At 63.2% G+C, this 57,671-nt stretch carries 17 protein-coding genes and 1 pseudogene (1 of these 18 running past the window's edge); 12 read left to right on the plus strand and 6 right to left on the minus strand.

Going from position 1 to position 57,671, the window contains the following annotated elements; genetic code table 11:
* On the minus strand, positions 1–2,912 hold a 2,912-nt coding region (locus ACP16H_RS16860; protein ID WP_425073418.1), incomplete at its 3' end, for a filamentous hemagglutinin N-terminal domain-containing protein.
* A 414-nt stretch (positions 2,913–3,326) separates the two neighbouring features.
* Here ACP16H_RS16860 and uvrB point away from each other — a divergent pair.
* From uvrB to ACP16H_RS16875, 3 genes are all read left to right on the plus strand, one after another.
* A complete protein-coding gene (gene uvrB, locus ACP16H_RS16865; RefSeq protein WP_425073419.1) occupies positions 3,327–5,519 on the plus strand; it encodes an excinuclease ABC subunit UvrB in 2,193 nt (730 codons plus the stop codon).
* A gap of 3 nt (positions 5,520–5,522) precedes the next feature.
* Complete coding sequence (locus ACP16H_RS16870; protein ID WP_425073420.1) at positions 5,523–6,431, plus strand: abortive infection family protein; 909 nt, start codon at positions 5,523–5,525, stop codon at positions 6,429–6,431.
* Positions 6,432–7,127: 696 nt separating this feature from the next.
* The gene (locus tag ACP16H_RS16875) at positions 7,128–8,045 is read left to right on the plus strand and encodes an MYG1 family protein (protein ID WP_425073421.1); all 918 of its coding nucleotides are present in this window, start codon (positions 7,128–7,130) and stop codon (positions 8,043–8,045) included.
* A 68-nt stretch (positions 8,046–8,113) separates the two neighbouring features.
* Here the strand turns inward: ACP16H_RS16875 and ACP16H_RS16880 are convergent, their stop codons facing one another.
* Positions 8,114–41,764, minus strand: a complete 33,651-nt coding sequence (locus tag ACP16H_RS16880) for a tandem-95 repeat protein (RefSeq protein WP_425073422.1) — start codon at positions 41,762–41,764, stop codon at positions 8,114–8,116.
* Between the two features lie 766 nt (positions 41,765–42,530).
* Between ACP16H_RS16880 and rarD the strand changes: the two genes are divergently transcribed.
* From rarD to ACP16H_RS16910, 6 genes are all read left to right on the plus strand, one after another.
* The gene (gene rarD, locus ACP16H_RS16885; RefSeq protein WP_425073423.1) at positions 42,531–43,451 is read left to right on the plus strand and encodes an EamA family transporter RarD; all 921 of its coding nucleotides are present in this window, start codon (positions 42,531–42,533) and stop codon (positions 43,449–43,451) included.
* Positions 43,452–43,644: 193 nt separating this feature from the next.
* Positions 43,645–44,679 carry an ABC transporter substrate-binding protein gene (locus ACP16H_RS16890; protein ID WP_425073424.1) on the plus strand — a complete coding sequence of 345 codons (1,035 nt, stop codon included), beginning with the start codon at positions 43,645–43,647 and terminating at the stop codon, positions 44,677–44,679.
* Positions 44,680–44,752: 73 nt separating this feature from the next.
* The gene (locus tag ACP16H_RS16895) at positions 44,753–45,547 is read left to right on the plus strand and encodes an ABC transporter ATP-binding protein (RefSeq protein ID WP_425073425.1); all 795 of its coding nucleotides are present in this window, start codon (positions 44,753–44,755) and stop codon (positions 45,545–45,547) included.
* On the plus strand, positions 45,544–46,563 hold the full coding sequence (locus ACP16H_RS16900; protein ID WP_425073426.1) for an ABC transporter permease: 1,020 nt from the start codon (positions 45,544–45,546) through the stop codon (positions 46,561–46,563). The genes ACP16H_RS16895 and ACP16H_RS16900 overlap by 4 nt, the downstream gene beginning before the upstream one ends.
* Positions 46,551–47,522 carry a LysR family transcriptional regulator gene (locus ACP16H_RS16905; protein WP_425073427.1) on the plus strand — a complete coding sequence of 324 codons (972 nt, stop codon included), beginning with the start codon at positions 46,551–46,553 and terminating at the stop codon, positions 47,520–47,522. Before ACP16H_RS16900 ends, ACP16H_RS16905 begins: the two co-directional genes overlap by 13 nt.
* Positions 47,515–48,762, plus strand: a complete 1,248-nt coding sequence (locus ACP16H_RS16910) for an FAD-dependent oxidoreductase (RefSeq protein ID WP_425073428.1) — start codon at positions 47,515–47,517, stop codon at positions 48,760–48,762. The genes ACP16H_RS16905 and ACP16H_RS16910 overlap by 8 nt, the downstream gene beginning before the upstream one ends.
* Positions 48,763–48,801: 39 nt before the next feature.
* On the opposite strand, the gene ACP16H_RS16915 is transcribed toward ACP16H_RS16910, so the two are convergent.
* The 4 genes from ACP16H_RS16915 to ACP16H_RS16930 form a co-directional block, all read right to left on the minus strand.
* Positions 48,802–49,452: a hypothetical protein gene (locus tag ACP16H_RS16915; protein ID WP_425073429.1), complete on the minus strand. Its 651-nt coding sequence runs from the start codon at positions 49,450–49,452 to the stop codon at positions 48,802–48,804.
* 2 nt (positions 49,453–49,454) lie between these two features.
* The gene (locus ACP16H_RS16920) at positions 49,455–50,855 is read right to left on the minus strand and encodes a selenium-binding protein SBP56-related protein (protein WP_425073430.1); all 1,401 of its coding nucleotides are present in this window, start codon (positions 50,853–50,855) and stop codon (positions 49,455–49,457) included.
* 327 nt (positions 50,856–51,182) lie between these two features.
* On the minus strand, positions 51,183–52,331 hold the full coding sequence (locus tag ACP16H_RS16925) for an L-rhamnose isomerase (protein WP_425073431.1): 1,149 nt from the start codon (positions 52,329–52,331) through the stop codon (positions 51,183–51,185).
* Between the two features lie 111 nt (positions 52,332–52,442).
* Positions 52,443–54,473 (minus strand): bifunctional rhamnulose-1-phosphate aldolase/short-chain dehydrogenase, encoded by a 2,031-nt coding sequence (locus tag ACP16H_RS16930; protein WP_425073432.1) that lies wholly within the window; start codon positions 54,471–54,473, stop codon positions 52,443–52,445.
* A gap of 88 nt (positions 54,474–54,561) precedes the next feature.
* On the opposite strand from ACP16H_RS16930, the gene ACP16H_RS16935 reads away from it, so the two are divergent.
* The 3 genes and pseudogenes from ACP16H_RS16935 to ACP16H_RS16945 all read left to right on the plus strand — a co-directional run.
* Positions 54,562–55,362 carry a DeoR/GlpR family DNA-binding transcription regulator gene (locus tag ACP16H_RS16935; RefSeq protein ID WP_425073433.1) on the plus strand — a complete coding sequence of 267 codons (801 nt, stop codon included), beginning with the start codon at positions 54,562–54,564 and terminating at the stop codon, positions 55,360–55,362.
* A 39-nt stretch (positions 55,363–55,401) separates the two neighbouring features.
* Positions 55,402–56,384 (plus strand): annotated as a pseudogene (gene rhaS, locus ACP16H_RS16940) (rhamnose ABC transporter substrate-binding protein).
* 187 nt (positions 56,385–56,571) lie between these two features.
* On the plus strand, positions 56,572–57,671 hold the 5' portion of the coding sequence (locus tag ACP16H_RS16945) for a sugar ABC transporter ATP-binding protein (protein WP_425073434.1). It continues 385 nt past the right edge of the window; only the first 1,100 of its 1,485 coding nucleotides appear in the window; it begins with the start codon at positions 56,572–56,574; the stop codon falls past the right edge of the window.

A 57,671-nucleotide genomic window follows, 5' to 3' on the forward strand; every position in this document is an offset into this window, starting at 1 on the left:
ACCCGGTCCAGCCCGGAGTTGATCGAGACATCTCCGCCCGCCACGATGTCGGAGGTCCGGTTGTACACATCCCCCACCGCCGAGGCGATGGTGATCGTGCCCCCGGCGCTCAGCAGCGCCCGGTTCGCGCCGACGTTGTAGTTCTCCAGCCGGTTGCCCAGGGTCAGAACGATGTTGCGGCCCGCCGTCACCGACTGGCCGTGGTTGTACATCGCGTTGCCCGTCACCTTGATGTCGCGCACCGCCTCGATATTGGCGCCGGTCCGGTTGTACAGGTTCTTCCCGCCCAGAACGATCACGTCGTTCAGGTTCGCCTTGATGATCGAATCCGTCTCGTTGACCGTGTAGGTGTTCCGCGCCGTCAGACTGACCGTGTTGCCTTCGACATGGCTGCGCTGAACCCAGATCGCGTCCCGCGCGTCCAGCGTCACGTTCCCCGAGGCAATCGCCGCGTTGTTCGTCAGCCGGATGGTGCCGCGGTCGGTGTCCAGCCGCAGGTTCTTCGTCGTGCCATAGGTGCGGATGTAGCCCGCGCCGCGCGCTGCCGTCCCGTGCGAAGATATGATGTCGCCGCCGTACTTGCGCCCGGCCAGCAGGTCGATGGCGCCATGCGACCAGATGCGGCCGCCCTCGTTGGTGATCGACGCCCCGGCAAGGACATTGATGCCACCGGACCCGGCGTACATCGTCGAGGTGCCGTTGATGAGCGAATATTCCGCGTCAATATCCAGCGCCACGCCGCGCGCATTGCCCTGGATGTAGATATTCCCCCCCGTCGATTGCAGCACCAAGGTGTTGCCCGAGGACTCGGCGTTCTTCACCCGCATGTTGCCCGCCGAGACGAACTTCGTCTGGCCGGTCGACCGGGTGGTGCCGTACTGGTTCACTTCGCCGGTGGTCGACTGCAACGTGATGGACGAGGCCGTGATCGCGTTGTTGCCGGTATAGGTCCCGCGCGACGCCAGGTTCACCCAGCCCGCCGTGTTGATGGTGAACGGGTTGTTCAGCGCGTCGCCCATCTCGCGGACATAAAGGTTCAGGTAGCTCGCCGTGTCGATCGACGCCTGATCGTAGTTGAACCCGCCCTGCGCCTGGATCTTCAGCGTGCCGCTGTTTGCCTGGAAATGGGCCTGCGTCAGGTTGATGTTGCGCTGCGCGATGACCTCGGTGTTTCCACCGTAAGAGAAGTTGTGCGACCAGCGCCCGTGGGCGCGCAGGTTGACGTCATACAGATTGGCTTGCAGACGCAGCGTGCCGCTCGACTTGTATTCGCCGCCAAGGTTCTGCACCGAATGTCCGCCGGTGACGGTCAGCGACCCGATGCCATGCGCCTTGGTGCCGTAGTAAACCCGGTCGCCCACGATCAGCGGATCGCGCACGCCGTTGTAGATGTCGCGCACGGAACCACCCGCCAGCGCGGCGATCCTTCCAGCGACCGTCGACGACTTTGCCTTGGTCAGGTCGGTCTTCAGATAGGCGCCGGAATTGGCCGTGCGGTAGACCGCCTTCAGCGACTGCTGCGTGACGTTGCGCGTCGCGCTCATCACCAGCGCCTGCGCCGCGACCAGCACGCCCGAGTTGTTGAGGTCGGTCTTGTTCGCGGTCAGCGTCAGGTTCTGCGCCGCCATCACGCCGCCATGACCGATCATGTAGGCCCGATCCGCCCAGGACGCGGCATTCGCCACCACCAGCGAGCCCTGCCCCACGCCGCCCTGCGCAAACTGCAGGTCGATATTGCGGTCGGACCGCATGTTCCAGATTTCGCCCGCGACGACGGTCACTGCGCCGCTGGCGACGATCTCGCCCACGTTCACCAGCTTGTTCACCGCGTCATAGGTGGCAGAGGCCGAGGCCACCTCGCCCGCGATCAGGATGACATTGCCCGCGTCGATCTTGACGTTGGCCGCGGCCTCCATGCTGGCAGAGGCCGCCTGCGCATAGGTCGAGGCGACGATGTCCACGTTGCGCCCTGCCGTGACAGCCCCGCGATCCTGCTGCACTGCGCCGCTGCCGCCGCGCACGACGAAATCGCGGTTCGCCTGCACCGCCGAGTGGTTGATATTGCCCTTGGAGTGCAGCGAAACGTCGGTCGAGGTCGCGGTCAGCTTGCCGTCGGTGCGCACGCCCAGCCCGTTTTCGTTGCCGATGATGCGGATCTGCCCCGCCGTCATCGCGCCAAAGGCCGTCGCGTCCACCGCATAGGCGCTGCCCGCCGCGCCGTCGGGCGTGCCCGCGCCCACCGACCGGTTCCGTGCGTTGTAGGTCGAGGCACCGCCGATGGCGTCCACCACCGTCGCCTTGACCGGACCGTCCACCGTCACCGTGCGGCCGACCAGCGCCAGCGTGCCATCGGCGGTCACACCGCTGCGGCCCACGTGGACGTTGCCCTTGCGGGTATCCAGCACCACGTCGCCATTGGCATTCACGCTGGCCGCGCCTGTGGCCAGCGTCGTCCGCGACGCGTTGATGAAGTTACAACCGTTACAGGTGATCCCGTTCTGGTTGGTAATCATCAGGTCCGCCTTGGGACCAAAGACTTCGAAGGTGCCGCCAAGGTTCGACCGCTGCGTGCCGCGCACGTCGTTCAGGATGACCTTGGCCTCTGCGCCGGCGCTCAGACGGGTGTTGGCGCCCACGGAACCGCCGGACCGGGACGTGCCCGCGGTTGCCGAGTTGTTGAAGATTGCGCCGGAACTTGTTGAAAAGTTTGAATATCTGTTGACCGAGACGCCATTGCTGGGCGGCGCAATGTTGATCTGGGGCTTGCCGCCCCCGGAATTGGTGATGACCGGGCGCTGCCCGGCGACGGCTGTCCCGTCTATTGTGATGCTCTGCGCCGCGGCGATGGCTGGAAAGAACACCAGCGCGTACATGCAGAAAAGGTTGACCACGAAGCGGAAGGCAAGACGCATCGCATCACTCACATTAAAGTTGTCCCCGAAGGCCTGTTAACCAAGAAGTGAACGTTGGCTCAACCCTTGAGAAAGTCGCCGCAACATTTTGTTCGCCAACGGCGTATCGGAGGCGGACCCGGTTTCTCCCTTGTTTCTTGGGCGCAACCTGTGATGGCCCACCCGAGGTGTGCTTAACCTGCCACATCAGCCGATCCGCCCATGGTCCTGATTCTACGCGCCGTTTTCCGCCGCGCTCCTACGGAGACGAATCACCTCCCCACCCTGATTCGCGACGCCGATCCGCCCCATCCCGGACCCCGCCAGCGCCCTCATCATCAGGCCCGTTCCGGGGAGCCTGCTGCCGCCTCCTGTCAGCACCTCCCCTTGCATCCCCGGCCCCGCGTGCCACATTTGCCTCCGAAGGAGTCGCCCATGCACAACAACTCGCCCCAGCAGATGCCGATCCTGCATTCGCCCGCGCCCGACGTGCGCACGCGCGAAAAGCTGGAGGGCGGCAAGGCCTTCCGCATGCAGACGGCCTTCTCCCCGGCAGGCGACCAGCCCACCGCCATCGCGGAACTCTCCGGCGGGATCAACGACGGCGAACGCGATCAGGTGCTGCTGGGCGCAACCGGCACGGGCAAGACCTTCACCATGGCTAAGGTCATCGAGGAAACCCAGAGACCGGCGATCATCCTCGCCCCGAACAAGACCCTCGCCGCCCAATTGTACGGCGAATTCAAGGGCTTCTTCCCCGACAACGCGGTGGAATACTTCGTCTCCTACTACGACTACTACCAGCCCGAAGCCTACGTCGCCCGCTCCGACACCTACATCGAGAAAGAATCACAGATCAACGAACAGATCGACCGGATGCGCCACTCGGCCACCCGCGCCCTTCTGGAACGCGACGACGTCATCATCGTCGCCTCGGTGTCCTGCATCTACGGCATCGGCTCGGTGGAAACCTACGGGGCGATGACGCAGGACCTGTTCGTCGGCAAGGAATACGACCAGCGGCAGATCATGGCGGACCTCATCGCCCAGCAATACCGCCGCAACGATCAGGCCTTCCAGCGCGGCTCCTTCCGCGTCCGTGGCGATGTGCTCGAAGTCTGGCCCGCCCACCTCGACGACCGGGCGTGGCGGCTGTCCTTCTTCGGCGAGGAACTGGAATCCCTCACCGAATTCGACCCCCTGACCGGCACGAAAACCGACAGCTTCGAACGCATCCGCATCTACGCCAACTCGCACTACGTCACACCGCGCCCGACGATGCAGCAGGCCATCATCGGCATCAAGAAAGAGCTCCGCCAACGGCTCGACCAGCTGGTGAACGAAGGCAAGCTGCTGGAGGCACAGCGCCTCGAACAGCGCACCAACTTCGACATCGAGATGCTCGAGGCCACCGGCGTCTGCAACGGGATCGAGAACTACTCGCGCTACCTCACCGGCCGCGCGCCGGGCGAACCGCCCCCCACACTCTTCGAATTCATCCCCGACAACGCCATCGTATTTGCAGACGAATCCCACGTCTCCGTGCCGCAGATCGGCGGCATGTACCGGGGCGACTACCGGCGGAAATTCACGCTGGCGGAACATGGGTTTAGACTACCTTCCTGCATGGACAACCGCCCCCTCAAGTTCGAGGAATGGGACGCCATGCGCCCGCAATCCATCTTCGTCTCCGCCACCCCGGCAGCATGGGAGCTGGAACAATCCGGCGGCGTGTTCAGCGAACAGGTGATCCGCCCCACCGGCCTTCTGGACCCGCAGGTGGAAATCCGCCCCGTCGATATGCAGGTCGACGACCTCCTCGATGAAATCCGTAAGGTCGCCAAGCAGGACATGCGCACCCTCGCCACCGTGCTGACCAAACGCATGGCCGAGGACCTGACCGAATACCTGCATGAACAGGGCATCCGCGTGCGCTACATGCACTCCGACATCGACACCATCGAACGCATCGAGATCCTGCGCGATCTCCGCCTCGGCGCCTTCGACGTGCTGGTCGGCATCAACCTCCTGCGCGAGGGCCTCGACATCCCCGAATGCGGTCTCGTCGCCATCCTTGACGCGGACAAGGAGGGCTTCCTGCGCTCTGAAACCTCCCTGATCCAGACCATCGGCCGCGCCGCGCGGAATGCCGAAGGCCGCGTCATCATGTACGCCGACCGCGTCACCGGCTCGATGGAGCGCGCCATCGGCGAAACCAACCGCCGCCGCGAAAAGCAGATGGCCTATAACGAGGAACACGGCATCACGCCCGAGACGGTCAAGAAGAACGTCGACGACATCCTCGCCGGTCTCTACCAGGGCGACACGGACCAAAGCCGCGTCACCGCCAAGATCGACCCCAAGCGCCAGGGCAGCAACATCGCCGCCGTCATGGAGGGCCTGCGCACCGACATGCGCAAGGCCGCCGAGAACCTGGAATTCGAAGAAGCGGCCCGCCTGCGCGACGAGATAAAGCGGTTGGAGGCAGTGGAACTCGCCGTCGCCGACGACCCGCTCGCCCGCCAGCAGGCGGTCGAGAAGGCGTCAGAGGAGGCGGTCAAGTCGCGCGGGCGGTCTACGGCCGGGAAGCCGGGGCAAAGGGGTGGGGTGAAGAGGAGGGGGAGATAGGCAGTGGCGCGACTGAAACACTATCAACGAGATTTGATCCAGGGCTTCTTCTCGCCCCAGCCCGGTTACGTCCTTGATTTCACCAACAAAACTTTCTCTGAATTTTTCGAAGATCACTTTGAAACGAGAATTTACGCTGACGCCTTCAGTGAAAAGGGAACGTCAAAGTTCAACCGCCTATTGTCGTTCATTGAGCTTTCACCGCCCCACGTGGTAGTCGAATTACTTAGACTATTGTGGAAACGGAAGCACGCGGATCGAGATGCAAGCATTGAAGAAGCTGCGATGCAATCGAGCCGAAACGAATGGGCGGTCGATCCAGAGTACGTTAGTATCTTAATGGACAGCGCCGCTATCGAGGATGCGCCACTTTACAAACTCATAGATGAAATTGCAGCCCTGCCTTCACATACTGTGCTACCCCATTTGAAGCGCGTCAGCGCCGAATGGACCTTGGATACATTAGAACGCGAATTTCAGCGGGCATTTGAGGGAGTAGACAATGACCCGGAGGCCGCAATAACCGCCGCATGTTCTATGCTCGAGGGAATATGCAAATCGAGTATTGATGCCCGCGGCCTGGATCGGCCGAAAACACAGGATATCAAGACATTATACAAGTGCGTCCGCGAACCACTCGGTTTAGCAGCGGAAAAGGAAATGCCGTCCGGCGAAATCGAAGCTGACGTGCGCACGGTGCTTAGCGCATTAGCGAACGTTGTTCAGGGAATTGGCGCACTACGAACCCACGCAGGCAGTGCTCACGGTAGAGAACGCGGCTTTCGGCGGCTCGATCCAAGGATAGCAAGGCTTTCGGTATCATCGGCGTCATCAATCGCGCTATTCCTTCTCGAAACTTGGGAGAAGCGGTTCCCCGAAGACAAGCTTGTGAAGATTGCAAGCAAGCCGTAGGTTGCGTGCTTGCACGCACAAATTCCCGTGTGTCCGCGCGACGCTTGCTCGCCCACTGAAAACGTATACCCCATGATGCGCTCCGACGCCGGCCCGATCTTTGCAGATCGGGCGTTCGTTGCTTTGATCGCTCCACTGGAGCGATCAAGTTGGCCGGCGGCCAAACCGCGCCTCACTGTCGCGGAAAACGCGGGCCAACTCGTGATCTTCTGCAACCGCGCCCCGGTCCGCTGGCTGACCCCGCCACCGGACACCGCGCCCCGTTCCAATCTTCCACACCCCATCCACCAGCGCTCGCCGCTTTCTTGAAAAGAAAGCGCCCCGAAGTCTTTTCAAGACTTCGTCCCCCCCTCAAAACCACTCAAACCGACAAATCCTTAACAACCGGCCGGTTTACCCCGTCAAACCGGCCGGGACTCACCTTTCCAAATGTTTAAAGACCCAAGGTAACACACCGTGCGGCCGGTTAACCGCCCCCGGATCACCCCGCGCGCCTTGTCAAAACCCGACAGGATCACCGCTTTTTCCCGGCCTTTCATCTCCTGTTCACCATTCTGAACCATCGCCCCAAAGCCCTCACCCGGGGCCCCAACCGCTTCAATGCCCGTCGTTTCGCGCTGGACAGATCAGATTGGCTCTGGAAAAACGCCGTCTGACACTCACCTGACGCCATTCCGGCCCGCCAGAGGACACCCGATGACCGTTGACACTCTCGTCACCCACTCCGGCGGCTTCCACGCAGACGAACTGCTCTCCTCCGTCATTCTCACCCGCCTTTTTCCCGCTGCGAAACTGGTGCGCTCCCGCGATCCAAAGTGGATCACGCCGGGCGAAGGCAAGATCATTTACGACGTCGGACGTCTATATGATGTGGATCAGAACATCTTTGACCACCACCAGAGGCCCAATCCGCTGCGGCCTGACGATCAGCCCTACAGCTCCTTCGGTCTGATCTGGCACCATTTCGGGCGCGACTACCTGCGCGCCCACACCGTGCCGGAGGCCGACATCGACGCCGTCCATGCCTCGATCGACGCGACCTTCGTTCTCCCCGTCGACCTCATGGACAACGGCGCCCTCGAACCTTCCGCCGCCGGTCCGCTTGCCAGCCTCACCCTCCCCGTCCTGCTCGAGACGCTCAAGCCTCCCTTCGATGCGCGCGACCCCGAGGCCGACGACCAGGCATTCCTGCAGGCGCTGACCGTCGCGCGCGCCTTTCTCGAAGCGGCGGTGGGGACAAAATCCGCCAAGCGGCGCGCCGATGCGCTGGTGACCCAAGCCATTGTGAATGCAGGAGATTCTCGCATCCTCGAACTGCCTTCCGGGATGCCTTTCCGCTCTGCTGTCGAAAAGGCAGGGGCGGATTACCTGCTGTTTGTCATCCATCCGCGGGACGACGATTGGGCGTTAACCACAATCCGGAAAAATGCCGACACGTTCGAAAGCCGTGCCGACCTTCCGGAAGCCTGGGCCGGCCTCACGGACGGCGCGCTGGAAGCGGCCTCGGGCGTGCCGGGCGCCAAGTTCTGCCATAACGCGCGCTTCATCGCCGTCGCTGCGACCCGCGAGGCCGTCGTCGAGATGGCCCGGCGGGCGGTCGCCGCAGCCATCTGACTTTTCCATTTTATAACAAGGACGTGCGAGAAGTTTCTCGCATGCCCTTCCCCTTCTCTGGCATGCCGTCAGAAGGTCGTCACCACCACGCTGCCGTCATCATAGGTGACGGTTTCCGTATGCGGCAAACCTCCGACATAGGTCACTTGTGTCGATGCCCAGTCATGGGCGTCCAGCCGGTCATCTGCAAAATACTCCGCCAGCACGCCTTCGACGTAGCTTTCGGTGATCTCGACACCGTCATCCATTTCGGTGAACGCCGAAGCCTTCCGCCCCTCTGAATCGAAGGTCGTGGTCACTGAATTCCAGACGAACACGTCGTCAAGATCCAGCGCCACCCGTGATGTGATCACACCACCAGAATACTGTTCGCTCCAAGTACTTCCATTCAGCAACTCCAGTTCCCGGCTCTTTAACTGACCGTCCACATCGTAATGGCTCGTGTTGGAACGGTCGTCGTCGTAGTTCGTCACCATGGTTGCGAGGTGACCCGCTGCGTCATAGGTGAGACGCACTTCGCTCCAGCTGTACGCATCGCCACCATCTGTGATCACAAACAGGTTTCGGATGCCATCCGAATAGTCCGTCTGCAAGCTGCGGCCATCGTCATACAGGGTCGTCTCTGACAGAGGTCTGCCAAGCGCATCATAACTGATCTGCGAACTCGTCCAGTCATGGGCATCGTTCGGATCCTGGCTGACGTAGGACGAGATGATCCCGTCGACATAAGTCCACGCGTAGGTGCGCCCGTCGTCGTATACATTGGTCCGCGTCGCAACGCGGCCCCCAGCATCGAAGGTGACACGCATCTCGTCCCAATCGTAGACGTCGGCAATATCGGTGGTCAAACGTGTCGCCCGGACGCCATCGGTATAATCGACGCGTGCCTCTCGCCCGTCGTCGTAAATGATGGTTTCGACAAGCGGGCGACCGGCGGCGTCATAGGTCGTCTGGGCACTGGTCCAGTCCTGAACATCGTTTTGATCCTCCCTGCTGAGGGAGTTGGCGACACCGCCGACATAGGTCCAAACGTAACTGCGTCCGTCATCGAAGAGGTAACTTTGCATAGCAACGCGGCCTTCGGCATCGTAGGAAAAGCGCAATTCGTCCCAGTCGTACGCGTCCGCAACATCCGTCGTCAAAATTGTCGATCGGGCCCCTGCGGCATACTCCACGCGGGTCTCACGTCCGTCGTCGTAGCTGGTGGTTTCGACAAGCGGCTGACCAGCGGCATCGTAGGTCGTCTGTGCGGACGTCCATTCATAGGCATTGTTCAGGTCCTCCCTGCCATATGAACTGACGACCCCGTCGACGTAGGTCCAGATGTACGTGCGACCGTCATCGAAAACGCTGTTTTGCGTCGCAATGCGGCCTTGGGCATCGAAGGTCTTCGTCACCGTTTGCCAATCAAAAGCATCGTTCGGGTCGCTTGCCACGCTCAGCGTCGGCAGACCGCTTTCGTAGTCCTGCTCCAGAAGGCTGCCATTGGGATACTCGACCACGAGCCGCGTCAGACCGCCGTTGACGTCAAATGTCTGATCGAGCGAACGGCCATCGTCATAAACAGTTACCCGGGAAGTAACGTTGCCCTGGTCGTCGTATGTCTGGGTCTGCTGCGTCCAGATGTAGGCGTTATCCGGATCCAGCATGTCGCGCTGGCTGAGCAGGCCATTGCTGTAAGTGATGTTCACGACAAGACCATCTTCGTATGTCGTCGAAGACCCTCCATCGTCCTGCAGGGTATAGCTCTGCAGCAGGTTTCCGAATTCGTCATAGGACACAAACTGCTCGACCCAGTCGTAGGCATCGCGCGTGTCCAGAATGCGGTTCTGCGAAAGGCTTCCCGAACCCGCGAAATAAGAGGCGAGCTGCTCGCGGCCATCGTCGTAGACGGTGAGCGAGGTCTGAAGATTTCCAAGGCCATCGCGCGTGTCGGAACGCAGCAACCAGTCTTCCGTACCCGCCACGTCAAAGACTGTTTCCGCCAGATCAATGCTGCCGGCCAAGGCCCCTTGGGTGAAGTCGATCACCTCGACGTCCAACAGGCTGTCGGTGTTGACACCGTTGCTCACGGCCAATTCGCCAGCCGCCGGTATCGTGAACGTGTAGTCCGAGGCGAAGCCCGAGAACCGAACCGTATCACGTCCCTCGCCACCGAGGATCGTATCGTCGCCTGCCCCCCCATCAAGGGTGTCGTCCCCGCCGAGGCCAAGGATGAGATCGCCGAATTCCGTCGCAACTGGCTGACCAGAAGGTGCTGTCAGCGGCGTGATGAGATCGTCTCCCTCGGTGCCGGTTATGGTTACCGCCCCGGTCTCATTGACGTCCGTTATCGTGACTGTGATGGCCTGCGTCGTCGTCAGCGCACCGTCCGTTGCCGACACGGTCACTTCGTAGGCATTGTCACCGTCAGAATCCGCCGGGGCCTCGAAATCCGGGGCCGAGATGAAGGTCAGACCGCCAGCGGCGTCGAGCGCGAAGAGTGTCGCATCCGCGCCGCCATCGATTGCAAAGGTGATCCCGTCGTCTTCTGCGTCCGTCGCCGCGAGGGTCAATACAGCCGTTTCATTCTCTGGCAGCGAAATCGCCCCTGCCGAAGTGAACACCGGCGCATCGTTCACCGCCGCGACGGTCAGGGTGAAGTCGTCGCTGACGCTCTCCTCCCCGTCCGAGGCGGTCAGGCGCAGATCGACGACACCGGCGAAATCCTGCGGCGGGGTGCCGCTGATCCGCAGGGACACCGCGTCGAAGACGATCCAGCCCGGCGCGGGCGACCCGTCCGTCAGCGTCAGCGTGTAGACAAGCGTATCGCCGTCCACGTCGGACACCGAACCGCCGGTCAGCGCCAGGTCAAACGCCGTGTCCTCGGTGCCGGTCAAGTCGTCAAAAACCGCTTCCAGCACCGGCGCATCGTTGACCGGCGAGACATTCAGCGTCAGCGCCTGCACGTCCTGCGCCTGTCCGTCCGAGACGAACAATTCCAGCGCCACGGTGCCGTTGAAGTCCTGCGGCGGCGTGCCGGTCAGGGTGCGCGTCGCAGGTTCAAAGGACAGCCATGCGGGCAGCGGGGTGCCGCCGGGGCTGCGCATCTCTACGACCAGCGCGTCGCCATCCGCATCCGCGATGGTGCCCGCGGGCAGCGTGATGCTCAGCGTCGTGTCCTCGGCCGCGAACAGCATCCCCGGGTCGGTGATGACCGGAGCGTCATTCGCCGCTTCGACCGTTACGTCCACCCGCGCAGTGTCGCGCGAACCGCCGCTGTCCTCGATCTCGTAGGTGAACCAGGCCGAGCCGTGGAACTCCGGCGCGGCGGTCACGATGACCTGCCCGTCGCCCGTCAACTCGACCTCGACGCCCTCGGCATCCAGGATGCGGCTGACAAAGAACGCCTGCCGGTCCGGATCGCTGTCGTTGGCCATCAGCTGCGTGACGAAGATCGCCAGCGGCTGGTCCTCGGTCATGGTCAGCACGTCGTCCACGGCAACCGGCGCATCCGGCGTGCCCAGCACGTCGATGGTCACCGTGGTCGGCACCTCGAAGCCGGTTTCGTTGGTCAGCGCATAGCGCAGCTTCAGCTCGCCAAAGAAGTCCTGCGCCGTGGTGACACGCCACATCCCGTTGGCCTGCTCGACAACCGTCGCCTTGCCCACGTAGCCCGAAGCGACCTCCAACCCGAGAAAGGTCACCTCGGACCCCAGCGGGATATCGTCGTTCGCCATCAGGTCCGCCGGGTCGATGTCGAGGAAGGTGTCCTCGAGCATCTCCAGCCCGGCATCCGAGACCGCCACCGGCACCTCGAACAGCGGCATGACCAGCACCTCGGCATAGCCGATGCTGGTGGCCCCATGTTCGTCGGTCACGCGGTAGTGGAAGCCACCGTCGCCGAAGTACCCTGCCCGGCCCTGGAAGACCGCCGTCTCGCCATTCTGGTAGACCGTGCCATTGTCCGCGTCGAAGATTTCCACGATCGAGAACGCGTCGCCCTCGATATCGCGGTCGTTGAACAGCAGGTCGGCAAAGTCGACCACGATGGGCGCGTCCATCTCGCCGACAAAGAACCCGTCGGGATTGGCGATGGGGGCGTCATTCACCGCTTCGATGTCGAAGGTGATCAGACCGTTGTCGCGGATGCGGCCATCGGTGATCGTGTAACGGAAGCTCACCAGCCCGGTGACGTTCTCGTCCGGCACGAACTGGTAGCGACCATTCGGCAGCTCCAGCAGGCGGCCATTCGGAACCTCGGTCTGCAAGGTCACAAACGACAGGGCGTCGCCATCGGCGTCCAGATCGTTCGCCAGCAGGTCGTCGATGGTGAACTCGTACGGCACGTCCTCGGTCGCGGCAAAGACATCCGTGGCCGCCTCGGGCCGCTGGTTGGTGCTCTGGACATAGACCTCGACCGTGCCGGTGCTCTCGCCGTGGCGGTCGTCGGTCACAGTGTAGGTGAACCGCGTCAGCCCGGCGAAATTCGGCGTCGGCACAAAGGTGATATTCGTCCCGTCAAAGCTGACGGTGCCGTTCTCGGCATCCGACACGCCGAGGAAGCGCACGGTATCGCCGTCCACGTCCACGTCATTGACCAGCAGCATCGCCGGTGTCAGCACCAGCTCGCCGTCTTCCTGCGCGGTGAAGTGGTCGGTGGTGGCAATCGGCGGATCCTGCAGCGAGGCCACCGCCATCACCACTTGCCCTTCGACCTCGCCCTCGGCGTCGTCGGTGAGGGTGTAGGTCAGCACATCCTCACCGGCAAAGCCCGGCGCGGGCGTGTAGGTCACGATCACACCGGGGTTGCCATCCACGGTAAAGCTGGCGCTGTCCGTGGCAATAACCTCGGTCTGGACGCCGTTGATGGCGTCGAAAATGGTCTGGGTCTTGACGAGGGTGACCTCGAAATCGCCCGACACGCCGAGCGGAACCGCCCCGGTGATCGTGCCGGTCTCGTGGACCACATGGATCCAGTCGGGCAGCGGGCTGCCATCGGCCAGCGTGCCGCTCCACTCTCCGAAGACGGTGACCCCACCGGAGGAATCCGCCCCGGGAATGTCGATCTCGTTGAACTGAATGTCGAGCGTGCCGTACTGCGGCTGGCCAAGGCCCGTGATGCGCAGCGCATCGCCGTCGTCGTCACGGTCGTTGACCAGCAGGTCGGCCAGCGCAAAGGTCACCGCGCCGTTCTCGAACAGGTCAAAGCTGTCCTCGTTCGCCTCGGCCAATTCGCGCGTCGGGCGGACGTTGAACACGATGCTGGCGGGGTCGTCCGACTGACCGCCCTTTTCGTCGTTGGCGTCGTAGAGGAAGGCCACCGACCCGTTGAAGTCCTCCGGCGCATCCAGGTCGATGCGCTCCGGCTGGTCCTCCACCTTGAAGGGAGACCCGTTGTCCACCACGACCACCGTAAAGGTCTCGTCCACCACGGCCTCGGTGATGAGGCTCATAGCGGGCAGCGCCCCGTCGCCCGCCACGTCGATCCGGACAGGCACCGCGCCGACATACTCCGACGGCGGCATCCCCGAGAAGGTCAGCGTCGACGCGTCAAAGCTCAACCAGTCGTTCAGTGGCGCACCGCTCTCGCGGGACACGCTCAGCGTCGGTGCCGACGACAGGTCGAGGCCGAAGAGGCCGAGCGCTTCGAGGCCCGCATCCCCCGCCAGAACGGCGTTGATCGCCGCCAGTTGCGGGTCCGTCGGGTCGATGACGAATTCCAGCGTAAAGCCACGGTCGGTGGCGTAGAATTCGTTCTCGGGCAGCGCGGGCTTGTCGCCCGGGGTATAGACGATCTGCACCCGTGCCAGCGTGTCCTCGGCATCCACGCCGAACTCGGAAATCACAAGGCTGCGCGTCGCCTCGTCAAACACCAGCCAGGACGGCAGCGGACGGCCACCGTTGACCTGCGCGGCAAAACTGCCGTCCGAGATGTCGAAGGTCGCCACGTCATCGGCGTCGCCGTCGAGCGTCCAGTCAAAGGCCTCCCGCAACTGGAAGCCGTCCATGACCTGCGCCTGCACGCTGATCCCTGCGGCAAGGTCGCCTGCACGGCCCTCGGCATCCCAATCGAAGCGGAAGACATGCACCGCCCCGTTCGACGGATCCTCGACAAAGACTGCCACTTCGACAGGTTCCGTCTGCTCCGGCGGCACGGCACCGCTGAATGTCATGGTCGCGGCGTCGAAGGACAGCCAGCCCGGCAAGTCGGTATTGTTGGCCGAGGTCGCGCGGACGGTGAAATCGGGCGACAGGAACTGGTGCGTCAACTCGCCCAGCAACTGCACACCGTCAAAGAAGATGACGTCGCCGTCGAGATCCAGATCGTTGCCAAAGGCCTCTGCCGGGATGACGTAAAGCGGCCCGTCTTCCAACCCGTTCACCACGTCGTTGCGCAGCTCCGGCCCACGGTTGAACGGCAGGATGGTCAAGTGCACGACCGCCGTATCGGTCAGGCCCTTGCCGTCGCTCACGGTGTACTCAAACGTCGCCGGCCCGTTGTAGTTCTCTCGGGCGGCGAATTCTATCATGCCCGCATCGGTCACCCGCACCTTGCCGTTCTCGGCAAAGCGGTAGACCCCTTCGAAGACCAGTTCATCATCGTCCGGGTCGGTGTCGTTCGCCAGCAGCACCGCCGGGTCGATAAGGATCGTGCCGTGCTGCAAGACCTGGAACCCACGATCGTCGCGTGCATTCGGCCCAAGGTTCTCCGGGCGCACCCAGATCTTGAATTCCAGCGTCGCCTCAGCACCGCGCGCGTCGATCACGTCGAAGGAAATCGACGCATCCCCCAGCGCCTCGGGCGTAAAGGTGATGATCTCGCTCAGCGGATCGAAGGTCTCGACCCCGTTGGACGAGGCATTGCCATCCGCGCCGATATGCAGTCCGACGAAGGAGAACGCATCCCCCTCGACGTCGTAGGCGCTGTTCATCAGTTGCTGCACGGTGAACTCGTGCGACTGGCCCAGCTTGACCGTCGCCTTGCCATCGCGCGAGCGGGGTGCGTCGTTCACCGGGGCAAAGTAGATCTCCACCTCGGCGGTCGCCTGCGCGCCGTCGTTGTCCTCGATGGTGTAGCGGAACCCGGCAAAGCCGAAGTGATCGGGGCGACCGAGGAACTCGATATACTGGCCATCCAGGCGCCAGGTGGCGTCGGTCGCCGCGCCGTCATACTCGTCCTTGTCCTCGTAGGGGCGGATCGCCTTTCCGTCGAGGTCGGTCAGCGGCTCCGCGCTGACGATGCGCAACCCTTCGGATTCGTTGTCGCCGTCCACGTCGTAGTCGTTGGCCAGCAGGTTCTCGATGCGGATGCGCAGCGGCACATCCTCGATGCCGTACTGGACGGGATCATCCATCGCCACCGGCGCGTCGTTGACCGGGCTCAGGTTGACCTCCACCCGCGCGGTGGACTCGCGACCAAACTCGTCACGTACCGTGTAGGCAAAGAACGCATCGCCGTTGTAATCCTGATCGCCGAGGAATTCGATCATGCCGTCAGCATTGATCGACACGCTGCCATGCTGCGCCGCCTGAACCGAGACCAGTTCGAGGTTCTCGATCCCGGTGTCGGCATCGTTCAGGATCAGGTCGGCAGGGTCGATCAACGCGATCTCGTCCTCGGTGCCTAGCAGGAACACGTCGTTTTGCGCATTGAAGCGGCCATCGCGCAGGTTCGCGGCGATATAGGCACGATCCCAGATGGTCCCGTCCTCGAACACGATCTGTTCGATGCCCTGATCGGTGCCAAGGAAGTGGTTCACCACCGTCAGCGTGTCGATCAGGTAGCCGTCGTCGCGCTCCAGTTCGACGAACAGGTCGTCGCCCATGCGCAGGATCGAGATGTCCTTGGCCGCGATACCCGCGCCCATGAGGACGCTGTCCACGTCGCCTGGCGAGAAGAATTCGTCACCTGCCTCATGGATGGTGTCCGCCGCACTGTCATAGCCGAACAGGTAGGTGTCAGACCCATAGCTGCCCGCGATCGTGTCGTCGCCAAAGCCGCCGTCGAATGTTTCGGACCAGAAGTCGCCCTGGAAGAGATCGGCGTGGATCGAGCCGATGTACTTCTCAAACCCAGAGAACTGGTCGCCTTCGGCCGCGCCACCAAAGCCCATGCCGACAAACAGGTCGAGCGTGACCGCTTCGTCCGAGGTGGAGTAGTCCAGCACGTCAAACCCGTCGCCACCGGTCATAGTGTCCGCGCCGTATCCACCCCGGAAGGTATTGTCGGACGCATCGCCGGTCAGGCTGTCGCCGTGGTAGCTGCCCACGATGACCTCGATCCCGTCGAGGCTGTCGCCCTCGGCATCACCACCCGAGGCCGTGCCCGTGGCAAGGTTGATGGTCACGCCGCCGGTGGACAGGCTGTAATCCGCCGTGTCGGTGCCCGCGCCACCCACGAGGCTGTCCGCCCCGCGCCCGCCGATCAGCACATCGTCCCCGTCGAGACCGATCAGCGTGTCGTCGCCGCGCCCGCCGGACAGCGTGTTGTCCGCGCCGTCGCCGGTCAGGCTGTCGGCGGCATCGGTGCCGAGGATGTTCTCGATCCCGTTGAGCAGGTCGCCATCGGCATCACCACCCGAAGCTGCGCCATCGCCGAGCGAGATGGTCACGCCCTCGGTGCCGAACTCGTAGGAAGCCCAGTCGCTGCCGGCACCGCCTTGCAGGATGTCACCGCCTGCGCCGCCGGACAGGGTGTCGTCGCCGTCGCCGCCGGTCAGCGTGTCACGTCCGCCGCGGCCTTCAAGCAGGTCGTCGCCATCCATCCCCGACAGAGCGTTGTCCTCTTCGCCGCCGCCCAGCGTATCGTCGAACCCGGTGCCGATGAAGGCCTCGATGTCCGTGTAGCGGTCGCCCGCCGCATATCCGCCCTGCCCGATCAGTGTCGACAGGTCCGCGCGCACCCCGGTGTTTGACCCGGCAAAGATTACGGTATCAAAGCCCGCGCCACCGCGAATGTCATCGGCATCGTCGCCTGCGTCGATCAGGTCGTCGCCCGCGCCGGCCTCGATCAGGTCGGCACCGCGGCCCGTGAGGATGGTGTCATTGCCACCCATCGCGCGGACCCAGTCGTCGCGATTGTAGCCATGGATCACCTCGTCCAGCGCATTGCCTTCGATGTAGTCCACCAGCGGTGTGCCGGTCAGCTCGGCGCCGTAGAAATCCGCAACCGTGGCATAGGCAAAGCCCGTGTCCTCGAGGCCTTCCTCGTCGGCGATGCGGTACTCGATGGTGACGTCACCGGCAAAGCCCGGCGCAAGGCGCGCCACCAGGAACTGTTCGCCCCGGAACTCGACCACCTCGAAATCGCCGATCGCGACGCGGTTGCCCTGCGCCAGCTCCAGCGGATCCCACAGCGCGTCCACGCCGACAAAGGTCGGGCGCGCGCGGTCGGGATCGTCCAGATCCACGTCGATGGTGCCATCGCCATCCGTGTCCGCCTGCTCGATGTCGAAATCGTTGAACAGCAGGTCCGACACGCGGATCACCAGCGGCACGTCCAGCGGTGTGACGAAGCCCGGATCGTAGACCACGGTCGGGTCGTCGTTCGACGGCACGATCACGATGTCCAGGAAGCCTTCGGTGACGAAGCCGTCGCCGTCCTGAAGGAAATAGACGATGCCCGACGAATAGGTCGCGTCGATGAAGGGCGTGAACAGGAAGTCGCCGTTCGCGTCCTCTTCGATCGTGCCGTTGACGAAGCCCACCGCTGCCGGTCCGAACTTGAAGAAGTCCGCCAGCGGGTCGATATAGCGCCAGCCGATGATCTCCAGCCCGTTGTTGTCCACGTCGCTGTCATTCGCCATCAGCGTGGACAGGTGGATGGTGACGGGAATGTCCTCGGGCACCAGCACCTGGTCGGTGACCGCCACGGGCGGCGCGTCAGAGGTCGGGTCAAAGTAGATCGTGACCTCGGCCCCGTCCACAGCGCCCTCGGGATCGGTGATAGAATAGCCAAAGGTCGTCTCGCCCCACAGCCCGTCATCCGGACGGAAGCGGATGATATCCCCGTGCAGCGCCTGATTGTGGTAGGTCGTCACCACGCCGAATTCATCCAGCAGCAGGTCGCCGTTCTCGTCGACGAAATCGCCATGCACCGCGCCCGAGGCGTTCTCGAACGTGACGGCAAAGCCCTCGACGTCACTGTCGTTCTTCAGCAGTTCGAGGATCGGGATTTCCAGCACGGTGTCCTGCGTGCCGCGCAGGATATGGGCCAGCGCCTCGCTGCGGTACATGTCGTCACGCGCCATGGGCCGGTCGTTGACCGCGCCGTAGACCAGCACGGCGGTGGCGGTATCGCGCCCTCCCTGCCCGTCGTCGATGGTGTAGTCAAAGCGCGCTTCACCATTGAAATTCGCGCGCGGCTCGAACAGCACCGTCTGGTTGTCGAGCAGGATCGCGCGACCACCCACGGCATTAGACACCGAGGCAATGACCAGTGTGCCTTCGGAGTTGGTGTCGTTCAGGAACAGCCTGTCCGCGCCGATGATGACGGGATTGTCCTCCAGTAGTGGGTCGCCGTTGCTGTCGGTCTCGAACCGGTCGTCGCGTGCATCAGTGCCGGTGGTGTCCGCCGTGACCGTGACCGTCGCGGTCGCCACGTCGTAGTCGCCGGAGGGGTCCGCCACACGGTAGTCGAAGGTCGCCGTGCCAAAGAAATCCTCGCGCGGGGTGACCACGACATTGCCGTTGTCGTCCAGCGTGACGCTCAGATCGGGGGTCGAGAAGACCTCGACGATGCTCAGCGCGTCGCCGTCCACGTCGCTGTCATTGCCCAGCAGCGCCGAGGCGACGATGGTCAGCGCCGTGTCCTCGAGCATGATGAACCCGCTGTCGTTGCGCGCCTCGGGCGCGTCGTTGACAGGTGCCACGTCGATGTAGACCACCGCCTCGGCGCGGCCGCCTTCGGGGGTGTTGGCCGCATAGGTGAACTGCGCCGGGCCGTTGTAATCCGGCGTCGCCGAGAAGGTGATGTCGCCATTGGACGACAGCGCCACCGAACCGCCCACCGCGTCGAACACCTGCCCCACGATCATGCGGTCGCCGTCCACGTCGTTGGACAGCAGACGCTCAACCCGGATGACCAGCGACTCGTCCTCGTCCATGACAAAGCCGGTGTCGTCCAGAGCCTCGGCCACAGGGCGCACGTTTACGTTGACCACCGCCGAGCCATAGGCGTTGCGCCCGTCGGTGATGGAATAGGCAATAGTCGTCGCCCCGGTGAACCCGTCGGCGGCGTTGAACCGCAGCGTGCCGTCGCCCGGCAGGGTCGCGGTGCCGTTCGGGCTGCCATCCACGCTGACCAGCGACAGCGCGTCGCCGTCCGCGTCGAAGTCATTGCCAAGGATATCCGAGAGTTGCAGCACCAGCTCTTCGCCCGTGGTGACCGCAAAGAACCCGTCATCATTCGCCTCGGGGGCGGAGTTGTCGAGCAGGTTGAACAGGTCGGTCTGCGTCCACTCCGTGCCATCGTCGAACACGAAGCGCTCGATGCCGCTGCCGTCGTCAGCCAGCGCACCGGCGACGGTCAGCACGTCGCCGGCATTGCCGTTGAAGGTAAAGCGCACGCTGTCGCTGCCTTGGAACAGCCGCGTCGGGATCACGTCCGCGACCGCCACGCCGGTGAGGTACAGCACGTCCGAATCCGCCGCGTCGCCGCCATCGCTCAGCCAGACCGCACCCAGACCCGGCGCCCAGGTGTAGCTGTCCGACCCGTCCTTGCCCTCGACGCTGTCATTGCCGCCGGTCAGGACGAAAGCGTCGTCGCCGTCGAAGCCTTCGATGTAATCCGCGCCAGCCGTCCGCACGCCGTCGACCGCCGCCGCGCGCATGTCGTCGCGGGTCCAGACCATGTCATCGGCAAAGCGGATCGACAGGGTGCCATAGAGGCCGTTCAACGTTCCCAAAGCATCGATCAGCGTCAGCCGGTCGCCGCTGGTAAAGGTGATCTCCAGGTCATAGCTGCCAAACCCGCCACGCTGCACCGACGCGATATCCGCCGGGGTAAAGTCGCCCAAGCGCACCTCGTTGGTGCCCCGGCTCCAGCTGTCCAGCGCGTCGATACGGTCATCACCGGACCCAAGGCCAAAGCTGTAGGTATCGTTCCCGCGCAGCCCGATCAGCAGGTCGTCGCCCGCGCCGCCGTCCAGCGTCTCGGAGTTGTCCGAACCATAGATCACGTTGTCGCCGTCGCTGACCTGCGCATCGGTCAAGAGCAGGAGGATCTCCGGGATGGACAGTTCCGTGGCCTCGTCCTCGATCACGAGGCGCTCGATGCCTGCACCGACACTCAGGCCGTTGGAAATGATGATCTGGTCATCGCTGCCGTCAAAGGTGATGCGCAGATCGGGGCTCGAGGTTCCCAGCCGCGCGAAATGCATGTCGGCCGCAGTATAGCCCGAGATGACCAGCGTATCGGTCGAGAAACCGAAACCGTCGCGCAGGATATCGCGCCCGTCCCCGGCGGCGAAACGATAGGTGTCGTCCCCGGCCCCGCCCGTCACGCGGTCATTGCCGAGGCCCCCGGCCAGCGGGTTGTCGCCTTCGTCGCCGTAGATGAAATCATCCAGTGCCGTGGGCACGCGGGCGATCAGGTCGGCCATGCCCCACTCGGTGCCGTCGTCAAAGCGCACGGTCTCGATCCGGCCCGAGGTCAGGGCGTTGTCGATGCGCACCCGGTCGCCGTCGCTGCCGATGGCAAGGATCATGGCTGAACCATCGCTCGACTGCGCCACGCGGACGTCGTCCACGGTGATCCCCGGCCCCAGCACCAGCACATCGGCGTCGCCGCCCGCGTCCACGATGCGGTCTTGGTCGTCGCCCAAGTCAAAGCGGTAGGTGTCGTCGCCCAAGCCCCCTTCGAGCAGGTCGACCCCCGCGCCGCCGCGCAGATCGTCATTGCCGCCCAGCGTAATCAGCCGGTCGTCGCCCGCCTGCCCGTCGACGCTGTCGGCACTCTCCGCCCCGCGCACCACGTCGTCGCCCGCCGTGGTGGCCAGCGCCATGGCGATCAGGTCGCCCGTGGTCCATGTGGTCGCGGGGTCGTCCGCAAAGGTGACCTGAAGCGTCATCGCCGGATCGGGCGCCATGCCCGTGTCGATGCGGTCCCCGGTCCCTGCGATCTGCAACACGATGGTCGGCAGGCCCGTGACGACGAACACATCCGCCGGGGCAATGCCCGCGCCGAAATGGATGGTGCTCAGCCCGTCCATATCCTCCAGCAGGTCCTGCCCGTCGCCCGGGTTGAAGACGTAGGTATCCGCCCCCGCGCCGCCGCGCAGGGTATCGTCACCCGTGCCGCCCGTCAGGGTGTCATCCGCCGTGCTGCCCTCCAGCGTGTCGTTGCCGCCGAGGCCGTCCAGCGCCGCGCCATCCAGCACACGCAGGGCATCGTCTCCTGCGGTCCCCGTCATGGCCTGCGCCAGCAGCGCCGTCAGGTCCCAGGTGGTGCCATCGGCAAAGGCCACCGTCTCGATCAAGCTCGCCCCTTGGACCGCAGCACCGACCAGCCGCACGCGGGTATCCCCGGTCAGAACGCGCAGCTCCAGATCGTCGCCCAGCATCACCACGCGCACATCCGCCGCCGTGATCCCGGCGTCGAATTCCACCACGTCCGCGCCGCCCGCGTCGGTCAGGATGTCCTGTCCGTCATTGGCCCCGAACAGGTACAGGTCAGCCTCTTCCCCGCCGATCAGCGAGTCATCGCCCAAACCGCCCCGGAACAGGTCATCGCCTGCGTATTGCGCGTCATCGTCGCTGCCGCGCAGGGTGTCGTTGCCCGAGCCACCTGACAGAGTGTCATTGCCCGCGCCGCCTTCGAGGCTGTCATGGCCCGCCTCGCCCGCGAGCGCGTCATTGCCATACCCGCCAAGGATCACGTCGTCATCCGCGCCACCGGCAAGGCTGTCATCGCCCGCCAGACCCGTGATGGTATCCGCGCCGCCATTGCCGAACACCAGGTCGGCCAGCGGTCCACCCAGCAGCGCCTCGGCGGTCTCGTCGCCATGCACGCCGCTTGCGTCGCGCACCAGCGTCACGCCGCCAAAGTTCTCGGGCGTCAGCTGCGTCGCGTCGACCCCCAGAAGCCGCAGGATCGACCGCCCGACGCCCGCGTCGTTGACCAGAACGATGGTGGTGTCCGCACCGTCCTGCACCAGTTGCAACCGGCCCGTGACAAACGGGTTCGGCGTGGCCGAGGACAGCCGCAGGATGTCTCCCGCATCGCCCGGGGTGAAGTCGGTGATGATATCCTCGGCGATATCCCCCGCGATCTCGAAACTCGGCAGGTAGCGATAGACATCGCGCCCCGCGCCGCCGGTATGGGTGTCCACTGAGGTATCGCTCAGCAGGTCGCCAAACACGTCATTGCCGTCACCACCGTCAAGGCTGTCCGCGCCCGCGCCGCCTTCGATGTAGTCGTCAAGCGCCGTGCCGGTGATGGTCTCGTCCGTGGCGTCACCGTAGAAGGTCGTGCCGTTCAGGCCCACGTCCGGAACCACGCGGGTCTCGATCTCGGCAAAGGTCAGGGTGGTGTGGGTATCGGTGAAATACAGGCTCTCGATCCGGCCCGCATCGCCCGCAAAGGCGCCCAGAACGGTGATCCGATCGGTGCTGCCCGAGAAGCGGATCGTCAGGTCCGCGCCATCAGCCCCGGTCTTGGAGAAGCGTACATCATCCGGCCCGTAGCCCGAGATTTCCAGCACGTCATCCGTGGCATCGCCCGCATCGTCGATCACATCAACGCCGTCGCCCGCCGCGAAACGGTAGGTATCGCCCTCGGCACCACCACTCAGGGTGTCGTTACCGGTGCCGCCGATCAGCGTATCCGCACCCAGCCCACCGTTCAGGCTGTCGTCATCGGCACCGCCGTCCAGCAGGTCCGCATCGCCGTCGCCGATCAGCGTATCGTCGCCCGCCTTGCCGGACAGCACGTCCGCAAAGGCCGTCCCGACGTAACTGTCATCCCCCGACGTGCCCGAGGTCGACAGGGCGCGCAGCCCTTCGAGGTCGATCTCCTGCCCGTCATCCAGACGGACTCCGGCAAAGCGCCCGATGGTCAGCGCGTACTGCAGGGTAAAGCGATCCTCGGTCCCGGCGATCCGCACCACAATGTCGTTGCCCGTCCGCGCGACCTCCAGGTCCTCTGCCGCGATGCCCGCGCCCAGTTGCACCCAGTTGATGCCCGCAAGGTCGACGAACACGTCCTGCCCGTCGCCCAGCCCGAACAGGAAGGTATCGTCGCCATAACCGCCTTCGACGGCGTCGTCGCCCGTGCCACCGGACAGCGTGTCCCCGCCTTCACCGCCCAGAAGCGAGTCGTTGCCCGCCTCGCCCGACAGCTCGTCCGCGCCGTCTTGCCCGGTGATCGTGTCATCGCCGCCCGCGCCGGTGATGGTGGTGTCGGCATCGGTCGCGGTCAGGGACTGGCTGTCATCATTGCCCGCAAGGCTCGCCGCCAGTACATCCGCCCAGCTCCATTCCGAGCCGTCGTCGAAGCGCAGCGTCTCGATCACGCGCGCCGCGTCATTCAGCACGCCCGCGATGATCAGCCGGTCCTCGGTCCCGGCCACGCGGATCATCACGCTGTCGCCGTTCACCTGGCTGACCACGAGGTCCGCCGCCGAGATGCCCGCGCCCAGCTGGATCACGTCCGTTCCGGCCAGATCGGTGATCGCATCCTCACCGCTGCCAAGGCCGAACAGGTAAGTGTCATCGCCCGAGGCATCCGACAGCACATCGCGCCCGGCCCCGCCGTTGAGGGTATCGTTGCCCGCACCGCCTTCGATGCTGTCGCGACCCGCGCCGCCGTCGACGGAATCCGCGCCCTCGCCTGCATCTATGGTGTCGTTGCCCTCGGCGCCCGACAGTATGTCGTCCGCCGCCGTGCCGTTCAGCGTCTCGTCTTCGCTCTGGCTGGCCGCAACCAACGCCAGCAAGGCGGACTCGTCCCATGTCGTGCCATCGGCAAAGACCACCGAAGTCACCACGGTCGCAGTCATCGCCCCCGTCAGGATCACGCGATCCTCGGTCGCGCCCAGCCGCAGGTGGATGTCATTGCCCTGCACGCTGACCACGATGCCGCCCGGCAGGATGCCCGCCGCCATCTCCAGCGTGTTCACGCCCGCCATGTCGGTGACGCGCACATTGCCGTGTCCGGTGGCAAAGACATAGGTGTCGTCGTCCGCCCCGCCCGCCAGCGTATCCTCCCCCGCACCACCGCTGAGCGTGTCGTTGCCCGACCCACCCTCGATGGAATCCGAGCCGTCACCGCCCAACAGGCTGTCGTCGCCGCCCAAGCCAAGGATTGTGTCATCCCCGCCCTGCCCCGCGATCACCTCGCCAAAGCCGGTGCCCGTGACCAACTCGGACGTGTCATCGGTGGCCAGCGCCATGGCGCGCAGGGTCTCTGCCGTCCAGACCGTGCCATCGTCGAAGGTCACCGTCTCGATGGTGCCTGCGGCTTCCATGCCGCCGGTGATGACGATGCGCTGCGCGCCGAACAGCAGCGCGAGGTCGGAGGCCCCCTGTCGTTTGACGGACACGTCGCCCGGCAGGATGCCCGCGCCCAGTTCCAGCACGTCGGTGCCGTCTTCGTCTACGATGGTGTCGATGCCATCGCCCAGACCGACCGCGTAGGTGTCATCGCCGGTCAGATCGGTCATCAGGTCGTTGCCCGCGCCGCCGGTCATCCGGTCGTTGCCCGCGCCGCCAACCAGCGTGTCCGCGCCCTCCAGCCCGGCGATCACGTCGTCGCCGCCCATGCCGTCCAGCCGGTCGTCCGAGGCCGCGCCCGTCACCGTATCCGCCACGTCGGACTGGTCCGCCAACACACCCGTCGCCACGTTCGCGCGGGCCAGCATTTCGTCCCGATCCCAGACCGTCCCGTCGTCGAAGCGCAGCTCGTTGACCTGGGTCCAGCGGTTCTGCTGCTCAATCAGGATGCGGTCTTCGCTTCCCGCGATGCGCAGCAACACGTCGTTGCCCTGCACCTCGAAGCTCACGTCCGCCGGGTCAATCGTCGCGTCGAACACGATGGCATCACCGTTGTTCGAATACCCCTCGTGCGAGATCGTGTCCTGCCCGAAGCCCGCCGAGAACATGTACTCATCGGCACCATAGGTGTTCCGCAGCAGGTCGTCGCCCGTGCCGCCGATCACCGTGTCGTTGCCGCTGCCACCATCCAGCGTGTCGTTGCCCTCGTTGCCGATCACCAGTTCGGCACGGCTGTCGCCTGTGACGGAATCGTCACCCACGCCGCCCGGGGCAAGCGGGATGATATCGCCGTTGAGGTCCAGCCCCGGCACGACCGTGGACATGGCACGCAATTGGTCCTGCGTCAGGGTCGTGCCGTCGGCGAACTGCGCCTCGGTGATGCCCCACTCCGTGCCCCAGTCATAGACCGTCACCCGGTCCTCGGTCCCGGCGAAGCGCAGGACCAGCTCGCCACCCTCGTAGGGCGTTTCCACGTACAGGTCAGCCACGTCGATGCTGGCGTCAAAGACCAGCGTGACGGCACCACCCGCTCGGTAGGTTTCCACCTCGTCCTGGCCAAAGCCCGCAGCGAAGCGGATCACCGCGCCGCCATCCTCGTCGTAGAAATAGTCGTCGCCCGCGCCGCCCGTCAGGTCATCAAGGCCCGCGCCGCCCTCGAGGTAATCGTCGCCTGCGCCGCCGTTGACCGTGTCGTTGTCATACCCGGCGTAAAAGCTGTCATCCTCGTCGGTGCCGGTCAGCGTATCCGCCATCGGAGCGCCCTCGATCAGGGTCGCCGTGCCGGATACTTCGGCCAGCAGGTCAGCCCAGGTCCAGGACGACGCGCCCGCGTCGAACCGGATTTCCGACAGCGGCGTGCGGTAGGCCGCGCCGATCAGACGCAGGCTGTCCCCGCCCGTGGTGGACAGGATCAGGTCGCCGCCCTCCAGCTCGGTGACGGTGATGTCCGTGGGCAGGATGCCCGCTCCGAATTCCACCACGTCCACGTCCGAGCTGTTGTAGCTCAGGTACAGCACGTCATGGCCGAACCCGGCCCCGAGGATGTAGGTGTCGTTACCGTATCCGCCGTCGAGCAGGTCATGCCCCGCGCCGCCATCCAACACGTCGTCGCCGTTCGAGGCATAGAGCGTATCGGACCCGGCCCCGCCTTCCAGCGTCTCGTTGGCCGAGGTCGCCTGGATGTAGTCGTCAAAGCCCGTCCCGGCGTAGACTCCCGCCACGGCAGAGCCGCTGTAGATCTCCTGCCCAAGGGTGCCGGTTGTATCCGCCGCCGTGATGAAATCATCCCATGTCCAGACCGTGCCGTCTTGGAAGTGGATCTCGTCCCAGCTGCCCCGGATGCGGCCTTCGCCGCCGGTTACGACAAGCTGGTAGGAGTAGTCGGCGTTGTACTCGGCGGTCACATCTCCCGGCAGCAGGTCCGTCAGGTCGACAACCCCTGTGCCGGTGTTCAACATCACCAGATCGAAGGCCCCTGCCACGCGGTAGGTGTCGTAACCATCCTGCCCGTACAGCGTTGTCCTGCCGCCGCCTGCGACCAGCAGGTCATCACCCGCGCCACCTTCCAACGTGACATTGTCATGCGCCCCGGTCAGCGTGTCATTGCCCGCCAGCCCGTCGACGGTGTCGCCGATCCCCGTGGTTGTCAGCACATCGTCCGAGATGTCGCCCCAGACGATCTGCCCTTCAGAGAACGGCAGGGCGATGGCTTGCAGGTCAGCGACGGTCCAGGAGCTGCCATCAGCCTCGAAGCGGATTTCGTAATCCACATCACTTGCAACAGGCCCCTCGACCGGCCCCTCCAGGCCGCCTCCCGCCAACAGACCGGTCAGCTCGACACGGTCGCCGGTCCCGGCAAAGCCTATGTAAAGGCTCCCAAACCCGTCGTCGTAAACCTCAAGGTCCGCAGGCGACAACGACGCGTCAAAGACCACGATGCTCGGGCCTTCGCCCGCGTCGCCGTATTCCCGGACAAGGTCGCGGCCAAAGCCCGCGCTGAACCGGTAGGTGTCTTGGTTGTCGCCGCCATACAGCGAGTCATTGCCCGCGCCGCCCACCAGCGAATCCATGCCGGTGCTGCCGTAGAGCGCATCATTGCCCGAGCCACCCAGCAGGCTGTCGTCGCCCTCGCCGCCGGACAGGTAATCGTTGCCCCACTGCCCGTCGAGCGTGTCACTGCCCAGCCTGCCGTACAGATAATCGTCGGAATTCGCGCCGATCAGGCTGTCGTCCACCGCGCCGGTCTCGGCCATGATCACCAGCCCGTCGGCGTTCGGCGCAAGCGCTGCCGCCTGCATGTCCGCCAGCGTCCACACGGTGCCATCGGCAAAGCGCACCTCGTCGATGCTGCCCGTCACCGGAGCCGGGTCCATGCCGCCGATGATCGTCAGACGGTCTCCGCCCGCGAATTTCAGCAGCAGGTCACCCTCGGCGGCGCCCGCGCGTTCCACCGTCACATCGGCAGGCAGGATGCCCGCCGCCAGCAGGACCACGTCGACGTTCTCGCCCGCGCCATTGGTGCCGCCGTCGTCGATGGTGTCCTGACCAAAGCCCGGGGCGAACACGTAGGTGTCGTCGCCATCCATGCCCGCCAGCAGGTCGTTGCCGGTGCCACCGTCCAGTGTTTCATCCGCCACACCGCCGGTCAGGCTGTCGTTACCGCCAAGACCAGACAGCAGCGCGCCCGTGGACGAAAGGCCGTTGACCGTGTCGTCGCCCGCACCGCCCTCGATCACGTTCGTCGCCGGATCGCCCTGCTGGGCAATCCCCGTGGCCCCCGGCCAGGGCAGCGCCGCCGCCAGCACCTGGGCCTGCGTCAGGGTCGTGCCATCCGCCTCGAAATCGAAGAACTCGACGATGAAGGGGTTCAGCCCCGACCCCGTGCCACCGACAATGCGCAGCAGATCACCGCCCGCCACCGCCGCCAGCAGGTCGCTACCATCGGCGTAGAAGGTCACATCCGCCGCCGCGATGGTCGCGTCGAACACCACCCGGTCGTTGCCTGCCAGATACCAGGACCCGTCGCGCTCGATGATCGTGTCGTGACCGAACCCAAGCCCGAAGCGGTAGCTGTCGTCGTTCGCGCCACCCTGCAGGAAGTCGTCGCCCGCGCCCCCGGTCAGCGTATCGTTGTTGTTGTCCCCATAGAGCGAGTCATTGCCCGCACCGCCATCCAGCACGTCATGGTTGGTCCCGCCTTCGAGCCGGTCAAATCCATCATCGCCAGACAGCGTGTCATTGCCGCTACCGCCAAGGAGCGTGTCGTCGCCATCGCCACCGACGATGGAATCCACGTCATTACCGCCATCCAGCAGGTCATCCCCTGCCCCGCCGTCCAGCGTGTCGACCCCGGCGTTGCCATAGACGGTATCGTCGCCCCCCAGCGCCGCGATGCTGTCCGCCGTGCTCTGCCCCGCGATGTCGTCGTCACCCTCGGTCGTCTCCGTCAGCGACGCCAGCATCTCGTCTAGCGTCATCGTTCGGCCGTCATCGAAGACCAGCGTCTCGATGAAGTAATAGTTGTGCGTCGCGCCGTTCAGGATCAGCAGTCGGTCCTCGCTGCCCTCGAACCGCAGTTCGAGATGCGCATTCGTGGAGTTCGGATCCTCGACGCGCCGGATGCGCAGGTCGTCCATGGACAGCCCCGGACCGAACACGATCTGGTCCGCGCCTGAATTGTTCCACGCGCCGTTGTCCGCCACCGTGTCCTGACCAAAGCCCGCCTCGAAGACATAGGTGTCGTTCTGATGCCCACCTTGCAGGAAATCGTTGCCCGTTCCGCCGGTCAGCGTGTCCGCGCCCTCGCGCCCGTACAGCGTGTCATTGCCCGCCGCTCCGTTCAGCGCCTCGGCGTCATAGCTGCCGTGCAGCAGCTGGTCGTCATCCGTCGCCGTCAGCCCCATGTCCACCAGCTGCGCATGGGTCAGCTCGGTGCCATCGGCAAAGCCGAAGGTCTCGATCCGGTAGTAGTTGTGCGTCAGCGAGCGATCCAGACGGATGCTGCCCGGCTGCCCCGCAAAGCTCAGGATCAGGTCGGTATCGTCGATCTCCACCCGAAGATCCGCGGCCTCGAGCCCGGCGCCGAACACCATGCGATCCGCGCCGGAATTGTTCCACGCGCCGTTGTCCGACACTGTGTCGTCCCCGAACCCGACGTCGAAAACGTAGGTGTCGTTCTGCGCGCCGCCTTCCAGGAAGTCTTCGCCGCTGCCGCCGGTCAGCGTGTCGTCGCCGTTCTTCGCATAGATCGTGTCATTGCCGATGCCGCCGTCAAAGGCATCGGGGTCATAGGTGCCCTCGATCAGCTGGTCAGCCTCGGTCGCGACAAAGCCCAAGGCCATCAGGTCGGCATGGCTGAGTTCCGTGCCATCGTCAAAACGCACGGACTCGATGCGGTAATAATTGTCGTTCAGCCCACGCTCGATGCGGATCCGGTCCTCGGTCCCGGCAAAGCTCAGCAGCAGGTCGATGCCATCGCCCGCCACGCGCAAGTCCGCCACGTCCAGCCCCGCACCGAACTCGATCACATCGGCGCCCGAGTTGTTCCACGCCCCGTAGTCGCTGATGGTGTCCTGCCCGAACCCGACCTCGAACCGATAGGTATCGTTCTGTGCGTTGCCTTGCAGGAAATCGTTGCCCGACCCGCCGGTCAGCGTGTCATCGCCGTTGTTGCCCGTCAGGGTATCGTTGCCCGCCGCACCGTCGATCTGGTCGGGGTCGAGGCTCCCGCGCATGTCCTGATCGGCGTCCGATCCCACCAGCGCCAGCGCCACCAGTTCGGGATGGGTCATCACCGTGCCATCGGCGAACTCGAAACTCTCTACGCGGTAGCGGTCGCTGTTCATCGAAGCCGACAGGCGCAGGCTGTCCCCAGTGGCGAAGCTTATGATCAGGTCGTTGGCCTGAACCTCGACTTCCATTTCGGCGGCCAGCAAGCCCGCGCCGAACACCACCTTGTCGGCGGGCGAATTGAAGTTCGGGCCGTTCTCGGAAATCGTGTCATCGCCAAAGCCCGGCGCAAAGACGTAGGTGTCGTTGTTCCCCTGCCCTGAGAGGAAGTCATCCCCCGGCCCGCCGGTGATCGTATCGTCACCATTGCCGCCAGTGATGGAATCGTCGCCCCAGCTGCCGTCCAGCGTGTCGGCACCGGTGGTCCCCGTCACCGTCAGCGGTGCGGTGGTCGCGTAGGGGGCGCCGTTGAAGTTGCCACCGCTGAGCGCCGCCAGCGTCACCCCTTCAAGGCGGAACAGACGCCGCGCATCGTCGAGGTCCAGCGTGCCTGCGTCCACGAAGAACACGTAGACGTCCGCGCCCTCCTGCCGGGCGACGATCTCGCCCACCAACCCTGCGGCCAGCCGGATGTCCAGCACGTCCCCCAGGTCACCCGGTTCGAAACCCTGCACCGTTAACAGCCCGGTGCCATCGTCGATCTCCGGCACGAAGGTCTCGAACGTGTCGACCACGCCCGCCGTCGACACGTAGGTGCGTGGCAAGGGCGAGGTGGTGGTGGTCCCGCCGTCCCCGCCACCCGTGCCGGGATCAGTGACCGCATCACCATGCGCCCGCGCGAACAGCGCGTCGATGAACGGATCGGCATCCGGCACGCTGGGGAACAGCGTCCCCTGTGCCGTCGCCTCGTCCACCAGCAGCGCGGTGACCTGCGCCGCCGTCAGGGGCGTTTCACCGGTGAAGGCAAAGACCTCGATCGGCACCTCGCTGAAGCCATACTGGTCCTGCACCCGCAGCACATCGGCATGACCAACGAAGCGGATCACCAGGTCGTCACCCTCGCGCACGGCGACCATGTCCGACTGGCTGAACCCCGTGCCAAAGCGCACGGTGTCATCGGTGAATAGCCAGCTGCGCTCGATCACGACGTCCTGCCCGTCGCCGGGGTTGAAGACATAGGTCGTGTCGCCGCGCCCGCCGTCCAGCGTATCGTTGCCCGCGCCACCGTTCAGCACCAGATCGTAGGACCGGTCCGGCCCGAAGGAGATCAGCTCGTCGCCGTCACTCCCCTGCCCCGCCAGTTCGAGGATCTCGGCGAGCGACAGGCTGCCGCCGCTGGCAAAGTCAAAGCGCTCGATCTGCGCATCGCGTGCGCCTGCGATGGTATCGAACATGCCCCGGATGGTGATCCGGTCGTCCGTGCCCGCAATGCCGATCACCAGGTCCTCTGGCCCGGTGGACAGGATGCGGATGTCGCCCGGCGCAATGCCCGTGCCAAAGCGCAGCACGTCCACCGCCGCCGAATCCAGCTGCTCGAGGTCGTTGATCGTGTCCTGCCCGTCGCCCAGGTCAAAGGTGTAAGTGTCGCCGCCGGAATGGCCCTGCAACAGGTCGTTGCCAAGGCCGCCGTCCAGCACATCCGCGCCGCGCCCGCTTTCCAGCCAGTCGTTGCCTTCGAGGCCATAGAGGTTCGCCGAAGCCTCCGGCCCGCTGGTCGCCAGCGGACCCGACGCCACGATCACGTGGTCGTCACCGGCCGTGGCCGGAATCGCCGCCGCCATGGCCGAAATGGACAGAGTCCGCCCGTCAACGAACCGCAAGGTGCCCACGATGGCATCCGGGTCGCCCGTCGGGTCGATCAGGGACAGGCGGTCATCGGTGCCCGCGATCAGCAGGATGATGTTGCCATCTGCATCGCGCTTGGCGCTGACGTCCTCCAGCGCGATCCCCGCACCAAAGGCAATGGTCCCGAACCCGTCCGCGCGCGAGGATGTGGTGATGCGGTCCTGTCCGTCGCCCAGTTCAAAGGTGTAGATGTCACGCCCTGACCCGTCGACGATCAGGTCGTTGCCAAGGCCTCCGTCGTAACCTTCGTCCCCGGACGTGCCGCGCAGCAGGTCGTCCGTATCCGACCCCGCGCCGTTCACCTGGTCCAGCAGCGCATCGCGGGTGACGATGGTGCCGTCACCGAAATGCACCTCTTCGATGGCGGACGAACGGATGAGAATGGAATCCTCGGACGCCGTGAAGGTCAGCAGCAAGTCATCGCGATCCGCAGACAGCCGCTCCACCCGCATCTCGGACGACCGGTAGCCGGTGATCTCGAGGATGTCGAAGCCCTGCTCCTCCTCGATCACATCCTGACCGTCGCCGACGACAAATCTATAAAGGTCGTCCCCACGCCCGCCGGACAGAACATCATCGCCCGCGCCGCCCTCGATCGTATCTGACCGATCCGAACCCCGAACGAGATCGTCTCCATCACTCGCCTGAGCATCAACGAAAGCTTGGATCAGCGTTGCCGCATCCCAGCTGGTGTAGTTGTTGAACTCGATCTTCGGCAAGGCACCAGAGCTCAGGGCCCCCGAAATGACGATCTGAGCGCCATTGTCGAAGCTGAGGATCAGGTCATCCGACGTGCTGTCGGCACGACGTACCTTCACCTGCGCGCTACTTTGATCATTGATCCTGAGAGTAGCATTGACAGTGCCGGGCAGCATTTCCACCCGGTCCGTGCCATGCGCGCCACGGAACACAACTATGGCGCCTTCGGTCAATTGGATCAGATCGTTGCCAGCCCCGGCATCCAATTCAAGTCCCGCAGGGAAATGACGGGTGTCGAGCAGGTTCTGCCCCTCCGTCGGCGTTGTTTCCAGCAAGTCGAGGCGCACGTCCTCGATGCTCATGACCGTACCGTCTTCGAATTCAAAGTGCTCAACCGGCGTGTCAAAGTAACCGCCAAGGATCACCACGCGCTCGCCTGTGCCAGCCAGCGTGATCAGCAAGTCGCCGTCGATGTTCTCGAAACTCACGCCCGCCGGAGTGATCGTCGCACCAAAGACCAGCCGGTCGATGCCCGAGGTATCGCTGATCGCGGTCGAGGTATCGCCAAGCCCCACAAGGTAGGTGTCGTTGCCACCGCCGCCTTCCAGCGCATCATAACCCGCGCCGCCGCTGATGGTGTCGTCACGGCTGTCGAGCCCCACGAGATGCTCGTTGGCATCGGTGCCCGTCAGCATCGCGTCGATGATTTCGTCGATGGTCAGCACCGTGCCATCGGCAAAGCGGAACTGCTCCACCCGCGTATCGGCAAGGCCGCCGACGATGGTCAGCACGTCCGTGCCCATCCCGAGGTCAATCAACAGGTCGTCGCCGTTGCGGCTGATGCGCAGCGCGTCGCGCGGCACCGATGCCCCGAACTGCACCTCGTCGATGACGCCCGCTTCGTCCGGGCGCTCCACGATACGGTCGAAATCGTAGTCCGCACCAAAGGCATAGAGGTCTGCCGCCGAACCGCCCACCAGCGTATCGTCACCCTGCCGCCCGTCGAGCGTGTTCGACACCGTCGGGTTGCCCTCGATCAGGTTGTCGCCCCGGTTGCCGCCCTCGATCTGAAGCAGTTCTTCCACGTCCGAGATCGACAGGAAGGTGCCGTCCCAGAACTCGAACCGCTCGACCCCGTGGTCGAGGTCAAGGAACTGGTTGCGGATCAGCAGCGTGTCCGTGCGACCGTCGATGGTGATCAGCAGGTCGTTGCCCGTCTTGGCAAAGTTGACGTTGTCCTGCGTGATGAACTCGCCGAACTTCACTTGGTCATCTACCGGCACAACAGTGCCCTTGCGGTCCGTCCACGACGCGCGCACGCGTTGGTCGTCGATGGTGTCGTTGCCGTAACCTTCGTCGAAGATATAGGTATCGCCGCCATCTGCGCCGACAAGCAGGTCCGAACCACCACGCGAATCTATGGTTTCGGCGAAATCCGACCCGGTGATCGTCTCGGCCCCGTCGCTCCCCACGAGGTCGATGTCTTCGGGGTTGAAGTCAGTATAATCGAGGGTCTGATCCGCGAACTGGAAGAATTCGATGGCGTGCCTTTGCGCCCCGTCCCTTATGTACTGGTTCTCCAGCACGATCCGGTCGGATGTGCCGTCGATGCTGATGATCAGATCCAGCGCCGTGCGCGAGAAACTCACATCCGACGCATTGATGCCGGTAAATTCGATCTTGTCAGCCGTACCGGGTCCGGACAGATACTCAGAAGACGCGTCAAAGATCGTGTCCTGGCCGTAGCCAGCGGCAAAGACATAGGTGTCACTTCCTCCCTGACCTTCGAGACGGTCGTTTCCTGCGCCGCCATCGACGCGGTCTTGGATATGTTCGAAGCCATAAATCGTATCGTCGCCATCGGTTTTGGCGAGGTCGACATAATGCTGGAGCAGCTTGAAGTGATCCCAGACAGTGCCGTCAGCGAACTCGATTTCTTCGATCAGGTTGGTAAAGCCCACGAGGAAAACGTACTGCAGGTAGTCCGTCAGGATCAGTTGGTCGGTCGTGCCACTGACCTGCAGGCGCAGCGTGTCGCTTGATCCGTCGCGGAGGAAATTAAAATCGGTCCAACGCAGATCGTCGGCAAACTCGATTTTGTCGTCCTTGGTCGCGAACAGAGAAGAGGACCAGTCCTTGTCAAGTACAACGTCCTGCCCGTAATCACGTCCGTAGATGTAGGTGTCGAAACCCTCAGCACCTTGCAGGTAATCATTCCCGGCTCCACCATCCATGGTATTGCCATTGAGGAAGCCGTAGATCGCGTCGTCACCGTCGGTTTTCGCGTTTTCCAGAACCTGTTTGAATACGTCATCCCATTCGAGCGGGGCGCTGGCTTCGAAGGTGATGCTCTCTATGAGGTTCGGGGCAATGTAATCCAGCCCCTCGGAATCCCCCATCAATTCGGCAAAGGCGCCGAGACCGAGACTCATGCCGCCGAACTGGCCAACCAGCTCGATGGTCTGGCCGGTCAGCACGCCGTCCTGCATGACGTGGATCACGAGGTTATCGGAATCCCCGTCGCGTGTCAGGTAAAGATCCTCGGCGGTGATGTCACCGCGGAACATCAGGAAGTCATGCCCGGCCTTGATCGGACCAAAGCTGAAGCCGCCAAGATCGTCGATCACGTCCTGACCGTCGCCGCGACGGATATAGTAGGTGTCTCCCCCCACCCCACCGCTCATGTAATCGTTCCCAAGGCCGCCGAACAGCACGTCTCCCGAGCCCGAGCCATAGTAGGAGTCCGCTTGATCCAACTCGCCACGCGCGTAATCAATTACGGCAAAGGCCATACGGTAGCGGTTCCACACAGTGCCATCCGCCCAGACGATCTCGTTCACGCCGGAGTCGATGCGGGTGCCATCCCGCAGCAACTCATTCAGTTCTCCCAGGAACTGGTCCTCAAGCAGCAAGGTCGCCGTACCACCCTGCCCGTCGTCCCAACCGAGTTGCAGGTTCTCGCCATCACGGACAAAGGTCACATCAGCGGCATTGAGGTGCAGGAACCGCAACTGATCGTGGTCGCCCAAATCGTAGTCCCGGATCACGTCTGCCCCGGTCTGCCGCCCAACGTAGTAGATGTCGGTCTGCAGATCATCGGTGTAGAATGGCGCGTTCTTGACGTAGCTGCCCGTAATCGTGGTGTCGCCCTCAGAGAGGTAGAAGAAATTGACTCCCTCCTTGGTGACCATGGCCGTATCAGTCGGCTCGTGGCTTATGATGCGGCGCTCGTCGATCTGAAACGCATTGGCGATGGCGGCCACGTCCAGGTCGATCGGCACGTTCTCGTAGGCCGCCAGTGCCATCTGCATGATGTAGGCCTGATCCAACTGCGATTTCGAGTCGATGGCGAACTGTGCCGCCTCTGACTGGAAATTCGGATAGATCTGGCTGAGGATCATGCTCCATTGGACGAGGTAGTCGTGAACAGCGTCGTCCACGTTGCTTGCCGGAGCGTTCTCGAAGATCGCCTCGAACATCGGCACCAATTCGCGTCCACTGGTGGTAATGTAGCGGTCTTCCTCGATGTCGTAGACCAGCCCGCGGGCATAATCTTTCAGCCCGGACTGCAGCGCCATCTGCACTGACAGGCGGTAACTGGACATGATGTATTGCGCCATGACGAGGCCCATCAACTCGATCGCGGGATCAATGATGGAGACGTACTGGTCCTCGGACGACGTGTAGCTGCCGCCTTCGACGGCCTTGTAGTCTATCAGCCCAGTTGTGCTGTCCAGCGTGGCCGACAGGATTTCAGGGCGGAAATCTACGCCGCCAAGGCCGGTGGCATATTGCAACTCACCCGGCGTCATGATCTGCACGCGGTAGGTCGCGTCGTCATAGACGTTGGCTTCGTCCAGCGTATCGAGATCCACGGCATAGTTGCGCAGGTTGAATTCGCGCGAATCGCCGGTCTTGAACTGCAGCTCCAGCGCGCGGTCGAGGTTGCGCGCCCACACCAGGAAGGTGCCGTCCTGATCGGTTACCTCGACGGTGTAGTCAACGGTGATGCCGTCGGTCACGCGAATACCGACACGCTCCACAGGAACATTGGCGAATTCGTTGTAGTTGATTTCCTCGACACGCCACTCCTGCCCAGCGTCGCGCGTCAGAGCAAGGACATCCTCAACGGACGGATGCACGACAATGTTGCCGCCCGCATCTGTGATGTCGCGCCCGCTGGCCAGCCGCCAGCTGCCATCAGCGTTCTGGATGCCGTAGTCGTCGATGATCGCCCGACCATCCACCAAGTGCACCAGATAGGGGGCCGGATCGCGATGCACGGGATCGAAGGCGCGTGTAGCGGGGGACCATGTCTGCTCCATCTGCCACTGCTGTCCGGCACCAGGCACCTGCGCCATGACGTCTTCGAGCGTCGGGCGGTCGATGGGGTCGCCAAGCGCATCCAGAACGGGCGCCCCGCTGTGCATCTCCCAATAGCCGCCAAGCGCGTCCTCGACGTAGACGCCGTAGTCAGCCAGCGTGACAGTGCCTTCGGCATCAGTCGCCAACAGCACGGGCGTCAGCTCGCGCGTGGTTTCCATTGTCTGGCCCCAGTACGCCAGCACCGGGCCGACCTTGTCGACGATGTCGAGGAAATTCGGCTCGGTCATGCCCGCCGCGGCTTCGGCGACAATCTCGCCCAGCCGCGGATCGTTGGCCATGGCGATCGCAAGGTTCGTGACTTCGCCATAGCCATGCATGTTCACGTTCAGCGCAGATTGCCAGGGCGGCGTGCCGTGCTCGCCCACGTAGACCGATTGCGACATGTTCGTTTCAAAGATCGTGTCGAACATGTTCACGATGGTGCCGTCTGCGTATTCCACGGCTGCGTTGCCCAGCACCCGGTTGCCTTGAGGCTGCTCGAAATCGAGATCCGATGCAGACAGGCTAAGCGAAACGATCCCAAGGTCATCCAGAGAGAACAACTCGCCCGCGTCGGTCTCGCCGTCTTCGTCGATATCGCGCCAGATCATCAGGGAGGCCCAGACTGCGTCAGCAGCAGTGATGTAGCCGTCCTCGTTCCCGCCTTCTGCGGCCGTGTCATACAGCGCCAGATCGCTGAAGCCCCGGCCTGTCTGACCGCCGAACATTTCCGACACGTTGTCGATGCGATCATTGTTGTTCAGGTCACGGACAAGGAAGCCATCGTCACCCCGCAGCCAGCCGGTGCGCTCGGCAAAGAGGTCATCCCCCATGTCGAAGTGGATGTTGCGTTCGTAGATAGTAAGGGTTTCCAGCCCGTCCCCGTCGAGGTCGATGACGAGAGGGTCATCCCCATCAACCCAGCGGAGCCCCTTTTGCAGCCGGATCGCCGCCCCGCCGATCCAGTAGGCCGTGTTCGCGTTGTCAATCGCGCTCCAGGCCGCCATCAGGCCGTTCCACATCGGCGTGGCCTTCAGAAGTTCGTTCGCAAAGCCGGCCGTCGCCATGACCGCTGCAAAGATCGACGGAAAGTTGAAAAGCATCCCCATGTCGGCGGTGTCATTCGCCACCGACTGCAGGAAGGCCTTGGCACCGCCGATCAGGTCATCGTCCGACCCGAGATTGCCCAGCAGTGACAAGGGCGTCACATGCAGACCACCCCCGGCAAAGCTGTATTCCGGGATGGCCTGGTAGTTCTTCTCGCTCGCGGTGTCGTCATCGTTCTGCGGCAACGGAAACCCAAGGAGGTTGCTCCACAGGATATCGCCGATGTTGACCACCCGCATTTTGTCCTGACCGCTCTTTTCATTGGCGATGTAGGCCATGAACGGCAGCCAGGTGTCGTAATAGATCCGCACAAAATTGCCGGTCGTCGCCGACATCATGATCGCTTCCCAGGCAAAGAAGCTTTGTACGCCGGACACGACGCCGCCAAAAAGTCCGGCACCGCCCAGCATCCCCCAAAGCGCCGACCCCGGCGTCACGTCCCCGCCTGTCAGCGGGATACCGGTGAAGAACAGAACATCGTCCTTCTCTGGGTCCATGATTGTTGTATCCGCCGCCCACATGAAGAAGTCGGCATTGTCGGGATCGTCCGCCGGCGGGGTCGAGACTTCGGCCCCGTTGACCACCATGCCGGTGATCGTGTCGCCGTACAGAACCCCGCCCGGGGTGAAATTGATGATCATGTCTCGACCAAGGCCACCCGCAAGGGTCACCTTGTTCGGCCCCATGGCGATCAGGATGTCGGCCCCGTCGCCGCCATCGATGGTCATGTCACCCGCGGGGGCGCTTTGAACAAAGGCTACGTCGTCCCCGCCCTGCATGGCCAGCACGCCATTGCCCGGCATGTTGTTGTCTTCACCCAGATCGAATATCAGCGCACGATCATCATTGTCGGTGAGCGAAACCTCTTCGTAGTTGTCGAAAAGAACATCGAGCGTCTCGATCTGGCCCGCTTCTTCGGTGATGAGATCCGTGATCTTGTCGACCACTTCTTGCGGTTTCCTCTTCGCCTCTTCGTAGGCAGAGACGGACATCGTGGTCGCGCCAATCAAACCGGCGAAATAAAACATGCCGTCGGAGAAGATGCCGTCGCCCGTGAACTTCAGCGAGTCCTTACCGCCCCCGAAATCCACGTACATCGGCGAGGACATGGAAGAACTTCCCATCGATACGGTGACGGAATCACTGTCACCGCCCAGAGAAACAACCTCGACATCAGAAATCGAGTCGCTGAATTCCGCCGCAACCACGTCAACGTCAGAAGAAGGCGTGTTCCCGAAATTGAACTCGAAGCTTCCGCTGTCGTAGTTCACATGGTCCGTGCCAAGCCCGCCCAGGATATTGTTGAACCCGGTGCCACCGATCAGCGTGTCGTCGCCGTCACCACCTTCGAGGATGTCGTCACCCTCATCGCCGTAGATCTCGTCGTTATCGCTGCCACCATTGAGTGAATCCGCACCCAGGCCGCCGCTGATGTAATCGTCCCCATCCCCGCCAAGGATGGTATCGCTGCCTTCGCCTCCCAGCAGGAAGTCGTTGCCGCCTCCGGCCTCAATTGAATCATCACCGATACCGCCCTCGACGGAATCCAGCCCCGAACGGCCCACGATCGTGTCGTTTCCGGCACCCCCGCGAAGGAAATTGGCTGTCCCCTCCCCCCCGTCAATGTAGTCGTCCCCACCCTCGCCTTCGATGGTATCCGTGCCGTCGCCCCCGTACAGGCCGTCGCCATCATCGCCGCCAAAGATCGCGTCGTCGCCTGCATCGCCAAAGACCAGATCGACACCTTCGTCTCCAAAGATTTCATCGTTGCCTGAACCTCCATAGAGGTCATCCGATCCGGCGCCGCCGCTGATGTAGTCATCTCCGTCTTCGCCATGGATGGTATCGTTACCATCACCGCCCAAAAGGAAGTCGTAGTCGCCCCCGGCCCGAATGGAATCGTCGCCGTCGCCGCCTTCGACCGACTCCACTCCCGAATGACCGATGATCGTGTCGTTCCCGGCACCGCCGCGCAGGAAGTTCCGGCTGCCCTCACCGCCGTCGACGTAGTCGGCCCCTCCGTCGCCCTCGATGGTATCGTCGCCATCTTCACCCAGCAGCAGGTCGCCGTCATCGCCGCCGTGGATTTCGTCGCCTCCGGCTTGCCCGTTGATGACATCCGACCCGGCCCCGCCGCGCATGATGTCGCCGCCGATGCCCCCATTGATCGTGTCGGACCCGTCGCCGCCGTCCAGGGAGTCGTCGCCGTCATCGCCGTTCAGGACGTCGTTGCCCAATCCACCCGTCAGCGTGTCATTGTCATTGCCGCCGGCAATGTAGTCGTCCCCGCCTTCCCCGTGGATTTCGTCAGCGCCAGCCCGACCGTCAATGGTATCCAAACCCTCGCCACCATACATCCAGTCATCGCCGTCGCCCCCGTCGACGGAGTCATCTCCGTCCCCGGCGAGGACCACGTCGTGCCCTGTTCCACCCAGCAGAGTGTCATTGCCTGCGTCACCGATCAGGTAGTCGTCATCCTCATCGCCCTGAAGCAGGTCGTTTCCAGCGCCGCCTTCGAGGTGGTCAAAGCCGATACCGCCGTACAGGGTGTCATCACCGTCGTCGCCGTAAAGAGAATCCTGCCCGTCATTGCCATTCAGGGTGTCTTCGTCCGCGCCTCCATTGATGACGTCATTGCCTCCATCACCCGAAAGCGCATCCCGACCGGCGTCACCGAACAGGGTGTCGTTGTCGGCACCACCCTGAATGAAATCGTTTCCGCCTTCACCATGCAGCGTATCCTGCCCCTCATCGCCCCAAAGGCCATCTGCTCCGTCACCGCCATAAATCTCGTCAGCGCCTGCATTGCCGATCAGCCAGTCGTCGCCACCTCCGCCGGTGATGTCGTCATCGCCTTCACCGCCAGCAATGGTGTCCTCCGATGCATCGGCACCGCCATCTATGGTATCGTTGCCGGCCCCACCGTCGAGGTCATCTCCGCCATCACCGCCATAGATCTCATCGTTGCCGTCACCGCCCGAAATGGTGTCTCCGGACGCGTCGCCACCGCCGTCCATGGTGTCGTCCCCGGCGTCTCCATACATCAGGTCAGCGCCGTCGCCGCCAAACATCAGGTCACCGCCGTCACCACCGGACATGGTGTCACCGTATGTGCCCGCGCCACCATACATGTGATCGATGCCGGCACCGCCGTCCATGCTGTCGGCGCCTTCGTCGCCGTACATGTCGTCATCACCCAGCCCGCCGATCAGAGTATCGCTTCCCTGACCGCCGGACATGATGTCCCGGTCGTCACCACCGTCCATGTGGTCGTTTCCGGTTCCACCGTCCAGCGTATCGATCCCGGTCAGGCCAATAAGTGTATCGTTTCCGTCGTCTCCGAAGATACAGTCATCCCCGCCGCCGCCGTCCAAGCTATCGTTGCCGTCGCCGCCGTACAGGCAATCGCCTGAACCACCCGCCAGGATGGTATCGTCACCGGTCCCGCCCTCAACGGAGTCCATGCCTGCGCCACCGACATAAGAGTCCGCGCCTGCGCCCAATGCGATGAACTTCAGTCCGCCACCTGCCGTGATCGTGTCGTCGCCTCCACCGCTAATAACGGTGTCCGCCCCTCCTCCAAGGTTCAGATCGACCCCTTCGGCCGCAAGAGAGGCGTCGATGCTGTCGTCGCCATCCGTGGTCAGGATGCGCTCAATTTCATCGAATGTTGTGGTTCCGCCGGGACCAGTGATGATTCCGCTCTCTGATCCGGTCATCAGGATGGTCAGCGGTTGCGTGACTCCCCTTAGATCCAGGACATCGATGTCCTGGTGGTCGACGTCCTCTCCGCCGAGAATCGTGTCGTTGCCAAAGTCATCCGCCAAGGCAATTGTGTCGCTACCGCTATCCCCGTTGACTTCATCGTTGCCGAGGCCGCCTTCAAGGAGGTCGTCTCCTGAACCGCCGGAAAGCGTATCATTGCCCGCATAGCCTCGCAGTGTGTCGTCGTCGGCTCCACCCGTCAGAGCTTCGGAGTTCGGGGTGCCTTCGAAATCCATGATACTATTCCTTTGGGCACGGGCGTAGCGTCACCGACGTGCCCGAATTAGATTTCATGATGAGAGTGTGCCCAGATGCTTGAAGCCCATCAGCGGGATTCAAAAATGCTCCATCTGCGCGAAGCGCTGATCGTTCGGGAATACGCACGTGACACCCGTTCCTATAAACGCCCTATGCAGCAGCAGACCCCAAAAACGGGGAGCGCATGAGGCTTAATTCAAAATTAATTCTTGATACTGTTCCGAAGTGGCCTTTTCTGTCAAGTTTCCAGCCGTAGCAGTTGGTCGGCGCAGGGACGATCACACGCAGACGGCTTTGCCGCTCTATTCGGCGGTGCTCGCGCACGTGATGTGATGTCGATGCTACTGAAGGTGAGACACCGACCTGCTCACCGAGGCGTGTGATCGCGGTGGCTTTTGGCGAGTTCGATCACTGACCAAACGAAGACCCAGCCTATTGCCACAACATTTGAGCAACACCGGTTGTATGGCCCGAGGCATCACCGTGATTACACCGATTTGCATCGCGTTGGGAAAGGATAATGAGCCTCCGGGGCATGATGGAGGTTCCCCGGTGTACACGGGTCTCTATGCAGGAAAGACCCCGAAAGATGTCGTCCTGCCCTGTTCTCATCGGCGAAACCCAACGTCCTGTCGAAGCCGTTGACGAGAGGACTCCTCCGCCGGGCCGGACGGCAGCAACCAATCATCCGCAGTTGCAAAGCAAGCGCTTGCGTTCTCCGGCACAAGGGCGCAACCAATCGACATGAATGAACCGATCAAAGGCCTTCTCGCCGTACTTGCGGCCAACCTGCTGTGGGGCCTGTTCCCGCTGTACTGGAGGCTTCTCGACCATGTTCCACCGCTGGAGGTCTTTGCCCATCGCACCTTCTGGTCGCTGTTCATCTTTGCAGGTGTGCTGGCCTTGCAAGGCCGCCTTGGGCAGTTGCGCGACGTCTTTGCCGACCGCGCAACCCGTTGGCGCATTATCGGCGCGGCGCTGGCGATCTCGGGCAACTGGTTCTTTTTCATCTACGCCGTGCAGATCGGCAAGGTGATGGAGGCCAGCATCGGCTACTACATCTTTCCTCTGATGGCGGTGACGCTGGGCTTTGCCTTGTTCCGCGAACGCCTTACGCCATTACAATGGCTGGCCGTCGCCTTCGCCGCATGCGCAGTGGTGATCCTGACCCTCGGACTTGGCGTGACGCCTTGGCTGTCGCTCGCGCTGGCGGCATTCTTTGCCATCTACGGCGCGTTCAAACGCGGCGTGACCGCGGGCCCGATCCTTTCCGTCACTGCCGAAGTGGCTGTTGTTGGTCCGCTTTCGTTGATCTGGCTGCTGGGTGTGCACTTTCTCGGCTGGACAGACTTCACGGGACGTCCCGGCGGTGTCTTCGGTCAGGACTGGGCAACATCGCTGATACTGATTTCGGGCGGGCTCGTCACAGCCGTACCGCTGATGATGTTCTCCTACGCGGCGCGCCGGGTGTCTTATTCCACCATCGGAGTGCTGCAATACGTCAACCCAACCATTCAGTTCGTCGTCGCAGTCTGGGCCTTTGGACAGGTGGTCACGCAGGCCCACATGATCGCCCTGCCGATGATCTGGTTCGGGCTAATCCTCTACACCGCCTCTTCCATCCACAAAGACCGCAAGGCACGACGCATCGCGGCAGTGCATTAGGGGGCTGTTCATGCCCTTCAGGCATGACATCTCCGCCGATTGGGCGTATGCGTTGTGCCCTGCCACTGATACGAAACCCGGGTCAGGGCTCGAAATCCCGAAGAAGCGTACAAATTCGCTGAATGGGGACAAGACAACAGGGACAGACGACGACCGCCCCGAGAAGAGGGGCGGCGACAACGGGAGAGAGACAATGCTGAACACCTTCAAAAGCCTCGCACGAGGCGGCGTCCTGATGCTGGCCGGACTGACCGCCAGCCTCGCGCAGGCACAGGACACGGCCTTGGCCCCGCTCGATCCGCCACAGGACGTCAAGGTCGCCTACGTGCCCATCATGAAATTCGCCACGATGTATGTGGCCGAACAGCGGGGACTGTTCGACAAATACGGCCTCAATGTCGACCTTGAAAGGGTGAAGTCCGGCACGGAGGCGATTGCCTTCCTGACACAAGGTTCGGTGGACGTGGGTGGCATCGCAATCGTCACCTCGCTGTGGTCGGGCTGGAACAAGGGTCTGGACATCCGTGTCATTGCGCCCGGCGCTCTGGAGCCGATGGAGAACAGCCCGACGAAACTACTGGTGCACAAGACGCTGGCCGATGACGGCACGGTAAAATCCGTGGCCGATCTGAACGGTCGCCGTGTCGCAGTCGCGGGCGGTCCCGGCTCGGGCGGTGAATACCTGCTGGCCAAGGCGCTGGAGCGCGGCACGCTGACCATCCGCGACGTCGAGCCGATGAACATCGCCAACCCGGACATGCCACTGGCCTTCGAGAACGGTTCAGTTGACGCGGCCATCGCCGGCTCACCCTTTGCCGATCAGATTATCGGTGCCGGTCATGCCACCGTGTTGGAAACCGACCTGACTCCTAGCCTGATGACCGTTGCGTTTGTCGGCTCGGGCAAACTGGTGAACGACCGTCCCGAAGTAGCTGAGCGTTTCGTGCTGGCCCTGACCGAGGCCGCTGCATTGATGCAGGGCGATGAGTACCTCGCACCCGAGAACATGGAAGCGTACCTGAGCTTCACCAACTCGACCGAAGAGGCCCTGCGCACCGGCAGCCCGGTAATTTATGATCCCGAAATGACGATCCCCGTGGACGGTCTCGCCGATATCGAGAAGACCCACCGCGAGAACGGCCGTACCGAATACACCGATCCGCTCGACCTGTCGCACGTCGTCGATGAGCGTTTCACCCAGGCCGCACGCAAGGCTCTGGGCAAATAAGCCTTGAAGGGGGGCGCGGATCTGCGCCCCCGAACCTTTGCAGACACGACTCTCTTACGAAGGCTGAACGGACGTGGCTTCTGACCCCGACCCGAAGATTTCCGCACGCAAAGTGACGAAGGTCTACCAGACAACGTCGGGGCGGATGACCGCCGTGGACGATTTCTCGCTCGACGTGGCCGAGGGCGAGTTTCTGGCCATCGTCGGCCCCTCGGGCTGTGGCAAATCCACCTTTCTGCGGATGCTCGCAGGTCTTGAAGATATCTCTGGCGGGCATCTGGCCATCCGCCCCGGCATCGATCCCAAGAAGCCGCTCAACAGCGTGGTCTTTCAGGAATACGCAATCTTTCCCTGGAAAACCGTGATCCAAAACGTGGCTTTTGGTCTCCAGATGCGCGGCGTCCCGGAACAGGACCGGCTCGAAATCGCCCGCAGCTGGCTTGACCGCGTCGGACTGGCGAAATTCGCCGAACACTACCCACATCAGATTTCAGGCGGGATGAAGCAGCGTGTCAGCATCGTCCGCGCGCTGGCCAATGACCCCGAAGTCCTGCTGATGGACGAACCGCTGGGCGCGCTTGACGCACAGACGCGCGTTGTCTTGCAGGAGGAACTGCTGCGCATTTGGGAAGAGACGCGCAAGACCGTGGTCTACATCACGCATTCGCTGGACGAAGCGGTGCTTCTGGGCGACCGCGTGGTGCTGATGAGCGCGCAGCCGGGCCGCATCCTCGAAATCTATAAAATTGACCTCCCACGGCCACGCAGTATCGACACGATGAACCTGCCTGCCTTCGCCGAGTATCGCGCCGCGATCTGGGATCGGCTCAGCGCAGAGGTAACGCGCGCGATGGAGGTGCAGCAATGACCCAAGACCTGCGCGCCATCCTCGCGTTTTTGATGGGGGCCGTTGCGTTGCACGGCGTTCTCGCGCTCTCGGGTCTCTGGTACGACTGGGCATGGCCTGCCATCGCCATCAGTTTTGTCCTACTGATCCTGATCTGCGAGCGCATTGGGCGCCATGTACCCGTCCGGGCGCGCAAGACCTACGAGCGCACGCTGGCATTGGGGTTCCCGGTTCTGCTCCTTTGTGTCTGGGAACTGGCCGGGGCGCTAGAACTGATCTCGCCAATCTGGTTTCCGCCACCCTCGGCAATCGGCAAAGCGCTGTGGGACGTCAGTGTCACCTACGACCGTTTCTCAGGGACCAGCCTGCTGGGCCGACCCTGGTTGATCCCGCAGGAATACGCCAGTGGCGGTCTTCCCGCCGTGGGCACGCTGCTGTCCGAAAGCCATCTGCTGGCAACCCTTGGCCGCGTCTTCGCCGGTTTCCTGTTGGGGGCCATCCCAGGCATTCTTCTGGGGGTCGTGATGGGCCTGAACCAAACCGTCCGTCTGATGCTGGATACCACACTGGCAGCCATCTACGTCCTGCCAAAGATCGCCATCTTTCCTGTCGTGATGCTGATGTTCACCGACCCGTTCGGAGAAGGGCCGAAGATCGTCGTGGTCGCCCTGTCGGTCTTTATCCTGATGACGATCAACACAATGACCGGTGTGCGCAACATCGACCCGGTTTTCCTGATGGCCGGACGCAACTACGGCGCCAGCCCGCTGCAAATGTTGCGCCACATAGTCCTGCCGGGAGCGATGCCGGTCATCTTTGCCGGTCTTCGCATCGCGCTGGGGACCGCGATGATCGTCATCATCTCGGTCGAGTTCCTGCGCGCGAAGCAGGGCGTCGGCTACATGACCTTCTATTACTGGGAAGTTCTGGTGCCCGAAAAGATGTACGCGGGACTCGTCGTCGTCATGATCCTCGGCGTAACCCTGACGGGTTTGCTGCACTGGATGCAAAAGCGTTTGATGCCGTGGAAGAGGTAAACCAGACCGGCGGACTGGGCCGAACGGAAAGTTCCGGGTTGGTGTTCCGCCAGTTGGAAATCTTTCACGCCATTATGACAACCGGGTCGGTCAACGCGGCCTCGCGCCTGCTGAATGTATCGCAACCTTCGCTCAGCCGCAGCCTGCAGCGGCTGGAGGATCAGCTTGGCCTGCCGCTGTTTCACCGTCACCGCAAACGGCTGTTGCCCAGTGAGGAGGCCCGCCGCCTGTTCGGAGAAGTCGATCCGATCATCGCCCAGATGCGCGCCCTTACAGACTCCATCGCGCATGTCATCGAAGGGCAGACCAGCCTGTTCCGCTTTGCTCATACCCAAAGCGTCGGCCGCCAGCTGGTGTCCCATGCCATCCGGCTGATGAAGACGCGCCAGCCCGAACTCAAAGTGTTCCTGGACGCGCTGCCGCGGATGCAACATGTGGACTACCTTCTGGGTGGCAAGGGCGAATGCCTCGTTTCGCTGGCGCTGCTAGATCATCCCCTGCTGGTCAGCCGAGTGATCGCCCGTGCGCCACTCGTCGCGGCCTTCAGCGCCGATCATCCGCTCGCGACGCTGGACATGCTCCGCGCCAGTGACCTCGCCGGGGTTGACCTCATCAGCTTTGAACATGACGGGCCGCATTTCGCAGCCATCAGCACCTTTCTCGCCGATGCGCCGACACTCCCACGCGAGGTCGCCTTCATCCGTTTCGCCGATGCCGGCATTTCACTGGCATATCAGGGAGTCGGCGTCGCGCTGCTCGACAGCTTCACCTTGGCGGGAAACCTGCCCGACGGGCTTGTCACGCGCCCGCTCGAAAATGCTCCGGAATTCATCGCGCGCCTCTATTGGAACGGCGAGCGTCCGGGCTCGCGCTTCGTTCAGGCCTTTGGCGACGCGCTGGTTCGCGCCGTAGCACTTTACCCCGACCTCACACCGGTCAAGGAGCCTTCTGATGACTGAACATTACGACGTCGTCGTCGCCGGGGGCGGCAGCGCCGGCGTGGCCGCCGCCGTTGGTGCGGCGCAAACCGGCGCCCGGGTCCTGCTGGTCGAAGCCCAAGGGTTTCTGGGTGGCGCAGCCACCCTCAGTCAGGTTTTGGCTTGGTGCGGCTTCTTTCCGCAACGTCCGGCCAAGGTGCCGCAGGCCGTGGTGGCCGGCGCAGGCCGCCAGGCCCTGGACCATCTGCACCAGCTTGGGGTCGACGTGGCCCCCTATTACTCGGGGACCGGGAATTGGAACATCCGCTTGAACCCCGAGGCGACAAAGATCGCGCTGGATCGCACCGTCGCAGACAGCAAAGCAACACTCGCCCTGCACACACAGGTGGTGGGTGTCGAGACACACCACGGCCGGATCGAGTCGCTGCGCCTGTGCGACCCCCGCGGTCTGCGGGAGGTCTCTGCCGATGCCTGCATAGACACCACGGGAGACGCCGTTCTGGCGTTCCTTGCAGGTGCCGCCCTTTGCCCGCTTCACGCTACCGACCACGTTCAGCCGGCCTCCTACCCGGTCCGTCTTGGAGGTGTCCTGCCCGGAGCCGCGTTGGACAATCCCTCCCGCGCGGCAGCCCTCAAGGGTATTCAACACCGCTTCGGCAGGGCTGAAATCCGCGCGGATGGAGGCTTTCTCACCACTCTGCCGGGCAGCGCCGACCTCTGGTGGCTGTCGATCGACGTTGTGACAAACGGCCTGGACGGCACGGATCTGGCTCAGGCCGAAGCTGACGGGCGCGCCGCTGCCTGGCACGCAACCCGGGCTCTGCGCGCCGGGCTGACCGGATTTGAAAATGCCTACGTCGTGGCAACCGGCCCAAAGATCGGCATCCGCGAAACCCGCCATGTGGCAACGCGCACCCCCTTGCTTCAAAGCTCGCTGGCACAAGCGATACGCCCCGACGATACTGTCGCTCTCGGCGCATGGCCCATGGAAATCCATCACGGCCCGGGACACACCGAGTATCGTGCGATCGGCGGTGACGGCGTCTACGGAATCAGTCTTGGCGCCCTGTCGGTTGCGGGACTGGATAACCTATGGCTCGGTGGACGGACCCTTGGCGCGGATGCGGCGGCTTATGCATCGGCCCGGGTCATGGGCACTGCCTTTGCCACGGGACAGGCGGCAGGCGTCAGGGCCACCATGCGTTCGGACGACATCGGCGCCCTGCGTCGCGAACTCCTCAGGCAAGGTGCGCTGCTTTGAACCCGTGGGAGACATGCCTGACCTCTAACCGAACCATCTTCATCCAATGACTGAGACCAGCGAGACGCTTCCAATCAGTACCAGGCTCAGCGCCCAGATTGCGTCAAGGTTGAACCAGCTGCGTGACAGCGCCTTCAACCCGAACCAACGATAGACCGTAAAGGCAAAACCCGCGCCTGCGGCAAACATCGCCACCGTATGAACGAGCGCCACGAGAACCGCCGCACCGGGCCGGCCTGCCATCAGCACGCCCGCCGCGTTTTCATCCATGGCATCGCAGATCCCGAGGTAGATAGGCACCAGCATCAACCCTGCCCCATGCGCCATGGCAGCCAGAAAAGACCACAGCGCCAGCCTTGTCGGCGGAACGCGGGCGAGGAACCGCGGATGGCGACGGTTCACCAGCAGGTACAGCCCCATCGCGATGACAAGGCTGGCCGCGCCGATCTGAATCGCCTCCTGCCAGCGAACAAGAAACACAAGGGCACCAAAGGGAAAAAGGATCGCCGCCATGGCCAGCAGGTGACCGCCTGCCAGCGCCGCAAGTGCCCGCCACAGGCTGCGTCCTTTACGGTCCATCAGCGCCGCTGACACGGCCAGCGGCCAGCCCATGCCTGGGTTCGCGCCGTGATACAGCCCCGAGACGACAACGGCCCCCCAGAGGGCCGTTGCGGTGGTCGTGTCAAACATCGTCAGACAGACGGATAGCAGAAGCTGTCCGTGGAACAGTCGCCGCCTTCAAGCCGGATCTGGTGGCTGCGGTAGCCCTTGGGGAATTCGACGTAGAAGTCCTCGGCCAGCGTCAGTCCGCCGTTCTCACCCACATGGGCCATGACCATCTGTCCGCCTTCGGCACCGGGATAGAACTGGTCGTCCCATGTCGAATAGAGCGAGTTGGTCCAGTAGACGCGCTTGCCGTCGCGGCTGATCTCGACCATCTGCGGGCCGTAGGCAAAGGGCTTGCCCGATGGATGCGCCGTGCCGCGCGCGATGCCGCCCAGTTCGACCTTGCCGGCCAGCACCGGGTTCATCGGGTCGCTGACGTCGTACTGGTGCATCTCGCCCAGACCCCAGCAGGCAACGTAGAGGAACCTGTCATCGAGACTGAGGTCGATATCCGTCACCAGCGGCGGCACCGCGCCAAAGCCCTGAAGCAGCGGCGGCAGGTTCTCCGGGTCTTCGGGGCGCGGGTCGATGGTGATGGTCTTCTTCGCCTCGAAGGTGCCGTCGTCCTTCTGCCACCAGGTGAAAATCGCGCCTTGGAGGTTGGTTGTGTCCACCACGACGCCGCAGAACCCGTAGTCCTTTGACGGATCATGCGCAGGGCGGATTTCCAGCGCCATCTGGTGATTTTCGCCGAGGTCGATGGTCTGCACGTTCTTGCGTTCGCGCAGCTTCCAGAAGTGGATGCTGTGGCCGTATTTGTTCGACAAAAGGTCCTCGGCGACGATGCCGTTCTCGAACTGCGGTGGCAGGCCCCATTCCGACGACACCATGTAATCGCGCGGCAGGTTCCACCAGAAATCATAGTGCTTGTCCTGCTTGCCCCGGTCCATCTCGTAGCGGCCAAGGATCTCGAAGGTCTCGCAATCCATGATGAAGATGCCCGGAGGGCCGTCGGTCCCGTCCGCACCGCCGCCGCCCAGCGTGCTGACGTAGATGCCCTCGGGACCGCAATGGATTGTGTGGGGGCGGGAATAGCCGGTCCTGGCAAAGACCTCCTCAGGTTCGATGATCTTGTGGATCTTCGCCTTCAGCGGCTCTTTGACGTCGATGACGTAGATGCGCGAGGACCGGATGCCGGGGATGATGAGATAGCGCCGTTCCAGGAAAGCATGGCCGGACAGCGGTGACAGCGAGGATGAACAGGCGTTCCAGCCAAAGTGGTGAAACTCGTCTCCCTTGTTCGGCATGATGACCTGATGCACGATCTCGCCGTAAGACTTTGAATTCGGGTCCACATCGACAATGGCCACCCCGTCGGGTTGCGATCCATCCGGCGACAACATCAAGGTGAAGGCCAGCGTCTCGGCGGGCGCCTCCATCGCCAGCTTCGGGGTCGCGTGAAAAGTCGGGTCCGGTCTCAGGTTCATGGTCTCTCCTCCCCATGAATTCTTTGTGTCAAATAGTCTGTCGTAAAAAGCAGTCCTCACTCGCGCATGGCCTACTCTGCCATGGATTGCGCAGTCTGCGAAGAGGAAGCGCATAAAGTTTTGCGCTGAATTTCAGAGGGCCTCTGACACAACCCGCTCGAAACCGTCGCCGGGCCACGAACGAAAAAACCACGACCCCTTTCAAGGTCGTGGTCCATCTTGATCCGGATGCCGCGATCAGCCGCGCGCTTCTACGGATGCCTGATACCGATCCAGTTCTGCAATCAGCGCCCGTCCCGACGGCACAGCCAAACGCGCACACGCCTCTTACCAGACCGCGCCATATGGCAAGTCCTTCGCCTCTTCCGTCATCATGAAGCGCGTGCTGAAATCCAGCCCATCCTCGGCGAGACGCAAACGGTCCAACGGCATCAGCAGCGCGCGCAGAAGAGCTTTTTGCATATTGCGCGTGCCAATGACCCAAGCGGCGGTACGGCTGATCGTGGCGTCAAAGAAATCCAGCCCGATGTGCGTCCGTCCCAGCAAGTCGGCGCTCACCAATTCGTTTGCCATGGACTGGATGTCGTCATTCAGCAGGATCACATGGTCGCTGTCCCAGCGCATCGGGCGCGAGACGTGCAGCAGCAACTCGTCCAAGGACAAGGCGCAGGCCGACAGCTTGTCCGCGATGTTCTCGGTCGGGTGGAAATGCCCCATGTCAAGGCACAGAAGTGTTCCTTTTCGGATCGCATAGCCCAGGTAGAACTCGTGGCTGCCGACGGTACAGGCCTCTACCCCGATGCCGAACAGCTTGGATTCCACGGCGTCCAGTATCTGCGCCCGGTCCAGCGGGGTGGCCAGCATCTCGTCCAGCGAGTCTAGCAGCCGCCGACGCGCTGCCATGCGGTCCACCGGCGTGTCCTTGTAGCCGTCCGGCACCCAGATGTTGTTGATGCAGGCCGATCCCTGCGCCGCCCCCATCTGCGCCGCGATCTCGCGGCAGCGCTTGCCGTGCTCGATCCAGAAGTCGCGGATGCCCTTATCCGGGTGCGCCAGCGTCAGGTTGTCGTCCGCTTTGGCATGGGCAAAGAATGTCGGGTTGAAGTCCAGCCCGATGCCCTCTTCCCGCGCCCAGTCCACCCAAGGCGCGAAGTGACGGAACTCGATCTCGTCGCGGCCCGGAGTCTCGTCCGTGTCCATGTAGATGGCATCCAGGTTCAGCCGGTGCTGGCCGGGAATCATGGAATAAGCGAAATCCAGATCGGCGCGCAGCTCGTCCGGCGTGCGAGCACGGCCCGGATGGTTGCCCGTGGCCTGGATGCCCCCGCCCGATGTACCGCTGGCCTCCTCGAAGCCGCGCACGTCGTCACCTTGCCAGCAATGCATCGAGATCGGAATTGTCTTCAACCGCGCGATGGCGGCCTCGGTGTCCACACCCCAATCGGCGAATTGAGCCTTGGCACTGTCATAACTCATGTGGTCTTCCTCCCCGGAGCGGCGGGTCGCACATCTACCCTGCCGCTCGTTGGCATGCAGGTGACGGGACCTGCCTATGGCCTTCGGGTGGGTTTACCCCCACCCCATTCCTCAGCGCGTGAACGCCTGCACGTTGCCCGCGTCCACGTTGAAGATATTGCCCGTCGACTTCGCAGACCGATCCGAGGCAAAGAAATACGCTGCCTCTGCAATATCCTCGGGCAGCACCGACCGCTTCAGCATCGAGCGCTGGCGATACATCTCTTCCAGTCCCTCCTTGTCGGTGCCATAGGTCGAGGCGCGCTGGTCCAGCCATTCGCCTTCCCAGATCTTCGAACCGCGCAACACCGCGTCCGGGTTCACGACATTCACGCGAATGCCAGCCTCGGCCCCTTCCAGCTCCAGACAGCGCGCGAGGAGGATTTCAGACGCCTTCGCCGTGCAATAAGCCGAGGCATTGGGCGAGGCCGCAAGACCATTTTTCGAAGCGACAAAGACGATGGATCCGCCCATGCCCTGCACACGCATCACCTTGAACGCCTCCCGGGACACGAGGAAATAACCCGTACTGAGAATGTCCATATTCTTGTTCCACAGCGCCAGCGAGGTCTCCTCGACCGGCGCCGAAGACGCGATCCCGGCATTCGAGACCAGGATGTCCACGCCACCGAACTCTACCGCCGCATTTGCATAGGCGTTGGCCACGGCAGTCTCATCCGTGACATTCATCAGCACAGTTCGCACCACGTCCTTGCCATGTGTACGCGAAAGCTGCGCCTCGGTGGCACTCAGTCCGTTTTCGGAGACATCGGCCAGAACCACACAAGCCCCTTCCTCCAGGTAGCGTTGAGCCGTCGCTGCTCCGATGCCCCCTGCCCCGCCAGTAAACAGCGCGACGCGGCCCGCCAGCGATTTCGGCTTGGGCATGCGTTGCAACTTGGCTTCTTCCAGAAGCCAGTACTCGATGTCGAATGCTTCTTGCTCGGGCAGGCCGGTATATTCACTCACCGCCGAAGCGCCGCGCATCACGTTGATCGCATTGACGTAGAACTCACCGGAAATCCGCGCCGTCGCCTTGTCCTTGGCAAAGGTGATCATTCCGACACCGGGCACGAGGTAGACCACCGCGTTCGGGTCGCGCAGTGCCGGGCTGTCGTCGTGTTTGCAGCGATCGTAGTAGGCAGCGTAGTCATCGCGGTAAGCAGCGATCTGCGTCGGAAGACTATCCAGAACCTCGTCAATGTTACCCTCCGCCGGATCGAAGTCGACGACCAGCGGGCGGATCTTCGTGCGCAGGAAATGGTCCGGGCAGGAGGTTCCCAGTGCAGCCAGCGGGCGCATGTCCCGTGCGTTGACGAATTGCAGCACCGTGTCTGAATCATTGAAGTGGCCGATCATGTGCTGGTTGCCGGACACGAAACCCCGGATCGCGGGCATCAGGCGCGCGGCAATCGCCTGGCGCTCGGCCGCTCCCAGGCTCTGATGGACCGCGCCGCCGAAGGCCGGCACGCCCTCCATCCGCTCCAAGAGCCAAGCCGTCGCCGTGTTGATGACCTCGATGGTCTGGTCGTAGCAGGCCTTCGCCGTATCGCCCCAAGTAAACAGCCCGTGGCTTTCGAGCACGACACCCTCGGCCTCCGGGTTCTCAAGACAAAACTTTTCAAGCCACAGACCCAGCTCGAACCCAGGACGCTTCCACGGTAGCCAGCCGATCTCGTCGCCAAAGATTTCTTGCGTCAGTGCGGGCGAATTGCTCGACGCAGCGCGCGGGTTCAGGCGGAAAGTGCAATGCGGCAGGTAGCCGACCATCTCGTCCTCAAAGGCCACGCCACGGTACAAACCCTTCAGCGCGCGCAGCTTGTCCATGTAGAGGGTCGAGAATCCGTCCAGCTTCATCGACCCGATGTCGCCCCCGGATCCCTTCACCCAGAGGACTTCGACCTGCGCTCCGGTCAGCGGATCGGTCTCCATCAGCTTGGCGGATGTATTGCCGCCACCGTAGTTCGTGACGCGCTTGTCCGAGCCAAGGATATTGGAACGGTAGAGCAGCAATTCCGACTCGCTCATACCCTGCACCGCAGCTTCGTCCCAGCGGTTTTCAAGCAATTGTTTTTCCGAAGCTTTCTCGGTGGTGTTCAACATGACGTCCTCCCGTTGGGCACAGTGCGCCCGTGCTCAATCCTTGGCGGGAAACTGACCGGAGTGCTCTGCGCAGCCAAGGGAGGGCCTCATGCACGAGAAAGAACGCCACAGGATCATTTTGTCCGCAGTTCAGGATCGCCCGGTGGTGACAGTCGTCGACCTGTGCAACCTGACCCAGGCATCCGAGGCCACCATCCGACGTGACATCGCCGCCCTCGACGCTCAGAAGAAGCTGCGCCGTGTCCGTGGCGGCGCCGAGGCCATCGCAACGCCACAGTTCGTGGGACTCGCAGGCCGCCCCTTCGCCGTTTCCGAGACCATGCACAGCCGCGAGAAACAGGCCATTGCCCGCGCGGCGTCGAGCCTATGCGAAGACGGCGGTTCCATTATCATCAACGGCGGAACGACCACCTTCCAGATGGTGCACCCCCTGGCGTCGCGCCGATGCCAGGTCTTCACCAACTCCTTTCCCATCGCGGAACACCTGTTGAAGCATTCGAAGAACACCGTGATGCTTTCAGGGGGCGTAATCTACCGCGAGCAGAACATCATCCTGTCGCCCTTCGACAACGACGTGACCCGCAATTTTTACGCGCGTCGCATGTTCATGGGGGCGCAGGGCCTGGGACCCATCGGCCTGATGGAGGCCGACCCGCTGCTGATACAAGCTGAACAGAAACTCATCGGTCAGGCCGACGAACTGGTGGTCCTGGTCGACAGCTCGAAGTTCGCAAACCGGTCCAGCTTGGTGCTCTGTCCGCTGAACCGCATCGACACAGTGATCACCGACGAGGGGATCTCCGACAAGGCAGCAGCCATGCTCGAAGCGGCGGACGTAACGCTGATCGTCGCGCAATCCGGTGCGTCGCAGCAAGAACAGGCGGGCTGAACCCGTTCGAACGCACATCGTGATCTCAGGGAGGAAACCATGATCCGCAGGAACTTTACCAAACTTCTCGCAGGCGTCAGCCTTGCCGCAAGCCTTATGGGCAACACTGCCATGGCCGAAGAACTTGTGCGCATCGCACTGGTCGTCAAGGCGTTGGGGATCGGCTTCTTCGAGGCCGCCGCCAAGGGTGCGGAGGAAGCCGCGGCCGAATTGGGCAATGTCTAGATCATCTACACCGGCCCGACCGACACCACCGCCGAAGGCCAGATCGAGGTCATAAACGCATTGATTGCGCAGGGCGTTGACGCCATCGCTATTTCCGCCAACGACCCGGACGCGCTGGTCCCGGCGCTGCAAAAGGCGCAGAGCCGCGGCATCACCGTAATCTCGTCGGATTCCGGCGTTGCGCCCGAAGGCCGCTCGATGCACCTCAACCCCTCTTCCAACGCACTGATTGGCAACATGATCATCAAGCTCGCCGCCGATCACCTGCCCGAAGGCGGAAAGGTCGCGGTGCTGTCGGCCTCGGCCACGGCGACAAACCAGAACATCTGGATCGACGAGATGAACAAGGTCATGGGCGATTACCCGGGCATCGAGGTTGTGGGTACTGTCTACGGCGACGACCTCGCCGACAAATCCTACCGCGAGGCGCAGGGTCTCATGCAGTCCTACCCCGACCTCAGCGCGATTATCGCGCCGACCTCGGTGGGCATCGTGGCTGCCGCGCAGGCGGTGCAGGATGCGGGCAAGGCGGGCGAGATCAACTTGACCGGCCTCGGCCTGCCATCGAGAGCGGCGCGTCAAAGTCCTTTGCCATCTGGAACCCCATCGACCTGGGCTATGCCGCGACCATGATCGCCTACGAGCTGTCGAAGGGTGGAGCCAAGGCCGAGCCGGGCGCATCGATCCCCATGGGCCGCATGGGCGAAGTCACGCTGGACGACACGAACTCGGGCGCCATGGCGGATCCCTTCGTTTACGACAGCTCGAACATCGACGATTTCAAGTCGATCTTCTGAACAATTTCGCCTCGGCTCCGCCGGGGCGATCCGCGCGCGACCTGGCGGGCCGCGCGCATTTCGGGGGTCGTGAGACCCCCGCCCCCCAGCAGTGTTTCTACCAAGACGAAACAGGGGCACCGGAGCGCCTTCTGACGGAGCAGCCATGTTCATGCAAAGCCAGAGCGAGACGACTGTGGAATCGATAATGACCCCGGTGCTGGCCCTTGAGGGCATCACCAAGGCCTTTCCCGGTGTGAAGGCGCTGGATGAGGTCTCTTTGCGTCTGTATCCCGGGCAGGTGACAGCTCTGGTGGGCGAGAACGGTGCGGGCAAGTCCACCGTGGTGACGACCCTGACGGGCATCTATCAGCCCGACGCCGGCGCGATCCTGGTGGATGGAGTCGAGACACGCTTCGGCACGGCGCAGGACGCGGCCCACGCCGGGGTTACAGCGATCCATCAGGAAACCTTGCTGTTCGACGAGTTGACCGTGGCAGAGAACATTTTTCTCGGCCATGCGCCGCGCGGACGCTTCGGATTGATCGACTGGGCCACAATGCGGATGAAGGCGCGGGACATTCTCGAGGATATCGGCGCCGATCTGGACCCCGACGCCCGGCTCCGTGACCTGGGCATTGCCTCCAAGCACCTTGTGGCCGTTGCCCGCGCGCTTTCCGTTGATGCGCGTGTGGTCATCATGGATGAACCTACCGCCGCCCTGTCCCACAAGGAGATCGAAGAGCTTTATGCGTTGGTCGACCAGCTGAAGGCGCAGGGCAAGGCAATCCTGTTTATCAGCCACAAGTTCGACGAGATCTTTCGTATCGCCGACCGCTACACCGTTTTCCGGGACGGTCAGTTCATCGCCGACGGCCTGATCTCGGAGATCGACGAGGCAGCGCTGGTTCGGATGATGGTGGGACGCGATGTCTCGCAGGTTTTCCCGAAACGCGATAGCCGACCCGGTGACGAGGTCTTGCAGGTGGCGGGCTACGACCACCCGACCGAATTCGCCGACATAGGTTTTACCCTCCGGCGCGGCGAGATCCTTGGCTTCTACGGGCTGGTCGGCGCCGGACGATCCGAGTTCATGCAGGCGCTGTTCGGCATCACAACACCCTCAAAAGGCGCGACGAAGGTTGATGGCAACGTCTGCGTGATCCGCTCTCCGGCAGAGGCCATAGCGCGCGGCATCGTCTATGTCCCCGAGGATCGGGGCAGGCAGGGCGCCATCACCGCCTTGCCGATATTCCAGAACGTCACCCTGCCCTCGCTCAGGCGGACATCGCGCAACGGGTTCCTGCG

The sequence above is a fragment of the Sagittula sp. S175 genome, assembly GCF_049800975.1.
Classification (GTDB): Bacteria; Pseudomonadota; Alphaproteobacteria; order Rhodobacterales; family Rhodobacteraceae; genus Sagittula.

Coding starts and splice junctions, on each gene's coding strand:
- ACP16H_RS16880 (WP_425073422.1), bottom strand. CDS start 41,764: ATGGATTTCGAAGGCACCCCGAACTCCGAAGCTCTGACGGGTGGAGCC.
- ACP16H_RS16890 (WP_425073424.1), top strand. CDS start 43,645: ATGCTGAACACCTTCAAAAGCCTCGCACGAGGCGGCGTCCTGATGCTG.
- ACP16H_RS16935 (WP_425073433.1), top strand. CDS start 54,562: ATGCACGAGAAAGAACGCCACAGGATCATTTTGTCCGCAGTTCAGGAT.
- ACP16H_RS16900 (WP_425073426.1), top strand. CDS start 45,544: ATGACCCAAGACCTGCGCGCCATCCTCGCGTTTTTGATGGGGGCCGTT.
- uvrB (WP_425073419.1), top strand. CDS start 3,327: ATGCACAACAACTCGCCCCAGCAGATGCCGATCCTGCATTCGCCCGCG.
- ACP16H_RS16930 (WP_425073432.1), bottom strand. CDS start 54,473: ATGTTGAACACCACCGAGAAAGCTTCGGAAAAACAATTGCTTGAAAAC.
- ACP16H_RS16910 (WP_425073428.1), top strand. CDS start 47,515: ATGACTGAACATTACGACGTCGTCGTCGCCGGGGGCGGCAGCGCCGGC.
- rarD (WP_425073423.1), top strand. CDS start 42,531: ATGAATGAACCGATCAAAGGCCTTCTCGCCGTACTTGCGGCCAACCTG.
- ACP16H_RS16925 (WP_425073431.1), bottom strand. CDS start 52,331: ATGAGTTATGACAGTGCCAAGGCTCAATTCGCCGATTGGGGTGTGGAC.
- ACP16H_RS16915 (WP_425073429.1), bottom strand. CDS start 49,452: ATGTTTGACACGACCACCGCAACGGCCCTCTGGGGGGCCGTTGTCGTC.
- ACP16H_RS16920 (WP_425073430.1), bottom strand. CDS start 50,855: ATGAACCTGAGACCGGACCCGACTTTTCACGCGACCCCGAAGCTGGCG.
- ACP16H_RS16875 (WP_425073421.1), top strand. CDS start 7,128: ATGACCGTTGACACTCTCGTCACCCACTCCGGCGGCTTCCACGCAGAC.